The organism is Fimbriimonadaceae bacterium (assembly GCA_023957775.1).
GTDB lineage: Bacteria > Armatimonadota > Fimbriimonadia > Fimbriimonadales > Fimbriimonadaceae > JAMLGR01.
The window spans coordinates 53799-95823 of the sequence record JAMLGR010000017.1 but is presented as its reverse complement, the minus strand read 5'-3'; the positions used below and the strand labels follow the sequence as shown (position 1 = coordinate 95823).

The window sequence follows — 42025 nt, the reverse complement described above, 5'->3', positions numbered from 1 at the left end:
GGAATCGTCGTCGGTGGCTTGCTTGCCCATCAGGACGAGATCGGGCTGGGTCTCCCTGACGAGGGCCTTCAGCTCTGCGGCGACCGATGCCGGGTCGAGCGCGACGTCGCTCTCGATCAGGATGGCCCGGTCGGCGCCCATGGCGAGGGCCTTGCGAAGCTGCTCCTCGCACTCGCCCCCTCCGATCGTGGCGGCGATCACCTCGGTGGCGGGATCACGCTCCTTGATGCGAGCCGCCTCTTCGAGGGCGATCTCGTCGAACGGATTGATCTCGAACTTGACACCGGTCGTTTCGATGCCGGTGCCGTCGGCGTTGGGACGGACTTTGGCGTACGGGTCGATGACTCGCTTGAGAGGGCATAGGATTCGCATGGTGATTGGCGCGCCGGCGAGGCAAGTTTACCGCCAGATTGGGGATGGCGGCCGATGAGGAGACTGCTGCAAATCTGCCATGAAGGGCTCCTGGTGTTCGTCGGGTGCCACGCCCGCTGGACGGGCGTGGGTTCATGGTTGGAGTTGAAAGCCCCCGCACACCCGCCAAGCGGGCGTGGCACCCAGGGTTTTGCGATAGTCTCTGAATCCGCGCACCTCCAGATGGCCCTAGTTCTTCAGTGGCTTGCCGGTCTCCAGGATGTGTTTGATGCGCTGTTGGGTGAGCGCCTTCGCGCACAGATCGAGGAACTCCTCCCGTTCCAGGCGCAACGCCTCTTCGATCGTGGGCGCGCGGAAGATCTGCTTGATGTGGGCGCCGATGAGCGAGTCGTGGTCCGTGGTGTCCCCGCGTTGCCTCGCTTCGTCCTCGAGGCGGTCCAGCATGCCGCTGAAGGGGCCTTCCGGCATCTTCCACTCGGGATTGGGGCGGACATCCGCCTCCAGCGCGAGCCGTTTGGCCTCGGTGATCAGCCGGTCGGGGTGGTAGACGGTCACATCGGTCGCCCGCATGATCCCGAGCTTGCGGGCTTGGTCGGCGTTGGTGGCGGTGGTGCCGAGGATGAGGAGCATCGCGGCGTCGGCGAGGGTCTTGGCCGACTGCTGGTGGCGCAGCCGCATCAGGGTGGTGCCCCGTCCGGCGGGGAACAGGCCCACCCGAGACTCGGGCAGGCCGATCTGCATTTCCGGCGAGGCCGCCACGGTCGAGCAGGAGAACGCCACCTCCCAACCCGCGCCGAGGCAGTGGCCGAAGATCGCGGCGACGCTGGGGATCGATTGGAGGGTTGCGCCGAGCTGCTGGAGATCGTCGAGCGCCGCTCGAATCGCGTCGGGCTGTTCGAGGCTGGCCAGGACGAACTTGAGGTCGAAGCCCGCCGAGAAGGAGCGCGCCTCGCTTCCCAACACCAGCCGCTTGATCGAGCCCCCGCGGAGATGGTCGAGCAGCGCGCGGATCAGCGGGGGCGAGAGCACCCCCATCTTGCTGGTCAGGGCGATGGCGGAGACGCCGTCGCCCAGATCGCGCACGTTGAAGCCTTCGTGTTGCGAAACGAGGGGATAGTCGCCCAGGACGCGGTACTGGGGCTCTGCGGGCAGGGAAACGTACGTTCCGTCGAACGCGCGCTGCGTCCCGTTTTGGTAGTAGGGCGCCTCGGGAAGGCCGAGCGCCGCGTGCCCGATGCCGTCCGCCATGGCGAAGGGGCCCGCTTCCCAGCCAAAGCCCCACATCATCACGCGGTCGAAATCCTGAACCGAGTGGGAGATCTCCTCCTTCAGGTAGTCGGCGTAGGCAACGACCGGAACAAGGTGTCCCCGGAGAAACTCGCCGGCCTCATCTTTGAGCTGGAGCGCCGCGGCGACGCGCTCGCCCAGAGGGAGTTTTGCCAACGCGTCGAGCGATTCGAACTTGACGTCTTTGCGCTCCCGGTAGGCGAGCGTGTCGAGATCGAGGGCGACGAACTCGCGGCCCTCGCGGCGATAGTAGCCCTGACCAGCCTTGTCGCCGATCCAGCCCCGCTCCAACAGGGTTGCCATGGAGCGCGGGGTGTCGAGCGAGCCCATGTGGGGGTCGTGCGGGCATCGCGCCTGGAGGTTCGAGGCGATGTCCTGCATGATGTCGAGTCCGACGAGGTCGTTGAGCCGGAAGCTCGCGCTTCGGGGGCGCCCAAGGAACGGCCCGGTGATCGCGTCCACCTGCTCGATGCTCAGATGCAGCTTCTCCGCGACGTGGATCGCATGGATCATCGCCCACATTCCGAACCGGTTGGCGATGAAGCCCGGCGTGTCCTTGGCCGGGACCACCCGACGGGCCACCCGCTCCTCGAGGAAAGCCGTCATCGCAGCGATGGCATCGGAATCGGTCTCCCGGGTGGGAATGAGTTCGAGAAGCTTGAGATACCGCGGGGGGTTGAAAAAGTGCGTGCCGAGGAAGCGCTGCCGAAAGCTCTCGGAGCGCCCCTCCGCGAGCAGCTCGATTTCGAGGCCGCTGGTATTGGTCGAGATCATCGAGTCGGGGGGGAGAACGGCCTCGATCTGCTCGAACAACGCGCGCTTGGCGTCAAGTTTTTCGATGATCGCTTCGCAGACCCAGCCCGCTTCGGCGATCCAATCGAGGTTGTCGCGGACGCTGCCCAGGCGAATGGTGTTGGCGGTCTCGGGAAGGAAGAAGTGCGGCGGGCGGGCGCCCTTGGCGCGTGCGAAGGCCTCCTGAACGCTCTCGGCGGTCGCATCGAGGAGCGTGACCTCGAAGCCGAGATTCGCGAGGTGAGCCGCGATTCCGCTGCCCATGGTGCCCGCGCCGACGACACAAACCTTGTTTGTACTCAACCAACCTTCAAAACTCATTGAAAAAGCCCCGCGCCGCGCGATCCCCTTGAATCACACCGGATGCGAGGGGAGAATACCGCGCGCCCCGGGCAGAACCGGTAGCCTCTCCAGGCGTCTAGTCGTTTGACAGGTTCAAACTGCCGACGATATACTGATCAGGTTGGCTGAACCACAATGCAACGAGGAGAACGAACATAAGAAGATTTAGGCGAGATGCCCGCCCGGACCCGGGCCCCCCGGTCAATGAGCGCGTGCTGCGGTTTCGAGACGTGCGAGTGATCGGCTCAGACGGAGAACAACTGGGAATTCTGCAAAGCAGGCAGGCGCTCTCGATGGCCAAGGAGCAAGGATTGGACCTCGTGATGGTCTCGCCGAGCGCGAATCCACCCGTCTGCAAGATCCTCGATTACGGCAAATACAAGTACCTGACCGGCAAGCAAGCCCGCGAAACGAAGAAAAAGCAAGCCGAGGTTAAGGGTATAAAGATCAGTCCGCGCATCGCGGAACACGATCTTGCGTTTCTTCTGAAGAACACGATTCGGTTTCTTGGGGAGGGACACAAGGTCAAAGTCACGTGCCAGTTTCGGGCACGTGAGGTGACGCACCCGGAAATCGGACGTCAGAAGCTGGCCAAGATGGCGGACGCGCTCGCCGAGTACGCATCGGTGGAGCGGCCACCGACCTTGGACGGGAAGCTGATGATCATGATCCTGGTGCCGAAGCCGCAAGGAAAGCAAAAGCATGCCAAAGCTGAAGACAAACAAGACAGCGGCGAAGCGGTTCAAAATCTCGGGAACGGGAAAGATCCTTCGCCGGAAGTCGCACAACAACCACCAGTTCCTGCACAAGAGCGCGAGCCAGAAGCGACGCCTTGAGCAGGAGCCCGAGGTGTTCAAAGGCGAGCGCAAGCGCATTCGGCGCCTGCTCGTCCTGTAGTCCGTCGGCGCGGAGTCGCCTCCGCCCGCCACTCTACCGCTACCGTCCCCGATCGGGGAACTGGGAACCGGTCCGAAAAACGAGGAGATAAACGATGGCTCGAGTCAAACGTGGCCTGATGCGCCACAAACGACACAAGAAGATCCTGTCCAGAACCACCGGGTACTGGGGCAGGAAGAAGAACGTGTTCCGACGCGCCCACGAACAGTGGATGAAATCGGGACAGTACGCGTTCCGCGACCGACGCGCCCGAAAGCGCGATTTTCGCCGGCTCTGGATTGTCCGGATCACGGCGGCCTGCCGCGCCTGCGATGTCCGCTACAGCGCGTTCATTCACGGTCTGACCCAAAATGGAATCCAGGTAAACCGCAAGGTGCTCAGCGAGTTGGCGATCCACGACATGGACGCGTTCCGCGCGATCGTGAAGCAAGCCATGGCGACGAAGTAGTTCCTGCCAGACGGCGAGACAAAAGGGCCCTTCGAGGGCCCTTTGTCGTTTTTCAATCTTTCCGATTCCCGGCTCCCGAATCCCGACTCCCCTCTCAGGCGTCCTAGAGAAACAGCCATGCTACTCGCCCCGCTTCTCCTCTTCGTCGGGCTTCCTTCCGCGCCCGTGGACCTCTCCCGCGTCTTTGCCAAAGGCGAGAAGGGACAGTACGCCGTCAAGTCGGCGATCCAGGTCGAGTCCCGCGGTCCGGGACTCCTGTCGTGGATTCCCGAAGATCTGGGCATCCAGTACAAGTTCACGTACGCCGTCACCGAGATGAAGGCCGACGGCATCGCGGTGGTGCATTACGAGCGTCCGACGATGACCTGGATCGAGGGCGAGACCTTCAACACTCCCGAAACCAAACGGGTGGAGAAGGTGGACATGAAGCTCGACGCGACGCTTTCTCCCATCAACGAGCTGCTGGAGCTGAAGGACCTCAATCCGGGCAAGAAGCCGCCGCCCGCAGCGTTGGATCGGGCCGCGACTCCTGGCGCGGAGACTGGGCCCGAGGGAGCCCCCCAGGACGTGATCGAGCAGTTCGTCGGAGAGATCCACCGCCTCGCGCTCTTCCTTGGCGCCATCGACAGCTCGCTCGACTTCTCTCCCAAGCTGCCCTACGATCTGGTCAACCCCGGCGACACGTGGAAGCGCACCGTGGGGTACTCGCCCCAAGCGCTCGCGGGGAAGGGCGGCCAGCTTGCGGTTCAGCGCCTCGACTACACCTACACCTACAAGGGCCCGGTCGAGGTCGAGGGGAAGCGCTACCAACGCGTCGATGCCGACCTGTCGCTGGACACCGATCTCGCCCAGTTCGTGAACCAGTTGATGGACACCAAACCCGAGCAGTCCGGGCTGAAGCAGATTCCGCTTCGCCTCAAGGCGACGATCGAATTCGACCTCGATCTCCAGACGCGTCGGACCGTCAGGGCAACGGCGAAGTCGGAAGGCGGATTCTCGGTGGTCGTCACGCAGAGGCCGAACGAGCCTGTGTACGAAGAGCGGTTCAAGGGGACCACCACCCTCTCGCTGGTTGCCGGTTAGCCGCTTTCCCCACGTTTTCCCCAATCTGTGATAGAATGCCTGTGCGAATTGCCAGGGCCTCGAGGGGCTCTGGAAGGGGTAAGGGTTTGAGCGACAGGGGAAGGACGCTCGGAAAATTATCGATCTATCCGCCGCCGCCATCGCGCGGCCGCCGCTAATCGCCCTATGGTGCGTCCGGCGAGGATTCTGTTCTGGCTGCTTGGAGTCGCGGGCGTGGCCGCGCCGTTTGCGGTGTTTCTTGCTTTCGGGATGCCGCGCGGGGACAGGTCCCTTGCCACGCTCTTCTGCGGCTTGGCGCTGCTTGCCGAGTTTCTTCCGGTCCAGCTCTCCAGACGGGGCCTGCGGGTCTCGTTCACGATGCCCTACATCGCCGGCCTGGCGTTCGTTCTCGGCCCGTTGGGAGCCGTTCTGGCGGACACGGGAGTCGCGATTTTGGGCGGATTGGCGACCAAGGGTGCGGGTGGCCGTGCGAAGGCGGTTTGGATCTCCTTCAATGCTTCGGTCGCCGCGCTCTCCTGCACCTTGGCGGGACTCGCTTTCGAGGAGCTGAGGGCCGGAGCCGTCACGGATGCCCAAGTCGCCCTCGCGGCGGCGGGATTCGCGTGCGTCTACGTCCTGGCCAACTTCCTCCTCGTCACCGTCGCCGACCGGGCCGTCCATCCGCGGCGCCGTTTCGACGCGCTCTGGTCGGACGCCAGAACGGCCGTGCAGAGCCTCGTCCTCTATGCGCTGTTCGCCGTGACCGTGACGGTCTTGGCCGCGATGAACCTGGGCTTCTATGCGGCCCTCACGCTGGTGCCGGTATGGGCGCTCCGCACCGCGTTTGCCATGCGATCGCGCTTGTACAGCCACTACTACGAGACGATCACGGCTCTGACCCTCATGCTTCAACGGGCGCACCCGTACACCCACGGGCACCTCGAACGGGTGGCCGAGATGGCGGAGGACGTCGCCTTGAGACTTGGGCTGTCCACCACTCGCGCCCGAATGGTGCGCGAGGCCGCAGTCCTCCACGACATCGGCAAGATCGCGGTGAACGAACAGATTCTGGATCTTCCGCGGCGGCTGACCGACACCGAGTTCGACCACGTGAAGCGGCACTCCGAATTCGGCGCGGAAATTCTCGCCCAGGTCCCGCAGTTCCAACCGATGGTTCCGTGGATTCGCCACCACCACGAACGCCTCGACGGCCGGGGCTATCCCGCCCGGCTCACCGAAGAGGAGATTCCGATCGAGAGCAAGATCATCTGCGTGGTCGACGCCTTCGACGCGATGGTGGGCACCGAGGGCGCGGCGGGGCAGCGCTCGTACCGAGAGCCGATGACGCAGGCCGAGGCCCTGGCCGAACTGAAGCGCTGCGCAGGCAGCCAGTTCGACCCACAGGTCGTCCGCGCCTTCGAGCAGGTCGCCGGAGGGTTTGCGTGAGCGCCGTCGCCGCGGGGGTGCTCTTTTCGGCCGCGTTGGCCACCCTGTGGTTGCTCTATTACGTGCGCGTCTATCTGCCGCGGGTCATGGACGAGCGGTTCGGCGATTCCATGCGTGCGTTCTCCACTGGAATCGAACTGCGGATCGCCAGTCACCGGGGACTCTCGGATCGCGTGGTGCCGCTGAGCTTGCTCGTGGGTAGAAGGCTCCGGCTGCCTCGCCCCAAGTTGCGCGACCTCGAGATGGCCGCGCGTCTTCGCGACATCGGCCTTTGCGCGATCCCCTACGACCTTTTGAACACCAAGGCTCCTTGGGAGTGGACCGAGGCGGATCGGTTGACCTACGACCGCCACCCCGAGGTCAGCGCGGCGATGCTCGAGTTGGTACCGTCGCTGCAGCACCTGGCGGCCGCGGTGCGAAGCCACCACTTCGACTTCGATCCGCCGGGAGGACGGTTCGTGCCGTCGCGCACGGACATCCCCTTGAACGGGCGGATTCTGCGGGTCGTGACCGAATACGTGTGGCAGGAGCGGCATCAGGGGGCCCTGCTCGCCCGAGAGGTTCTCCTCGCCGGGTCCGGGATGGAGTTCGATCCGAAGGTGGTCGACGCACTTTTGGAAGTGCTAAGATCGACCCGTGCCGCAGAGCCCCGCTCCGTCGCCGTCGTCTGAACGGACGGTCCAAGGACTCGCCTTGGGGCTCGTCGTGCTGGCGTTTCTCATCCGATTGCTCGGCGTGGGTTGGGGCCTTCCCAACGCGCTCCACAACCAGAGTTACCACCCCGACGAGTTGGTGATCTGGTCGTACGCCCAGCAGATCGAGCCCTCGAAACTGCACTTTGACCCGGGCTTCTACAACTACGGAACTCTGTACCTCACGCTGCTGCGGGTCGCGTCCGACGTTGTTTCCGCATACTCCGGCGCGGAGGGCTGGGCTGCGATTGGGCAGATGCACCTTGCTGGCCGCCTGCTCAGCGTGCTGTTCGGTGCCGGAACGGTGTGGTTCGTGTTTCAGATGTTGCGGCGTCGCACGCACCTGTTCGGGGCGGCGCTCGGCGCCGCCGCGCTGACCCTGGCGCCCGGCCACGTGGTGCACTCGCGCTTTCAAACCGTCGATGTCACCGCCGGGTTCTTTCTCGCGGGCGCCCTCTACTTTGCGCTGGAGCTGTTTCGGCCACTCCGGTCGGAAGATGCTCCGGAGGGTCGGATCCGCTCGGACCTCTGGCTGGCGGTTGCGTCCGGTGCGTTCGCGGGTCTCTCGGCCGGCACCAAGTACACGGGCATCCTCGCGCTGCTGGCCTTGTTCGTCGCCCTGGGGTTCGAACGGAGGCCCGGGTGGTTGCGCCTTGCGGGAATCGGCACGCTCGCCTCGCTATCCGTCTTCGTGCTCGTGACGCCCGGGGCGCTCCTGAACACGGGCAAATTCCTCACCGACGTTCGGTTCGAGATGCTGCACACGTCGACGGGGCACGGTCTTGTGTTCGCCGGGTATCCCAGTGGTTTTCTCGTCCACGCGTTCAACCTCGCCGTGGGGTTTGGCGCGGTCATGGCGGTCATGGGAGCGGTCGGCCTCGCGGGCGCAGCGTGGCGGCGGAGAGGCTGGGCGCTGGCGCTCCTGGGTTTCGCGGCACCTTACGCCGTACTGATCGGGCGCGCCGACGTTCTCTTTCTGCGTTACACGTTTCCCCTCATGATCGTTCTCGCGGTGGGATTCGGAGCGTTCGTGGGATGGGCGCACCAGCGACGCGGCTACGCGATGGCTTGGGTCGCGTTGGGCATCCTCGGAGTGGGCGGCTTGGACGGCGCCGGAGCGCGCGGGACCGCGGTGATGACCGCGTGGATGATGGGCGCAGACCCTCGCGATGAAGCCGCCTTGGAGCTCGAGAAGGCGACCAAGGGGCAGCCGGACGAGCGGGTGGGCGTCCCTTCCGACCCCTGGTTCTACACCGTGCCGCTTTACCCCGATACGGGCCTGCCCAGGTCCGTACCGTTTGCCAAGCGCGACGAGGCGCGCCGAGCCGCCGTGGAACCGCAGGTCGTGCAGTTTGTGCCGGAGGACCCGGACCAGCGGTTCGATTGGGACGTGCGGCTGCTCACCGAGATCGCACCGGAGTACGTGGTGTTCAGCAGCTTCGAATGGAACGACGTGGGGCGCCTTCAAGGGATGACGGGCCTCGACCCGGTCGTCCGGCTCCAAGTCGAAAGGGCAGCGGCGTTTCGGAAGGAGTTGGAGCGCCGCTACAAGCTTGAGCGCGTGTACGGTTGGCCCACGGTGCCGGTGCACGACCTGCAATACATCCGTCCCACAGTATGGGTATGGAAGCGAACGTCCTGACCGAAAGGGTCGAGTGGTTTCTCGACCACCTCCGCGTCGAGCTGGGAGCCAGCGAGCACACGATCGACGCCTATCGAGGCGACCTGTACAAGGCCGCGGCTTTCTTCGAGGCGCTGGGCGTGGATGCGTGGGGCGCGGTCGATCCACCGCTGGTCAGGCGGTATCAGACCTCGCTGGGCCCCCTGCTTTCCGTCTCGACGACCCAGCGCCGCCTCTCGTCGCTTCGCTCGCTCCTCAAGTTCCTCAAGCGGCGTGGCGAGGGGCCGCAGGGGGACCTCCCCTCCACGGGAGGGTTGCGCCGCCCCAAACGGCTCCCGAAAGCGCTGGGCGTCGAACAACTCGAGGCGCTCCTCGGTGTGCCCGACGTGGCGACGGAGCGGGGACTTCGCGATCGGGCCCTGCTCGAGTTGATCTACGGCGCGGGGCTTCGGGTGAGCGAGGCCGTCGGATTGACGCTCGACGCGGTGGATCTGCTCGAGGGTGCGGTTCGGGTCACGGGTAAGCGCGGCAAGACTCGGTGGGTGCCTCTGCCCGAAGGGACGAAGCTCTGGGTGTCGCGGTACGTGCGCGATGCGCGCCCCCGATTGCTCAAGCGTCCCCTCGGCGAGCTTGTCGTCAGCGATCGTGGGCGCCCCATGTGTCGCCAAGTCGTCCATCGCCTGTTGCAGCGCGCCGCGCGTCGGGCGGGCCTGCCCCCGGGGATCGGTCCCCACACGCTCAGACACACCTACGCCGTGCACCTCTTGAAGGGTGGAGCCGATTTGCGCGCGGTCCAAGAGCTGCTGGGCCACGAATCGATCGCGACGACCCAGGTGTACACGCAACTCGACCTCGACGAGGTTCGGCGCAAATACCTTCAGGCTCACCCGCGAAAGTAGGGGAGGGGGGCGTTGGGGAGGGCGTCGAGGTCCCACCCGTCGCGCTCGCCGTTGGCGAGGCGGAGGGAGCCCGCGAGCGCGATCATCGCGGCGTTGTCCGTGCAGTACGCGAGGTCAGGGGTCTCGAAGCGGATGCCCTCTCTGGCGCACTCCTCGGCGAGGCGCGCCCTGAGGGACAGGTTGGCCGCGACGCCTCCCACGAGCGTCAGCGCCGGCGCCTCGGTCCTTCTCACGGCGCGCAGGGCGCGGTCGACAAGGACGTCCACGATCGCGACCTGCAGAGCCGCAGCGGCATCGGGCACGCTCAGGCTCCGGCCCTCCGCTTCGACCAGGCGAAGGAGGGCCGTCTTCAATCCGCTGAACGAGAACTCGAGGGTCTCGCCGCGCAGGGCGCGGGGAAGGGTGTACCGATCGGCGGCCCCGTCTCGCGCCGCCTCCTGGACGGCAAAGCCGCCGGGGTATCCGAGGCCGAGGAGCCGGGCGCCTTTGTCGAAGGCCTCCCCCGCGGCGTCGTCCCGCGTTTCGCCGAGGATCTCGTAGACCCCCGGAGCCTCCACGTGGACGATCTCGGTGTGGCCGCCCGAGACGATCAAGGAGACGTGGGGGAACTCGAGATCGGCACACGTCAGCACCGGGGAGAGCAGGTGGCCCTCCAGATGGTGTACGCCGAGTAGGGGAATACCGCGTGCGAAGGCAAGCGCCTTGGCGGCCGTCAGTCCTACGGCGAGCGCCCCGACCAAGCCCGGGCGGTTCGTCACCGCGACTGCGCCAATGTCCGAAAGTCCAAGGCCCGCCTGCGCCACGGCTTCGCGGATCACCGGCACGATGGCTTCCACGTGCGCCCGAGCGGCCGCCTCCGGCACGACTCCGCCCCACCGCTCGTGGAGCGCCGCCTGGCTTGAGACGACGCTGGAGCGCGTCCCGCGTCCCAGCAAGACGGCCGCACTGGTCTCGTCGCAGCTCGTTTCCAAGCCGAGGACGGGTGCGGGGAAGAGGGCGAGGTCTGCCGCGGTCACCGAGGCGGCTCCCATCCGTCCAGATGGTGCAGCCACATGACCAGCGCGTCCTCGTTGTTGTCGGGGTAGTAACCCTTGCGCCGAGCGGCGATTTGGAATCCCAGCGACTCGTAGAGACCGCGGGCCGCTTCGTTGCCTGCGCGGACCTCGAGGGTCGCGCACGTCATACCCTGCTCCTTGGACGCGTTGAGAAGCTCCACCACCAGCCGGCGGGCGATCCCTTGGCGACGCGCGGAGTCCCGAACCGCGACCGTGGTGACGTGCGCCTCGTCCACCAGGAGCCAGACGCCTCCATAGGCCACGAGGACCCCGTCCAGCAGGGCGACGAGGAACACGGCGTTCGGGTTGGTGCACTCGTTGAGGAAGCTGCGTTCCGACCACGGCGCGCTGTTGGCCTCTCGCTCGATCTCGAGGATCTCGGGGACCTGGCTTTGCTCGAGGGGGACGAACCGAAGCGTGGAAAGAGCCCGCGCCATGCCTAGCCGCCCAGATAGGCTTCCTTGACTTTCGGGTTGGTGAGCAGGTTCTTGCCGGTGTCGGAAAGGACGATGCTGCCGGTCTCCAACACGTAGGCCCGGTTTGCGATTTCGAGTGCGCGGTGCGCGTTCTGCTCCACGAGAAGCACCGTCGTGCCGTCGGCGTTGATCTCCAGGACGATTCGGAAGATCTCGGCGACGAGGTTGGGAGCCAGACCCAGGCTGGGTTCGTCCAGGAGCAACAGCCGGGGGCGCGACATCAGGGCCCGCCCGATCGCCAGCATCTGCTGCTCGCCCCCGGAGAGGGTTCCCGCGCTCTGCTTGATGCGTTCGCGCAGCCTTGGAAACCGCTCCTGAACCATCTCGAGATCGTCGTCCACCGCCTTGTCCTTGCGCGTGATCGCACCAAGCTGGAGGTTCTCAAGGACCGACATGTTGGTGAAGATGCGTCGGCCCTCGGGAGAGTGCCCGATGCCCAGCCTCACGATGGTGTGCGCTGGAATGGTGTGGATCGGCGAGCCTTCAAACTCGATCGTTCCGGTGCGCGGCCGCAGAAGTCCGCTGATCGTGCGGAGCAGGGTACTCTTGCCTGCGCCGTTCGATCCGATGATCGCGACGATCTCTCCCTTCTCCACGTCCACGGAGACGTCCTTGAGCGCGTGGATCGCCCCGTAATAAACGTTGATATCGCGAATCGTCAGCATGCTGGTAGGGGAGGGTTTACCAGATTTGTCCGCCTGGAGGCTCGATTCCAGGGAGCGCCCGAATCGGTCTCTCCGCAGCGGGATCGTCCGGCTAGGTAATTTTGCCTGAGACACCGATGATAAGGGGCGGGAGTGGGTCTTGCGAGGCCCGCTTTGGTCCCCGACGGAGATCCTGAACATTTGAAGTATCCGAAAGCCGCCCATTCGTACGAGGTCGTCTCCGACCTGCCCAAGCCGCTTGAAACGCTCAAACGGCTGGCCCACAACTTCCGCTGGACCTGGCATCAGCCGACGCGGGACCTGTTCCGTTCGATCGACAAGGAGCTGTGGGATTCGACGAACCACAACCCGGTGGGCGTGCTCTCCGCGTTGAGCAGCGATGCCCTGGAGCGGCTGGCCAAGGATCGCGCGTTCCTTGCTTCGCTCAAGGCCTGCGGGGAAGATCTCGACGAGTATCTGGCGGCCGAGACGTGGTTCGACCGGCAGTACCCCGGCAAGCGTGACGAGGCCCTGATCGCCTACTTCTGCGCCGAGTTCGGAGTCTCCGAAGGGCTGCCCATCTATTCGGGAGGTTTGGGCGTTCTTGCGGGGGACCATTTGAAAGCCGCCAGCGACTTGGGGCTGCCGCTCGTCGGCGTCGGCCTGCTCTACTCGCGGGGCTACTTCCAGCAGTACCTGACGCCGGACGGCTGGCAACAGGAGCACTATCCACAGTACGACTTCTACAAGATGCCTCTCAGCCTCGTGCGGGGCGAGGACCAGCAGCCGATCCGAGTGCAGATCCAGTTCCCGGACCGAGCGGTGACGTGCCAAGTGTGGCGTGCGGAGGTGGGCCGGGTTTCCCTCTTCCTGCTCGATTCCAACGTGCTCGAAAACGCTCCGACGGACCAGGGCATCACCGACACGCTCTACGGCGGGGATGAGGAGATGCGCATCCGTCAAGAGATGATCTTGGGGATCGGCGGCATGCGCGCGCTCGCCGAACTTGGCATGTCGCCCACGGTGTGCCACATGAACGAGGGCCATGCGGCGTTTATGGCGGTCGAGCGCATGCGGCAGTTCGTCGACAAGCGCGCGTGCGACGCGCGCGTCGCCCGTCAGGCGCTCGTGGGCGGGAACGTCTTCACGACGCACACTCCGGTGCCCGCGGGCTTCGATCTCTTTCCGGCCACCCTGGTCGAGCGCTACCTCGCCGGCATCGTGACCTCGGTGCAGTTGCCGTTCGCCGATTTCATCAAGATGGGGCGGCTCGGCCACGACAACGCGAGCGAGCCGTTCAACATGGCCGTGCTGGCGATGGCCAACTCCAACCACGTGAACGGCGTCTCCAAGCTTCACGCGACCGTGTCGCGCTCGATGTTCCAGCAGCGATGGCCGGGCTTTCCGGAGGACGAGGTCCCCATCCGTGCGGTCACCAACGGCATCCACACCCCCACGTGGGTGAGCGCGAGGATGGCCACCCTGTTCGACTCGTACCTTTCCGGAGACTGGAGAAGGGAGGCGAGCAACCCCGAGATTTGGCAGGGCGTGTACAACATCCCGGACAACGAGCTTTGGGAGGCCCGCGAGAATCTTCGCGGCGAGTTCGTGCGCTTCGTGCGGCGTCGCCTCCACCGCGACTTCGCTCGGCGGCGCGCGGGGCAGGCGGACTATGGGCTGATCAGCACGATTCTCGATCCCCGCATCCTCACGATCGGGTTCGCAAGGCGCTTTGCCACGTACAAGCGCGCCACCCTCTTGCTGTCTGATCGCGAGCGGCTGAAGTCGCTCCTGTTCCACTCGGAACGGCCGCTGCAGATCGTGATCGCCGGCAAGAGCCATCCCCGAGACGACGGCGGGAAGACCCTCATCCAGGAACTCCACCGCTTCATCACGCACGAGGGGGGCCGCTCCCGCATGGTCTTTCTCGAGGATTACGACATGGGCGTCGCTCGCGCGATGGTCCAGGGCGTCGACGTGTGGCTTAACAACCCGATTCGACCGATGGAGGCCAGTGGAACCAGCGGGATGAAGGTCGTTCCCAACGGCGGTCTGAACTGCTCGGTCCTGGATGGATGGTGGGATGAAGGGTACGAGCCTGGGCTCGGATGGGCGATCGGGGACCGGGAGGTGCCCCTCGACCCCTCGCAAGTCGACCCCAACGACGCGCGTTCGCTCTACCAGATCCTCGAGCAGGAGGTGGCCCCCAAGTTCTACCACCGCGTCGATGGAGGGGTTCCCACCGCTTGGTGCGAGATGATGAAGCGCTCGATCGCCGAGTTGGCCCCCCAGTTCTCGACGGCGCGCATGGTGCAGGACTACGCCCGTTCGGCCTACATGCCCGCGCACGAGACGTTCACGGCGATGACGTCGGGCAAACTCGACCACGCCAAAGCGGCTCTGCATTGGCGGGATCGGGTGCGCGGAGGGTGGTCGAAAGTCAAGATCGTCAAGGTATCCGATTCGGCGAAAAGGATCAACTCGCTGGGCGATTCGTTCGTGGTGACGGCCGGAATCGAGCTCGGCACGATGTCCCCGGACGAGGTGCGGGTCGAGGTGATCGTGGGCCAGGTCGGGCCAAATCGGGACCTCATCGACGCGAAGGAGGTCCAGCTCGAGTTGAAGGGACGGGACGACTGGCTCCACACCTTCGAAGGCACGGTCACGATGCAGCGGGCGGGCCTCCGAGGCTACATCGTGCGCGTGGTGCCGACTCACCCAGACGTGGACGTGCTGCACGAGCTACCACTCGTCCGATGGGAAGAGGGCGGGACGCGCGCGTGAGTCCGCGGTATCCTGCGTTGGTTCGGGACGGGAGTGCGATGCGTTGTTTGTTGTTGCTGGGAGGGCTGCTTGGACTGTGGGGTGCCGCTTGGGGCGCTTCGACGCGCGCGATCGGACCGACCGTCTACGTCAACGAACGCCCCGTCGTCACGTTCCGAACCTCCTATCGCGGAGCGTCGCCCGCGACGCGAGCCACGATTCTCGCCAAGAAGCTCGCCCCGATGAACGCGGATACGCAGGTCGGCCTCAAGAGCACCCGGTCGTCCGCGAACATCGTCGTCGGCGGTTCCGTGCTGATCGCGATCACGCCCGTCGAAGCCAAGGCTCAGAACAGCACGATGCCCTCGTTGGGCCGAAAGTGGGTCTCGGACCTTTCCGATGCGCTTTCGCTTCCCACGTTGTGGGTCTCCGAAACCTACGTGAGGGTGCCGGGGGGCGGGTCCGCCTCGATCGACTTTGCGGGAACCAAGGCCCTGAACTCGACCGTGAACACGAGCGACGAATCCGTGGCCAAAGTCGAACGCAAGCCGGGGCGCCTCGTGGTTCGGGCCGGGAGCTACGGTAGCGCGACGCTGACCGCGATCCACGGCTCCGAGGTCGTCGCGGTTCGGGTCGAAGTGCTGCCCTACGCCGCGAGGCTCCCCCAGAACGTCGGGGCTCTCGTTACGGGAACTCCCGCCAATGCGGCGACCGTTGCGGCAGCCATCGAGACGGCCGTGCGGACGCGCCTTGCCACCGTTCCCGGCGGCGACGTCAAGCTTGTGAGCACCGTTCCGCGGGCCATGCGGGCGGGTGAGGCCGCGACCTTCGCCGCCCGCGTCCGCGTCACGGCGCCGGAAGCGTATCCGCGCGAAGGACTCGTGCAGGTCACGGTCCGCAATCTCGGACTGGCGCTGCGCAACGAGGCGGAGCTCTGGTACTGCAACAACCCCGAGAACGTGAAGGGCCCGGGCGCCCTGTTCAACGCGACGTTGCACGCCGACGCCCCGGCCCGCGTCTTGTACCACCACATCAACGACTCCTACGCCGGGATGTTCCTCGAAGTCGCCCTGGTCAACGACAGCGACCTCCCGGCGCGGGTCGTGGTGATCCCCGGAGACAGCGGGCCCGAGCGAAACCCGGTCCAGGCCGGCATCGTCGCCGCCGAGGCGTTCTTGCGCCAGTGGGTGGACTACTCGGCCGAGGTCCTGGAGATCGCCCCGCGCAGCAGCATGCCGCTGTCGCTTCGTCGTTTTGGTCCTCAGGAGACCGTGAGCGGGCTGGCTTCGCTCCGGCTCCTCGACGGTGGTCCGGACACGTTGTTGGTGCGGGCGGACGCCCGACCGCCCGCGTACTCGGACTCCCGCGTCGTCGAAGCGCTTTCAAGCTCGACGCCGTGGAGGGTGATGGGATCGCGCCAGTTGAGTCTGCTCGAGAGCACGTTGGCTCCTTTGACGGCCCACGTCTACCCGCATCCGTTCAAGGAGGAGGAGGTCCTCTACAAGGTCGGCGGCCGCTTCGGGTTCGTGCGGATCGGCCAGAAGCCGATCGCCAGCGCCGACCAGACGAAGAGCTTGGATGGCAATTTCGGAGTCCTCTACACGATCAACGCGCGGTTCGAGAATCCGACCGAGACGTCGACGGACGTCGAGATGGTCTTCGAGGCGAGCGCCGGCTATTCGGGCGCGCTCTTCGTCGTGAACCGCGAGGTGCGTCGAACGCCGCTTCTGCAGGCGAAGCAGGAGTTTCGCGTCGTCCGCCTTCGGCTCGAGCCGGGCCAGGCGAAAGACCTCCAGGTCCTGACGATGCCGCTTTCGGGCAGCAGCTACCCGGCGACGCTCACCGTGCGCCCGGCCGGGGCCAGTGTGAGGACATGGTCCGCTGGACCCTTTGGGGTTTCCGGTTCGTAGGAATGTCCATGAACTCGCCCTACGTCCATCTGGCCGAGCTGTTTGGGATGCGCACGCGCCCGGAGGCCGACTTTGAGAAGGCCGAGGACGCTCGGGTCGGGAAGACCGCGGAGGAGAGCGCGCGTTTGGGTCGCGAGCGGCTGGACGCCGGCGACCTCGAAGCCGCGATCGAGCACTTCAAGCGGGAAGTCCGCCAGCGCGAGTCAGAAGACATCGATGGCAGGTTGGACCTCGCGGGAGCCTTCGAGGCCGCCGACATGGCGCCGCAGGCTTTGCGCCAGTACGAGCGCGCCCTCAAGGTGCGGGCCGACACGGCCGAGGCGCACCTGGGCCTGTCGCAGGTGCTCAAGCGCAACGCGCGCCAGCGAGACTCCATCGACGCCTTGGAGAAGGCGATCGGCCTGGAGCCTACCAATCCGTTCTTCCACTACAAACTCGCGGAGCTGCTTCGAGGCATGGGCGCGCGCGAACGCGCCCTGATCGCCGCGCAGGGCGCGGTGGTCGTCGCCCCGGACGACGCGTTCTATCACTTTTGGGTGGGCGACCTGTTGATCGAGATGCGCCGCTTTGACGACGCGCTCGACGCCCTGCAGGCGGCCATCGAGTTGTCGCCGGGCGACGACTACCTGTACCTGCGCGCCGCGGTCGCCTTCTGGGGAGCGGGGAAGCCCGACAAGGCCGTCCACGCCGTTCGACTGGCGAGCGAACTCGACCCGGACAAGCATCTCTATCACGGGCTGCTGGAAGCGCTTCTTGCGAGGCAGGGCGACCACGAGTCCGCAGCCCTCGAAAGCGAACGCGCTTCGCAAATGGAGCCCTACGACCGAGACGCATTGCGCAGGGTTCTAGGCGAGATGGGCTTGTAACAAACCACAAACCACAAACCACAAACCATCTTGCTATCCTAAGGCATGCTCCTCCAAGCGGCCTTGCTTGCCGCCACCTTCATCGCCGGGCCCTCGCGCCCGAACATCGTTTACATCCTCGCCGACGACCTCGGCTATGGCGATCTGGGTTGCTACGGCCAGAAGTACATCAAAACGCCGAACCTGGACCGGCTCGCCCAGGACGGGATGCGCTTCACCCAGCACTACTCGGGCAGCCCCGTCTGCGCCCCGTCACGCTGTGTCCTGCTGACGGGCAAGAACACGGGGCATTCGGCGATTCGCGACAACTACGAGATGGGAGGGTGGGAACGCGGTTCGCGCGAGGGACAACTTCCGCTGCCCGCGAACACCCCGACCCTCGCGCGCATGCTGAAGGGGCAGGGCTACGCGACCGCCGCCATCGGCAAATGGGGGTTGGGCGGCCCGGACACGACCGGCGAGCCGAACCGCAACGGATTCGACCTCTTCTACGGCTACCTCTGCCAGCGCCTCGCGCACAACTACTACCCCGAATACCTTTGGCGGAACCGCACCAAGGACGTGTTGGACAATCCGTATTTCTCGGCCCACCAGAAGCTCCAGGGCGATCCGAACGATCCGGCGTCGTACGCACGCTACTCCGGCAACGAGTATGCGGAGGACAAGATGGCGAGCGAAGCGCTCGGGTTCATCCGGGCGAACAAAGATCGCCCGTTCTTCCTCTACGCGCCGTTCCCGGTGCCCCACGCCGCGCTTCAGGTGCCTGAGGACTCGCTCGCACCGTATCTCGGGGTGCTCGAAGACAAGCCGTACACGGGGGACAAGAGTTACCTGCCGCACCGTGCGCCGCATGCGGCGTACGCCGCAATGATCTCGCGGATGGACCGCCACATCGGACAGATCTTGGCGTTGCTCACGGAGCTGAATCTCGAACGCAACACGTTGGTGATCTTCTCGAGCGACAACGGAGCGACGTTCAACGGCGGCACGGACACGCCGTTCTTCAAGAGCAACGGGAACCTGCGGGGTTTGAAGACGCAGCTTTTTGAGGGCGGCATCCGCGTGCCGATGATCGCGCGCTGGCCGGGACGGATCCGGCCGGGATCCACTTCGGACCTTCCAAGCGCGTTCTGGGACATCGTGCCGACCTTCGCGGATATTGTGGGTTGCAAACCTTTGCCGGATACCGACGGGGTCTCGTTGATGCCGACGCTGCTTGGGCAGCCCGGCCAGAAGCGGCACGAGAGCCTGTACTGGGAGTACCACTCCGGAGGCGGGTGGCAGGCGGTGCGGATGGGCGACTGGAAGGGCATCCGGCGCAACGCGCACAAGAACCCGGACGGGCCGATCGAGCTGTTCAACCTTGCCACGGACGTCTCCGAAACGACCGACGTCGCCTCGGAGCACCCGGAGATCGTGCGGCGCATCGCCTCCCTGATGAAGAGCAGCCGGGTTCCGTCGTTCGTGGAGCAGTGGAACTTCCCGCCCCGCTAAGCCGTTCCCGCGCACTTTCGGCACCGGTCCAGACGTCTTAACCTCGGGACGTGATGAAGAAGGGCCGGTTCAAGCGTTGGCTGTGGGGCGCGCCGTTGCTGTTGATCGCGCTGCTGGCGGCGTGGGTCACTTGGCAGGGCAAGGTGGCGCGCGAGGATCGGGACCGGGAGCTGGCGGCCCTTCGGGCGCTGGGGACGCCGACGAACGCCCAAGAGATGCGCAAGCTCGTCGCGGTCGACGCCGACGACAATGCGGCGCCCCAATACCAAAAGGCCTTCGCCCTTCTGGCGAAGCACGGGGCGCAGGTGCCGGGCCCTGCGACGGTGGGTGCTTGGAGCGCGGCCGACGAGGCCCGCGTGCGGAAGTGGGTTGCCGACAACAGAGAGACCCTCGATGTCGTGAAGGCGGCGGCCCAAAAGCCCTCTTGCGATTTCGACCGCGATTGGGAAGAGGGCTTTCGGATGCGCCTCCCCGAGTTCGCCGATTTCAAAACCTTGGCCAAACTCATCGCGAAGCGGGCGGAGATCGAAGCCGAGGCGGGGCGCTACTCCGAGTCCATGGAGTGGCTGGACGTGGGAAGGGCCGTGGCCCGGCACGCCGACGAGCCGATCTTGATCGGCATGCTGGTTTCGATCGCTTGCGAGTCGATCGTCGACGCCGAGTTCCAACGCCAATTGGAGGTTCATGGGCTTCAGGCGCCGTTTCGGAAGGCGGCGGTTCAGTTCGTCGCCCGAAAGCAACCCTTGCCGCGCCTCGACCGGGGATTGGGTGGGGAAGTGATCGCTGCCACCCAGTTTCTCGACCAGGTTGGGTCCGGCGAGATGTCGCTACGCGATCTGGGCGCCTCGGAAGACGCTTCGCTCAGCGAGAGGTTCGTCACGGCCTACCTTCAGGTACCGATGCTCCGGGACGGCGTCGCGGTGAAGCTCCTGAAGCACTACCGAGCGGCGATCGAGCACGTCCACAACGCGACGGACAAGACCCAATCCCAACTCGAAGCCGGGCGTCTTCTAGACAACGCGGCCCTGACGGACCGTTCGGTATCGGGTCGCATCGTCTCGATCTTCCTCCCCGTGTTCGCGCAGGCCGGCGCCGCGGGTGTGGCTTTGGAGGCGAAGCGGCGGATGTCTCGCTGCGCGCTCGAGCTCTGGAACCGGCGGGCGCAATCGGGTCGATTCCCCGAGACGCTGGCCCCCGGACCGGACAGCATCGACCCTTTCAGCGGGAAGCCGTTCGTGTACCAGATCGAGCGGGGCCACGTGGTGCTCTACAGCTTGGGTGTCAATCAGAACGACGACGGCGGACGACGGCGCGGCTCGTCCGCCGACGATATCCCGTATGCGCCCACGTTCAAGCGGTGACTATTTGCGGGTGACGTTCACCGAGATCTCTGTTTCCGTGCCGTTGACGATCGCGGAGAGTGTGAGTTCGCCGCCGTCGGGAAGCGTTCCGCCCATGCTGGCGATCTGGTCGGTGACCGTTTCGGCCGGCTTGTCCACCTTGGTCTTGTAGAAGGCGATCACCTTGGCGGGCGAGTCCTTGGTGGCGCGCACGGACAGGACGACGTGCTTGCCGTCGGCATCCACCTTCATGTCGCGGTGTTGGAGAGGGGTGCTTCCCGGATAGAACGGGAGGCCCAACTCCTTCTCGGTGACGCCCGCCATGTCCATGGAGAACTTCTCGCCCTTCTCGGTTTGGCCGGTGATCCCGCCGTCCTTGGAGACGGTGGCCTCCGACCCGTTCGAGCTCTTCGCGGTCCAGGATTCTTGGCCGGCCTTCACATCGACTCGGTTGCCCTTGTCGTCGGTGAACGTGGCGTTGCCCTGGGCGTCGGTCGTCACCTTGGCCCCGTCGGGGCCTGTGACGACCGTCGTGCCCGAGCGTCCGCAGCCGGTCAGCAAAGCGAGTGACGAGATCGCAAGAATCAGGTGGGCAAACTTCATGGGTTGAGCATACACGTGTCTCCGGTGGGGAGGTGCACGCCAGGGAGTTGCACGCAATGAACGCTCTGGGTTTCACGCAAAGAACGCAAAGATGCGGAAAGGGGAGGGTTTCACGCTGAGGCGCAAAGGGCGCGGGGGGGATTGCACGCAATGAACGAAATGGTCGCAATGGGGGAGGGGTTCACGCTGAGGCGCAGAGGCGCGGGGGAATTGCACGCAATGAACGCTCTGGGTTTCACGCAAAGAACGCAAAGATGCGCAAAGGGGAGGGTTTCACGCTGAGGCGCAGAGGCGCGGAGGGGGTTGCGACGGTTGCTCGGTTTGAACTAGAGGTGGCTTCGCCCACGAAATCCCTCCGTCTTTGCGACCATTGCGTTCATTGCGTGCAATCCCCCCCCCGCCTCTGCGCCTCAGCGTGAAACCCTCCCCCATTGCGTTCCTTGCGTGCAATTCCCCCTGCGCCCTCACTCCCCCGCGAGGCGCCAGGCGAGGATCGCCATGCCGATCGCTCCCATCTCCAGTTCGCGCGCGTTCACCCAGTCCAGGGTGTCGTTGCGCGAGTGGTGCACGTCGAAGTAACGCTGGCTGTCCGGTCGCAGCCCGAACAGCACGGCGCCCAAGGGACCGAGCGGCGCGACGTCGGCACCGCCTCCGCCTCCGCCGTTGATCTCCGTGATGCCCAGGGGCCGGAGGTCCGGGAGCCATGCCTCGTACCGCCTGGCTCGCTCCACGGTCTCCGATGTGCCGAACGCGCGCGGCGTGAAACCTCCTGCGTCGGATTCGATCGCCGCAACGTGCTTCTCGGGCGAGATCTTCGCGTAGAACGCGTAGGCGTCGGCACCGGCGCCGGTCTGCTCCTCGTCCATGAACAGCACGACGCGCACCGTGCGCTTCGGGCGCCCGATCACGCTGCGGATCAGACGCAGCGCCTCGATCGACTGCACGCACCCCGCGCCGTCGTCGTGCGCTCCCACGCCCAAATCCCAACTGTCGAGATGTCCGCCCATGAGCACGATCTCGTCCGGGAGATCCGAACCCGTGATCTCGCCGATCACGTTGGACGAGGGCACCGGCGGGAGGTTCTCGCAGTCCAGGGTGAGCCGAACGCGCGCTGGACCCCGTCTCAACGTCGCGCTGAGTTTGTCGGCCGCATTCAGGCTAAGCGCTGCCGCGGGGATTTTGCGTCCCCCCTCCTCGTAGCGCATCGTTCCCGTGTGGGGGACATCGTCGGCACGCAGCGTCATCGAGCGGACCAGGACCCCGACCGCGCCGAGCTTGGCCGCCGTGGCCGCCCCGTTCACGCGCTGCCCCACCGCACCGCCGTACGCTGCAAACGTGTTCGTGAGCGTGGGGTCCATCGGACCGTTGAAGAACACGATCTTGCCCTTGGCCTTGGACCCGAGCTTCGCCGCTTCGTCCACAGACTTGACCTCGACGACCTCGGCCTCCAGGCCTTCCGGAGGGGTGCCGATGCTCCCTCCGAGGGCGCAGATGGACAGCGGGTCGTCCCCCAACGTGAGGGTGGCCACCTCGCCTCGAACCCAATGCGGGACTCGGCACGGCTGGAGCCGGACGTTCTCAAAGCCCAGCTCGCGCATGGTCTGGGCGCCCCACTCGACGGCGCGTTCCGCACCGGCCGAACCGCTCAGGCGGTGGCCCAGGCGGGTGAGATCGCGTAGGAGATCGAAAGCACGAAGTTCGCGCAGGCCCTGGTCCCGCATGGCGGTGGCGGGACTCTGCGCCTGAACGGACGATGCGAGGGCGAGAAGCAGCAGAAGGGACCGCATGCAAGCAAGTATCGCACGCCCCCGTGGGGGAGCGCCGAATTCATCGGCGCTTTCCAGTGGGCAGCGGCTGGCGAAGTTAGAGCGCGGATGAAGAGACTGTCGCAAACTGCAGTGAAGGGCTGCGGGTGCCACGCCCGCTGGACGGGCGTGAGTTCAAGGTTGTAGCTGAAAGCCCCCGCACGCCCGCCAAGCGGACGTGGCACCCAAGGTTTTGCGACAGTCTCTGAATCCGCGCACTCCCATGGACTATTTCACAGTCGCCAAGCCTACGTCGATGTACTGTCCACCTTGGGTCTGCCGGCAATGAACCGCCAAGGTGTGGGGGCCGGGTGCGAAGAGCGTGCCGGTGTGGGCCGGTACCAGCGTGTAGCCCGTGGTGTAGCCCTTCAGCGAGGCGAGCAGCCTCCCGTCGAGGTAGACCTCGGCGTCTTCGTCGTGGTGCACAAGCAGGTGTGCACCGGGGCCCCAGGGCCCCTCCAACTCGACCGTCCTGCGGAGCCAGATCGAGGGCGTGTTCCACTCGGTGCGGATCAAGCCTCCCGGGGTTCCCTGGGTGCCAAACCCGCCCGGTCCGGACTTCCACCCGGCATCCGAGAAGTGCGCATCCGCCCAACCGGGCCCGGGATCGTCGAACGTGTAGCGCCACGCAAGCGCCGATTTTTGCGATGTTGGCACGACCACCGAGACACTCGGGACCGGGCCGAGGAGCGCGCGCACCGCGCTTCGCACCCGCTTCTCGTCCACCTTGAGGACGGCTCGGTCGTAGCTCATGAGACCGTTGATCTCCGACTCGACGTCCGTCGTCTGCGTGTAGATCGCCGCCGAGAGACCGGGGTAGCCGATCAACCCGCGCAAACGCTCCATCAAATCCACGATCCCGTCGTCCAACGCAGCCCGCGAGTCCATCGAACGGTAGCCCCACCCGTCGCCCTTCCACATGTGTCCCTTCTCGGCCAGACCGAGGCCGCCAAACTCGCCAAGCACGGCCGCCCGCTTCGCTTCGGGCTGGGGCGAAGCCGGCCCCGGGTAGGCGTGGATGTCGTGCACGTCCCCCACGCCCCGGTCGGTCCAACCGCTGGCGGAGTCGACGAGCCGCGAGGGGTCGAGCTTCCGGCACAGGTCCACGACGCGAGCCGTGTCGAACTGTCCCCACCCCTCGTTGAACGGAACCCACATCACGATGCACGGATGGTTGCGCAGAGCGTCGATCACCGCCGTCAGCTCTGCGTCGTACTGCTTCGAGGATTCCGGTGTGCGGGTCACATCCGGGTCGTTGCCGCCGATGTACTTGTCCCCGCTCGGCATGTCCTGCCACACGAGCAAGCCGAGTTCGTCGCAGTGGCGGTACCAGCGCGCGGGCTCCACTTTGACGTGTTTGCGGATCGTGTTGAAGCCCAGGCGCTTGGTTACCTCGAGGTCGTAGCGCAACGCTTCGTCCGTCGGCGCCGTGTAGAGGCCATCGGGCCAAAACCCCTGATCGAGCGGCCCGACCATGAACAAGGGTTTGCCGTTCAGGCCGAGGCGCGTGACGCCCGTGGAATCCTTGACAAGCCCGACCTTGCGGATTCCGAAGTAGGACCGGACCTCGTCGACGACCTTCGTGCCGTCGAGAAGGCGGACCGCGACGTCGTAGAGGTGCGGGTTATCCGGGGTCCACAACTTGGGAGAAGGGATGCCAAGCGTCAACGCGGCATCGGCGGGACCGGTCGCTTTCACACCGGCGGCCGATGCCTCGAGCCGAAGGCCGGACAGGCCCCGGCCGTCGACCAGTAGCTTCACCGAACCGGCGAGGTCGGTGGCGTCGATACGCAGTGAGTCGATGGCATGCTCGGGCACGGGTTCGAGCCAGACACTCTGCCAAAGGCCGGTGGTCGGCGTGTACCAAATACCGTTTGGGTTCTGCACCTGCTTCCCGCGAGGTTGGGTCCCCGCGTCCGAGGGGTCCCACACACGCACGACCAGCTCTTGGGTGCCCGGGCGAAGATGGGGCGAGAGATCGTATGTGAACGGGTCGTACCCGCCGCGGTGCGTACCAAGCTCGTGGCCGTTGATCCACACCGTGGTCTCCCAGTCCGAGGCCCCGAAGTGCAACCGCTTGCGGCCGGTCCATCCTGTTGGGATCTCGAAGGTCCGGCGGTACCAGACGGCCTCCTCCGGCTTGACGCGGCGCATGACTCCGGAAAGCGCGGATTCGACCGGAAAGGGAACGAGGATTTTCTCGTTCCAGGTGTCGGGCCTCGGGGCCGTGCGCGCCACGACGGCGAAGTCCCACGGACCGTTGAGGCAGAGCCAACGGTCGCGCACCAGTTGGGGCCTTGGGTATTCGGGGTGGGGCAGCGTGGGCGAGACGTCCTTGGCCCAACGCGTCTCGATCGGCGCGGTTGGTCGTTGGAGGACGGCGACGGACGTGAGGACGAGCGCGGCGACGACGAGCATGGCGCCAGTCTATCCCCGGATACCCTTGCGGCGGAACGGCGAAGGCGCGGAGGCCGTAGACTTCTTGTCTATGGAGCGCCACTTCACGGAGCAGCAGGTCAGCGACATCATCCGCAGGGCCGCCGAGCGGCAGAGCCGGGCGGATACGCCGGGCCGCGTGCCGGCCGGGATCTCCGAGACCGAGCTGCGACGGGTTGCCGGCGAGTTGGGGATCGACGCTGAGGCACTCCAGTTCGCGATGCGCGAAGTGGGGGGGAGCACGGTGAGCGACACCGGCACGATCCGTTCGATCGAACGCGTCCTCGAGCGGGAGATTGAGGGCGAACTGCCGGAAGAGGCGCTGGCCGTGGTGATCGAAGAGTTCGTTCCCATGACCGGGCTGCACGCCAATACCGTGACCCTAGGCCGCGCGATCAACTACACATCGATGGCGGGAATGGGTCAATGCAACGTGAACGTCTCGCCCCGCAACGGCAAGACGTTGCTGCGTGTGAAGTCGAACGCGTTTGTAGCTGGGGTTCCCACGTTCCTGCCCGCCCTCTTCGCGACGATCCCCACCCTTGGCTTCATGCTCACGAAGATGGATGCGACCCCGGCCACCAAGGCCTTGGCGGTGATCTTGACCCTTGGCGTTGTTTGGACGGGAGCGATCGTTGGTTTTCGGGCCCTCGTCCGGCACACGAACCACCGGATCCTCGAACTCACGAACCGCACCGCAGAGAAGATGAGCGCGGTGTCGCCCATGCGCGGGAGGCTGCACGAGACGGCCCAGACCGCCCCCTTGGACGAGCCGCCGCTCGAAACGCAAAGCTGAGCGCCTACTCCAATCCTGTTTGGGCCATCTCGATCGCGCGAAGGCACGCGGCGGCCTTGTTGCGGCACTCGCCGTGCTCGCGTTCGGGCACGGAGTCGAACACGATCCCGGCCCCGGCCTGCACGTAGGCCACCCCGTCTTTGATGCAGATGGTTCGGATCGCGATGCACATGTCCATATCGCCGCTCGCAGCGACGTAGCCGACCGCGCCGGCGTAGACGCCCCGCCTGGTCGGCTCCAGCTCGTCGATGATCTGCATCGCCCGAACCTTGGGGGCGCCGCTCACGGTGCCTGCGGGGTACGCCGCGCGCAGCAGGTCGAAGGCGTCCTTTCCGTCTGCGAGCGTCGCCGTCACGTCGCTCACGATGTGCATGACGTGGCTGTAGCGCTCGACGGCCATCAGGTCGTTCACCTGCACGGACCCGATCTGGGCGACTCTCCCAAGGTCGTTGCGTCCCAAATCCACGAGCATGATGTGCTCGGAACGCTCCTTCTCGTCGGCCAGCAGCTCTCGCCCGAGGGCTTCGTCCTCGTGGGGGTCCGAACCGCGGGGCCGCGTCCCGGCGATAGGGCGCACCCGGGCCGTTCGGCCCGTGAGACTTACCAGAATCTCAGGTGAGGCGCCCACCACGTCGAAATCGCCGAACCGCAGGAGGAACATGTAGGGCGAGGGGTTGAGCGAGCGAAGGGCTCGGTAGACCGAGAGCGGGTGCGCCTGCACCCGAGTGGCGAACCGCTGGGAGAGCACGACTTGGAAGCAGTCTCCTGCGCCGATGTACTCGATCGCGCGTCGTACCGAGGCCTCGTAGGACTCCCGCGACATGTTGCTTTCGACGGGTTCGATCGTTCGTTTGGAGTTCGGAAGGTCTGGCAGGGGGCGTTTGAGCCGCGCGAGAACGCGCTCGATCTCGGCGCAGGCGGCTTCGTAGCCGTCGGAAGAAGGGCTCGCCGTCACGATGATCCGAATGAGGTTTTTCGCGTGGTCGAACACGACGACGGTGTCGCAGAGCATCATCGCCATCTCGTCGATGGGAAGGTCGTCTTCCGGGGCGTCCGGGAGTTGCTCGAAGAACCGCACCAGGTCGAAGCCGAGCATTCCCACGGCCCCTCCGCCGAACTTCGGGATCGCGGAATCTTCGAGAGGTTCGGGGCCCATCGCTTCGGCAAGCACGTGCAAGGGATCTTGTCCCTCGGAGAGGGTTTCGCGCGTTTCACCCCGGGAGGTGATGCGCCGAACCGTTCGGTCTTTCGTGCGGAGAACCAGACGGGGCCGCACGCCGAGAATGCTGTAGCGGGCAAGTTGCTCGCCGCCGGTCACGCTCTCGAGCAGGAAGCTGAACGTCTCGTCCGAAGCGAGCTTCCAGTAGGCGCTGAGGGGCGTCTCCAGGTCCGCGAGAACGTCGCGTGCGATCCGCACGGGTTTTCCCAGGGCCGCGCGGCGAAAGAACTCATCCTTGGACGGACTCTGCATCGGGTCCGATTATGGCCGGGTCGCGGGATGGTTTCGACCGGTTGCGCCGTTCCCGTCCCCTGGAACGTATGAACGATCGGAGGAGGCGCTGGTCAAAAAAGAAACCACACATTGGAACGAACTTTCGTAGATAATAGGAAAGGATGTCCGGGTTGAGAGAAGAATGAGCAAGTCGGTGCGGCGTAACGATAGCGGCGACAGCGCTATGCGCTTGATCCTGCTTGCGAGTTGGGTGATGATCCTTGCGAAGGTCACCTTGCTGCTGCTCGGCAAGCCTTCTCCAGGCTATGTCGAGGTCTCCTACATCGTCGCGTTCCCGGTGGTCCTTTGGAACCTGCGACGCGGGCGCGAGCTGCTTGGCGGCTGGTTCTACGTCGCCCTCCTGATCTACATGGCGGTCGGAGCCGCGGGATGGCTGTTCAACCAGTGGCACCGCTGGTTCGACCAATCGCGTGAATCGGCGATGGGCATGCCGGTCCTCATCGGCACGACCGTGCTGGCCTTGAACTTCTTCATCCTCCTGTTCTTCATCGGGCGCGAACTGGTCGCGAATCCGGCGGTATCGCCGCCCGAGGACAAAGCGCCAAACGGCTCGCCCTCCTCGTAGCCGGCGCGAACAGCCGTCGCCCCCCTGGGAGTGCGCGCGCTCGCGCGTCGCCCTTTGCGCCGGACTTGTCCGGCGAACCGGCTTTCGTCTCGCGGCAAGCCGCTCGGGGAAAGGCGGCGCGCAAGCGCGCGCACTCCCAGGGGTGCGGCAAGCCGCTCGGGGAAGGGCGGCGCGCAAGTGCGCGCACTCCCAGGGGTGCGGCAAGCCGCTCGGGGAAGGGCGGCGCGCGAGCGCGCGCACTCCCAGGGGGGGCGGCAAGCCGCTCGGGGAAGGGCGACGCGCGAGCGCGCACTCCCAGGGGGATCAGTCGGTTCCCAGGGGTGCCAGTTCGGCGGTGAAGTGCCTCAGATACGGTGCTTGTTTGACGATCCGCAGACCCTTAGCCGACTCTCGTTCGGCGTACATCTCGCAGAGCACCTCGCCCACGTAGCCCACGTGGGCCTGCGTATAGGCCCTTCGCGGCAACGCCAGACGCACGAGCTCGCGGTCAGCGGCAGTCTCCACGCCGTCTTCGCAACGCCCGAACATCAGGGATCCGATCTCGACAGCGCGGACACCGCCGCGCCGGTACAGCTCGCAAACGAGCACCTGGCCTGGGAACTGGGACGGGGGGATGTGGGGATAGAAGCGCTTGGCGTCGATGTACACCGCGTGGCCGCCCGGGGGCCGCACGATCGCGACGCCCGCGTCCGTGAGCCTCTTGGCCAGAAATCGCACGGTGGCCAGGCGGTACTGAAGGTAGCGCTCGTCGAGAACCTCCTCCAACCCGACGGCAAGCGCCTCGAGGTCCCGACCGGCGAGACCGCCGTAGGTGGGGAAGCCTTCGGTGAGGATGAGCAGGTTGCGGGCTCCTTCGGCGAGGGTGTCGTCGTTCAACGCGAGGAATCCCCCGATGTTCCCAAATCCGTCCTTCTTCAGGCTCATCGTGGCCCCATCGGCATGGGAGAACATCTCCTGGGCGATCGCCAGCGGCGTCTTGTCGGCATATCCCGGTTCCCGCTGCTTGATGAAAAAGGCGTTTTCGGCGAAGCGGCACGCGTCGACGATGAAGGGGATTCCGTTCGACCGCAGCAGACGCGAGACGTCCCGGATGTTCTCCATCGACACGGGTTGGCCGCCCCCCGTGTTGTTGGTGACGGTGATCATCCCGATCGGCACGTTCGCGGGCCCCACCTCCTCGAGCAGCGCCGCGAGCTTGGCGATGTCGAGATTCCCCTTGAACGGATGCTCCGAGTCGAAGTCGCGCCCCTCGTCGATCACCAGGTCTGCGGCACGGGCGCCCGTGAACTCGATATTGGCCCGGGTGGTGTCGAAATGGTTGTTGTTCGGAATCGTCTTCCCGGCGCCGCCGACGAGGCTCATCAAGATCTTCTCAGACGCGCGTCCCTGGTGCGTGGGGATCACGTGTTTGAACCCGAAGATCTTGCGGACGGCTCCTTCGAAACGGTGGAAGCTCCGCGAACCGGCGTAGCTCTCGTCGCCGATCATGATGGCGCCCCACTGGGCGGCCGACATCGCGCTCGTGCCAGAGTCTGTGAGAAGGTCGATCAGCACGTCGTCGGCGTCGATGCGGAAGACGTTCCACGCCGCTTTGCGGAGGATCGCCTCCCTCTCCTCGACATCGGTGAACCGGATGGGCTCGACGGATTTGATGCGGAACGGCTCGATGATCTCGCGCATGGCCCGATTATGGGGGGATGGGGCGTGTCGGCTGTCGCTGTACAATGCAACCGATGCGCACCGTGACGATGCTCGCCCTCGCCGCCATCGTGGCGTCTTGCTCGCCGACGATCGAGAAGCCCGTCGTGCACGAGCCGAAACCACCGGTGGAGCAGCCCACGACGACCGTCGCCGATCCCGCCCCCGCGGACACCGACCCGCAACAGGCGGCCAAGGACCCGCGTTACAACATGCTCCGCGTCTACCAACTGTCGGAGCTGAAGGTGGTGGACCTGTTCTTGGGCTCGCACAAGTTCAAGGCGTGGGTGATGGACACGCCGGGCAAGCGCGAGGAGGGGATGATGCACCTCGAAACCAAAGACGTGCGGGACGATGAGGCGATGCTCTTCGTGTTCCCCGAGCCGGTGCCGAAGGAGAAGTTCCAGTTCTGGATGCACAACACGCCCTTGCCGCTCGACATTCTGTACGTGTCCTCCGACCGTAAGGTGATCAACATCGCCCACGGCAAACCCTACGACGAAACATCCCTGCCCGCAGACGCGGCCGGGCAGTTCGTCGTCGAATTGAAGGCAGGGACGGCGAAGAAGCTCGGCATCAAGCCCGGCACCGCGGTTAAGTTCCCAAAAGAAGTCGTCGCCGATTCCTAACAAACGCGTGAGCTTTCCCTTGGCGACCATTGCGTCCTCCGCGTGAAACATCGCGCGCCTCATCCGCGCCCTCCCAAATTCGTGTTACAGTGAGGCGCGGCGGGACGCATCGGCCCTCGCCGTGGGAGTGTGGAATGGTCTGGACCAGGTGGGCCTCAAGCCTTGCGGGCGCGATCGCACTGACCGTCTTCGTTTCGGGATGCGTTTCCGTGCCTTCGGAGACACGGCGGCCCGACCCCGAATTCCCTAGAATCGACGCCAAATCCTTGGCGCGCAACGACGACGAGAGTGCGTTCAGCGGCGCGGTCGAGGCCGCCCGGTTTCGCTACCAGCAACGCCTGAGCCAAGGCGGCATCGTGCCCGAGCGGGCGATCGAGCGCGCGATGGAGCAGCTGGACACCATGCGTCATGCCAAGAACCGGCCATTGGCTGGGATCTACTCCGGAAGCTGGTCGTGGATTGGTCCGGGCCAGATCGGCGGCCGGTTGCGCGCGATCCTGATCCATCCCGACGACCCGAACACGATGTGGCTGGGCACGGCGGCGGGAGGCGTCTGGAAGACGACCGACGGCGGGGCGAACTGGACGCCGATGGACGACTTCATGGCGACGTTGGCGATCGGGTGCATGGCTTTGGACCCCGTCGATCCCGATGTGCTCTACGCGGGAACTGGCGAGGGGTTTTTCGACGCGGTCGAAGGGTCGTCCAACACGGCCACGATGCGGGGTTCGGGGATCTTCAAATCCACCGACGGGGGCCATACGTGGGATCGCATTCCCAGCACGGCCACGCCGGACTTCTGGTTCGTCAATCGGATGGCGATCGACCCGAACGACCCGACCAGCATCCTGGTCGCGACCTCCACGGGCATCTGGCGTTCGACCAATGGCGGCGCGAGCTGGACTCGGCGGCTCGCCGGGTGGTGCCTCGACCTCAAACGGGACCCGAACGACGCCAACCACCTGGTCACCGGCGTCGAGCATTCGAGCGGCTACGTGTCCGAAGACAACGGGCTGACCTGGACGGCCGCCACCGGGATCGATGGCGACCGGCAAGAGTTCGCCTTCGCCAAAAGCGCTCCGGGGACGGTGTTCTGCTCGTTGAGCGAGGCGAATTCCATCAAGATTTACCGCTCCACCGACGGCGGCCACTCGTACGCGTTGCGCACGTCCGGTGGTGGGATCGGGACGTACAACCACTACAACAACACGCTGTGGGTGGATCCGACCAACGCGAACACCCTGGTCGTGGGCGGGGTGTACCTCTATCGGAGCACGAACGCCGGCACTTCGCTCTCCCAGGCGTTTTCGGGCGTTCATGCCGACATGCACGCGATCGTTCCGGAGAACGGGTTCGACGGGACGTCCAAGCGCAAGCTGTTCTTCGGTTGCGACGGAGGGATCTACCGGGCCGACAACGCCTACTCCAACCCGGTGGTGAACCTCAACAACAATCTTGGAGTGACTCAGTTCTACGGCGCGGCCGTGAATGCGAACGGCGTGGTGCTCGCGGGGGCGCAGGACAACGGCACCAACCGCTACACGGGCGATCCGATGAATTGGAACTCGAATGTGATCGGGGGCGACGGCGGGTTCTGCGCGGCCGATCCCTTCAATGCGAACTACCTCTACGGCGGAAGCCAGTACATGAACCTACGGCGCAGCAACAACGGAGGCGGATCGTTCAGCGGCAACGTGGCCCCACCGGGTGCCGGTTCGGCGAACAACTACAACTTCATCCCGTTCTTCCTCATCGACCCGAACAACGGCAACCGAATGCTGGCGTGCGGCGAAGAGCTGTGGCGCAACAACGCCGTCCGCACCTCCAACACGTGGACGAGCATCAAACCTTCCATCCGTCCGAGCAACGTCGCCGAAGGTGGAAAAATCGACCGCGCCCACTTCGCAGACAACAACCCGTGGAACCTCTCCACCGCCTCCGTGGCGGAGGGCGACGAGAACGTGATCTGGGCCGGGCACAACGACGGGCACCTTTACAAGACGTCCAACGGCACGGCCACGACCCCGACCTGGGTGCGTGTGGACCGTAACGGCGTGGGCCTGCCCCAGCGCTGGATCTCCCGCATCGTGATCGATCGCAGCGACGTGAACCGCGTGACCGTGAGCTTCATGGGATGGGAGGCCGACAACATTTGGCGGACGACCGACGGCGGGGCATCGTGGGCTCCCGTCGCCGGATCGGGGGCCTTCGCCTTGCCGAGCCTGCCGGTCAGCGCCCTCGCCCAGCACCGCACCAAACCGAACTTCTGGTACGCGGGAACGGACCTGGGGATCTTCACTTCGAGCGACGACGGCGCCACCTGGACGAACCTCAGCGACGGCCCTGGAACCGTGCCGATCGACGAGCTGATCTGGAAGGACGACGCGACGTTGATGGCGGTAACGCACGGCCGCGGCGTCTGGCTTGCCACCGTGGCGGACGTCGAGCCGTTTTCGCCGAGGAGCTTCTCGGTGGTCCCGGGTATCCACGAGTCGGGGCGCCTTCAGCAGCTCTTTCTCAGCGACGATCGCTGCGTGGTCGGCCGCCGCAACCTGGCGGCGGAAGAGGTGGGCTACATGGTGCAGCTCAACGCGGAGGGCGTCGCCCCGGTAACGGGCGGCACGGCCTTGACGGTCCGCGTGGAGTCCCGAGTGAACGCCTCGGGCATCTTCCGCTACGTGGACCTGTACGACTACTCGGCGGCAGCGTGGGTCCGGTTGACGGGGTCGGTCGCCTCCACGTCGGACTCCCAAGTCTTGGCGACGGCACCCGCGCCGATCGCGCGGTTCATCCAGCCTGGAACGCGGCGCGTTAAGGCGCGGCTGGGCTGGAACGAGGTCGCCTCCGAGACGACCGCGCCCTGGAGGGTCTTCGTGGACGAGGTGTTGTTCACGCTCGTCCCCTAGACCCCTCTTCACACCGCCGCGTTGGACGTTGGCCGCTTGCGACCGCGAAGGAACCGAACGACGAGGTAGCCGACGATCCAAAGCGGGGAGTACGCGACGAACCAGAGAAACGCTCCCAGCACGATCCGGAACGTGTCCATGGCCGAAGCGCTGGCCGCCGCCCAGGCTTCGGCGCCCCATCGCGGGTCCTTCGTGCCGGCGGTTTCCGCGCTCTGCTCGAGGCGCAGCTCGATCGTCGAGAGGGCGGCCTGCCCCTTCAGGGATGCAAGACGGGCTTGGAGACCCTCGATCTCGCCCCGCGCTTCCGCGAGTCGGCGTTGGGCTTCCATGATCGTCGTGGAATCGCTGGCCTTGCGGAGCATGTTGCGCAGTGACTCCTCATTGGCGCGCATCGTGGTGAGGCGCGCCGCGTAGTCGGCGAGATCGCCGGTGACGTCCTGCGACGAGACGTGCTTGCTCAGGCGGGTGCCCAGGGCCTCGAACTCGCGCAGAGCCTGATCGAACGCAGACTCGGGAATGCGCGCCGACAGGGTGAGAATCGGTTTCTGACCGGCCAAATCGGAGCTGGACGCGGAGTCCACATAGCCGCCGAGACCGGCGATGATGGTGCCCGCGGCGCGCTCGGACTTCTCGAGATCGCCGACTCGGACGGCCAGCGAGCCCTGGCGGATGACCGCACGCTTGGGCGCGTCTACGGTTTGGTTGGAAGCCGGGACGAATCCCGCCTCGGCCTTGGCGGAGTCGCCCGTAGACTCTCTGGCCCGCGATTCCACGCTGGCGGCGGGGCTGGACGCGGCGGTCTGGTCGCTGTAGCCGGCCGAACCGCATCCTGCAAGGGCGAGCGTCGCCAAGAGCGCGACCGTGGTGCCTGTGCTGAACTTCATCATGGTGATCGTAGGTGTCTCGAGGTTCCCGGGTCGTTCAGCCGGTCTCGGCAACCTCGCACAATGCCGGGCCGTAAGAGTGATGGGATGACCGAAGACCGCGAACTCCTCGATCTGGTGCGCCAGGGCAAGAAGGTCCGGGCCGTGGCCTGGCACCGGGAGCGGTTCGGTTCATCGCTCCGCGAGGCGAAGGACGCCGTGGAGCAGATCCAGCACGAGATGGAGGGCGTGTTGCCTTCGCCCGAACTGCACGGTCAGGTCGACGCCCTCCTCCACCAGGGGAAGTTCATCGAGGCGATCAAGCTGCACCGCCAGATGACCCACACCGACCTCAAGGACTCCAAGGAGGCCATCGAGGCTAGAGCCAAAGAGCTCGGGCTCGAACCGAACCTCTCGTTCTTCGGCTTTCTTCGCGGACTCTGGCGCCGCTAATACCCGGGGTAGATGCTCTTGAGGCTGCTGAACATCGGCCGTTTCAGCCCGAAGTAGGTCATGCGTTTGGCGTGGCCGTCCGCCCACAGCGCGTTCGCGGCGTCCCGATGCAGGAAGTGGAAGTGATTGCGGAGGTAAGGGTCGTCGGGCGGCGAGTCGTACCAGTCGGCCTGCTGGAGGAAGTTGCACACGGGCACCTGGGCCAGATGCTCCCAGACCACGAGCGTGAAGGCTGGCTCCTCCACTTCCGAGGCGGGCGCTCCCGTGGTCACGACCCGTCCGTTCCAGATCGAGAAGGTCTTGCTGCTCGGCCCAAACTCCCTGCCCGCCGCGAGCGGATTCGTGATGTAGTAGGGCGAGTTGAAGCCGGGATTGAAGTAGTTGGATGCGTAAGCGCTCTGCCACGCGCCCGGCATGCTGGGGCAGCGGATGATGCCTGGGCCTTTGATGTAAGGATCAAGCGCCCCTGGCCGCGCGGGGCCGGTCGCCGGCTCGTAGATCCGCCCGTCGAAGCCGCCCGAGAGGGCGTGGTTGTGGTTGTCGTAGCCAAACCACGGTTGGACGGGCGCGAATTGCGGGCCGAGGTCGCTCGGGCTGAGCGAGGGGAACCACACGTCGTCGTAGTCGCCGAGGTAGAGCTGCATGGCCATTCCCATCTGGCGCATGTTGCTCAGGCACACCGTGCCTTTGGCGCTCTCCTTCGCCGCCGCGAAGACGGGGAAGAGGATCGCGGCGAGAATCGCGATGATCGTGACGACCACGAGCAGTTCGATCAGCGTGAACGCGCGCCGAACACCCATGATTCACTATACGTAGGTTTGTGGTTTGTGGTTTGTGGTTTGTGGGGGAGACATCAAACCACAAACCTATTCCGGCTTCATCGTGGGGAACAGGACGACCTCGCGGATGACGTCGGCACCGAGCAAGGCCATCGCCATGCGGTCGATGCCGATGCCGCACCCACCGGTCGGGGGCATGCCGGACTCGAGCGCGTACACATACTCCTCGTCCATCGGGTGGGCCTCGTCATCGCCCTTGGCGCGTTCGTCGAGCTGCTGTTGAAAGCGCTCGGTCTGGTCGACCGGGTCGTTCAGCTCGGAAAAGGCGTTGCACATCTCGCGGCCCAGGACATACCCTTCGAACCGTCGGGTCAGTCGTGGGTTGTCCGGGTCCTTCTTGGCCAGTGGGCTGGTTTCGATCGGGTAGCCGACGACGAACGTGGGCTCTTGGAGCATGTCCTCGACGAGCGCCTCGAGGAGCTTCTCGATCAGGCCGCCCAGGTTGGTCTCCTCCTTTGGATTCAGGTAGGAGAGGCCCGAGAACGTGAAGACGCGGTAGCCACCGCCCTCGACCTGTTGTTTGAAATGTGGATGCGCGTCGAAGTCGAGCTGGTCCTTGTCGCCCGCATCGGGCAGAGACTCGAATCCGCGGAGGACCTGCGCTTGGAAGGCGGCCATGCGTTCCCCTTCCGTTTCAAGTTTGAGGCAGCCCGCGAGGGATCCTGGTTCGAGGTGGAGGGCTTCCTCAATGGCCGTCAGAAGGTCGATGCGCTTCCAGGGTTGGGCGAAGTCGAGTTCGGCGTCCCGTCCGCGGCGGTCTCGCTCCATGGCGAGTGCTTCAGCCTCCGAAGTTCCGTCGGGCACGGTCACCGGACCCACATGCATGCGGGCGACGCGTTTGACGAAGCGCGTTTGGCCGAACACCTCTTGCGCGACGTGTTGGAAGAGTCCTTCCACTCGCTCCATCATCCCTTCGAGATCGGTGTAGGCCTCGTAGAACTCGAGCATCGTGAACTCGGGGCTATGCCGGTTCGAGACGCCCTCGTTGCGGAACACGCGCCCGACCTCATAAACCTTCGGGAGGTCGCCGCAGATCAGCCGCTTGAGATACAGCTCGAGCGAGATGCGCAGCTTCACGTCCATCTCGTACGCGTTGTAGTGCGTGAGGAACGGGCGGGCCGCCGCGCCGCCAGCGACGACCTGGAGCATGGGAGTTTCGGCTTCCAGGTAGCCCAGCGCGTCCATGTACCGCCGCACGGCCGACGTGATCTTCATGCGCTTGATCAGCATGTCCCGCGCGTCGGGGTTGCAGATCAGGTCGAGATGGCGGTGGCGGTAGCGCTGCTCGACGTCGGAGAGTCCGTACCACTGCTGCCCCTCCTTCTCCTTGCCGAGCGGGAGCACGTGCAGCGACTTGCTGAGCGGAACCAGCTCCTTGACGTGGATCGACCGCTCCCCGGTGCGGGTCAGGAAGAGGTGCCCGACCACACCCACGTGGTCGCCGATATCGAGCAGGTTGTACAGCTCCCAACCCGTCTCGCCCAGCTCGTCCTTCTTGAAGTAGCCCTGAATCTTCGCGTCGCCGTCCGAAAGGTGGGCGAAGCCCGCCTTGCCCATGAGCCGGTACGAGACGACGCGTCCTGCGAACCGAACCTCCGGGGCCTGCCCCTCGGGGAGGTCGCCCTCGGCGGGGAAGAGGCCGAGCAACTCCTCGGCGCTCCCGGTGCGGTCGAACCGCTCGACGCGGTACGGATCGCATCCGAGCGCGCGCATGCGCTCGAGCTTCTCCAGACGGATCTCACGGATCGATTTCTCTTCGCTCATAGGGGAGGGGGAGTTTACTTCGTCGCTTGTCGTTCTTCGTTTGTCGTTTGTCGTGGGGAGGCGAGTTCCCCTCCGCGTTCTTTGCGTTCTTTGCGTGAGACTTCGAGGGCGCTCAGGGGCGCCTCAGCTCGAGCGGGGGAGCGGGTGGCAGGGGGTCGGGCTTGGGGGCGTTGCCCCACAGCCTTCTTCGTGCGACGCGGATGGGCAGGGCGGCGGCGGCGAGTCGTTTCCAGGCCGTTGCGGTTCCGGCGAGCCGAATGGAGGCGGCGGCGGATTGCAGCGCGGGTAGGCGTTCGCCGAAGAACACGTGTGCCGCGGCCAGGTGCAACGCGTTTTGCGCGAGGCCCCGGCGAACGGCTTGGGCGGGCCTCGTCGGTGTGATCCAACCCCATCCGACCGTCGCGATCGCCTGGCGCACCCGGATCTCCTCGCGCACCTGCCCCGGGCTCTGCGTGAAGGTGTTCGCCCCGTGGACGCGCCACCGGGTGAGAGGTTCGGGAATGCAGGCCGCGAAACGGTCCCACGTCTGTTCGAGGAGAGCCACCCAATCGCCGGAGTAGCGGCAGGTGGTCTCGAACCGCAGGCGATCGCGCCGAAACAGAACCGAGGAGGCGAGTATCCGGTTCTCGGCGAGCAACAGCGGCAGGGGGTCCTGCAGTTCGCCGACCGGCCAGTCGCCGTGGACGTCGCTCTCCCCCTCGTCTCCGAACCGAACGCCCAAGGTGTAGCAGAGCCCGGCGGGCGTCTCGGCCTCCAGCGCGCGCACCTGCCGTTCGAGCTTTTCGGGTTCCCAGAGGTCGTCCGAGTTCAGCACGGCGACGTAGGGGGCCGAACCCAGGCTCAGGGCCCGCTGGAGCGTTCCGTAAGTGCCGAGATTGGATGGGTTTTGGGCCAGGCGGATGCGCGGGTCGCCTTCGGCGGCCTCGCGCGCCCTGGCGAGGGTCTCGTCCGCGCTACCATCGTCCACAAGGTCCAGCTCCCAGGAGTCCATCGTTTGGGCTTGCACGGACGCCAGGCAGGCGCCGATGTAGGCGGCATGGTTGTAGCTGGGGACGAGGATGGAGACGGTTGGCTTCACGGGGAAGGGTGGAATTGCGCGGGACGCTTGACTTTGGGCACCCCGGCTCATCATACTTTCACGTGGCATCGGGTGCCTTGTGCGTCCGAGGCTAATAACGACGAGGAGGCCGCGGCCGGACTTACCGAAGGGAACGCGACAATCGCAGACCGAAGTTTTGGACGCCTTGCGCCCCTCTCGCGTTGAAACGAAGGGGCTTTTTGTTCGCTAAGGGGACCTTCCCCGAGCGAAAAGGGAGCCTTGAAGGAAACGAACAAAGTATGCCGACAGTCAACCAGCTCGTGCGGAAAGGCCGATCGACGCCGAAGGTGAAATCGAAATCGCCGGCGTTGAAGGAGAACCCCCAGAAGAGGGGTGTGTGCACCGTGGTGCGCACCGTGACCCCGAAGAAGCCCAACTCGGCGCTTCGGAAGGTTGCGCGTGTGCGCCTGACCAATGGAGTCGAGGTCACGGCCTATATCCCGGGCGTGGGACACAACCTGCAGGAGCACTCGGTGGTGCTGGTGCGCGGCGGCCGTGTGAAGGACCTTCCCGGCGTGCGGTACCACATCGTGCGGGGCACCCAGCAGACGGCGGGCACGTCGAACCGCAAGCAGGGTCGAAGCAAGTACGGCACGAAGCGGCCGAAGGCCACGGGTTAACGAGGATTTAGCATGCCAAGAAAAGGACCTGCACCCAAGCGAGTGATTCTTCCGGATCCCGTCTACGGATCGGAGATGATGCAGCGGTTCATCAACCGCATGATGCTCGACGGCAAGAAGTCGTTGGCCGAAGGCATCTTCTACGAGGCGCTTCGCATCTGCGAGGAGAAGGCCGGCGTTCCCGCGAACGAGGTTTTCGACAAGGCGCTCGCCAACGTGATGCCCGGCGTCGAAGTGCGCCCGCGCCGCGTGGGCGGCCAGACATATCAGGTCCCGATGGACGTGCGGCCTGACCGCCGCCGGACGTTGGCCCTGCGCTGGCTGATCGGCGCCGCTCGGCGCCGCTCCGGCAAGACGATGGTCGAGCGTCTCTCCGGGGAGTTGCTGGACGCCTACAACGGCACCGGCACCGCGATCAAGAAGCGTGAGGACACGCACCGCATGGCGGACGCCAACAAGGCGTTCGCCCACTACCGTTTTTAGTTTTCCATGGCACGTACCCACCCTCTCGATCGAGTTCGGAACATCGGCATTGCCGCGCATATTGACGCGGGCAAGACGACGACGACCGAGCGGATCCTGTACTACACCGGCAAGCAGCACAAGATGGGCGAGGTCCACGACGGCGCTGCGACGATGGACTGGATGGAGCAGGAGCAGGAGCGGGGCATCACGATCACGTCTGCGGCCACCACCTGTTTCTGGAAGGGGTCGGACGGCGATCGGGACGAGCACAAGATCAACATCATCGACACGCCGGGCCACGTGGACTTCACCGTCGAAGTCGAGCGTTCGCTGCGTGTGCTCGACGGCGTGGTCGCCGTGTTCTGCGCGGTCGGAGGGGTGCAGCCCCAGTCCGAGACCGTGTGGCGCCAGGCGAACAAGTACAAGGTCCCTCGCGTGATCTACGTGAACAAGATGGACCGCCTCGGGGCGGACTTCTTCAGCGTGGTCGAGCGCATCAAGAATCGTTTGGGTCCCAACTGCTCGCCCGTGCAGATTCCCATCGGCGCCGAGAGCCAGTACAAGGGCTACGTGGACCTCATCACGATGAAGGCCCGCATCTACACGTCGGACGACGGCAAGGAGTTCCAGGACGGCGACGTTCCCGCGGATCTCGTCGGCCTCGCCGCCGAGTGGCGCGAGAAGATGATCGAGGCCATTTCGGACTTCGACGATTCGATCATGGAGCGGTTCCTCGAGGGGCAGGAGATCAGCGAGGCGGAAATCCGCGCCGCGATCCGAAAGGGCACGATCACCAACAAGCTGGTGCCGATCCTCTCGGGCTCGTCGTTCAAGAACAAGGGCGTGCAGGCCATGCTCGACTCGGTCGTGGATTACCTCCCGTCGCCGCTCGACGTCGGCTCGGTCACGGGTGTGAACCCGAGCACCGATCAATCCGAGGAGCGCAAGCCGGGCGACGACCAGCCGTACGCGGCGCTGGCGTTCAAGATCATGAGCGACAAGTATGTGGGCCGGCTCACGTACCTGCGCCTCTACAGCGGCACCCTCAAAAAGGGAAGCCAGGTCATGGTCTGCTACCGCGATCCGCTGACCAACGATTTCCGCACCCGCACGGAGCGCGTCGGCCGCATCCTGCAGATGCACGCGAACAGCCGCGAGGACTTGGACGTGGCGTACTCGGGCGACATCATCGGCGTGATCGGCGTGAGCGACGTGAACACGGGCCACACGATCTGCGATCCGGAGCACCCGATCGCGCTCGAGAGCATCAAGTTCCCCGAGCCGGTCATCCAGATCGCCGTCGAGCCGAAGAGCAAGGCGGACCAGGAGAAACTGGGTTCGTCGTTGCACCGGCTGGCGCAGGAAGATCCCACGTTCCGCGTCCACACGGACCAGGAGAGCGGCCAGACGATCATCTCGGGCATGGGCGAACTGCACCTCGAGATCATCGTGGACCGCCTCAACCGAGAGTTTGGAGTCCAAGCCAACCAAGGCAAGCCGCAGGTCGCGTATCGGGAGACCGTGCGCGTCCACAGCCGTGCCGAGGGGCGCTTCATCCGTCAGACCGGCGGTTCGGGCCAGTACGGCCACTGCTGGATCGAGATGGAGCCGTTGGCCGCGGGCTCGGGATTCGTGTTCGAGAACAAGGTGGTCGGAGGTTCGATCCCCAAGGAGTACATTCCCGCCTGCGAAAAGGGCATTCGGGAAGGGTTGCTCGCGGGCGTCCTCGCGGGCTATCCCGTCGTGGACGTCAAGGTGTCCCTCATGGAGGGCAGCTACCACGAGGTGGACTCGAACGAGAACGCGTTCAAGCAGGCGGGACTCATCGCTTTTCGCGAAGCGATGAAGAAGGCCAGCCCGGTGCTGAAAGAGCCCATCATGCACGTCGAGGTCACCACTCCGGAGATCAACGTCGGCGACGTGGTGGGGGACATCAACAGTCGCCGGGGTCGCATCGAAGGCATGGAGCCGGCGCTCGGCGGTGTCACCATCGTCAACGCGCACGTTCCCTTGGCGGAGATGTTCGGCTACGTGACGACCCTGCGGTCTTTGACCCAGGGGCGCGCGACCCCGAACGTGACCCCGTCGCACTACGAGGAAGTTCCTCAGAACATCGGAAACGAAATCATCGCAAAGGCCCAGAGCGGGCGGTAAGGCAGGAGGAGAAAACAACAGCATGGCACGAGCTAAGTTCGAGCGGAAAAAGCCGCACGTCAACATCGGCACCATCGGCCACGTCGACCACGGAAAGACGACGTTGACCGCGGCGATCACGGGCGTTCTCGCCCAGAAGGGTCTTTCGAAGAAGGTCAGCTACGCGGAGATCGACAGCGCTCCCGAAGAGAAGGCGCGCGGCATCACGATCAACATCTCGCACCAGGAGTACGAGACGGACACGCGGCACTACGCGCACGTCGACTGTCCGGGACACGCCGACTTCATCAAGAACATGATCACCGGCGCGGCCCAGATGGACGGCGCGATCCTCGTGGTCGCGGCGAACGACGGTCCCATGGCCCAGACGCGCGAGCACATCCTGCTCGCCCGCCAGGTCGGCGTCCCCCA

At 65.4% G+C, this 42025-nt stretch carries 35 protein-coding genes (1 of these 35 running past the window's edge); 21 read left to right on the top strand and 14 right to left on the bottom strand.

Annotation, left to right across the window (positions count from 1 at the left end; all coding sequences use genetic code 11):
- Window positions 1-372: hypothetical protein (locus M9921_13925; GenBank protein ID MCO5297943.1), on the bottom strand; the 372-nt coding region annotated here is incomplete at its 3' end.
- A gap of 228 nt (window positions 373-600) precedes the next feature.
- On the bottom strand, window positions 601-2754 hold the full coding sequence (locus M9921_13920) for a 3-hydroxyacyl-CoA dehydrogenase/enoyl-CoA hydratase family protein (GenBank protein ID MCO5297942.1): 2154 nt from the start codon (window positions 2752-2754) through the stop codon (window positions 601-603).
- Window positions 2755-3005: 251 nt separating this feature from the next.
- On the opposite strand from M9921_13920, the gene infC reads away from it, so the two are divergent.
- The 7 genes from infC to M9921_13885 all read left to right on the top strand — a co-directional run bounded on the left by infC (window position 3006) and on the right by M9921_13885 (window position 9858).
- Window positions 3006-3629 carry a translation initiation factor IF-3 gene (gene infC, locus M9921_13915; GenBank protein ID MCO5297941.1) on the top strand — a complete coding sequence of 208 codons (624 nt, stop codon included), beginning with the start codon at window positions 3006-3008 and terminating at the stop codon, window positions 3627-3629.
- A gap of 155 nt (window positions 3630-3784) precedes the next feature.
- Window positions 3785-4138, top strand: a complete 354-nt coding sequence (rplT, locus tag M9921_13910; protein ID MCO5297940.1) for a 50S ribosomal protein L20 — start codon at window positions 3785-3787, stop codon at window positions 4136-4138.
- Window positions 4139-4255: 117 nt separating this feature from the next.
- Window positions 4256-5221, top strand: coding sequence for a hypothetical protein (locus tag M9921_13905; GenBank protein ID MCO5297939.1), 966 nt, complete (start codon window positions 4256-4258; stop codon window positions 5219-5221).
- A gap of 165 nt (window positions 5222-5386) precedes the next feature.
- Entirely contained in the window at window positions 5387-6646 is a 1260-nt protein-coding gene (locus tag M9921_13900) for an HD-GYP domain-containing protein (protein MCO5297938.1), read from the top strand.
- Window positions 6643-7317, top strand: coding sequence for a hypothetical protein (locus M9921_13895; protein MCO5297937.1), 675 nt, complete (start codon window positions 6643-6645; stop codon window positions 7315-7317). The genes M9921_13900 and M9921_13895 overlap by 4 nt, the downstream gene beginning before the upstream one ends.
- Window positions 7283-8980 (top strand): glycosyltransferase family 39 protein, encoded by a 1698-nt coding sequence (locus M9921_13890; protein MCO5297936.1) that lies wholly within the window; start codon window positions 7283-7285, stop codon window positions 8978-8980. Before M9921_13895 ends, M9921_13890 begins: the two co-directional genes overlap by 35 nt.
- On the top strand, window positions 8962-9858 hold the full coding sequence (locus tag M9921_13885; protein MCO5297935.1) for a tyrosine-type recombinase/integrase: 897 nt from the start codon (window positions 8962-8964) through the stop codon (window positions 9856-9858). The genes M9921_13890 and M9921_13885 overlap by 19 nt, the downstream gene beginning before the upstream one ends.
- Here the strand turns inward: M9921_13885 and tsaD are convergent.
- Genes tsaD through M9921_13870 form a run of 3 tightly spaced genes read right to left on the bottom strand, consistent with a single transcriptional unit; the run spans window position 9843 to window position 12054 of the window.
- Entirely contained in the window at window positions 9843-10889 is a 1047-nt protein-coding gene (gene tsaD, locus M9921_13880) for a tRNA (adenosine(37)-N6)-threonylcarbamoyltransferase complex transferase subunit TsaD (GenBank protein ID MCO5297934.1), read from the bottom strand. The two genes, M9921_13885 and tsaD, sit on opposite strands and share 16 nt — an antisense overlap.
- Complete coding sequence (gene rimI / locus M9921_13875; protein ID MCO5297933.1) at window positions 10871-11350, bottom strand: ribosomal protein S18-alanine N-acetyltransferase; 480 nt, start codon at window positions 11348-11350, stop codon at window positions 10871-10873. Before rimI ends, tsaD begins: the two co-directional genes overlap by 19 nt.
- Before the next feature lie 2 nt (window positions 11351-11352).
- The gene (locus tag M9921_13870) at window positions 11353-12054 is read right to left on the bottom strand and encodes an ABC transporter ATP-binding protein (protein MCO5297932.1); all 702 of its coding nucleotides are present in this window, start codon (window positions 12052-12054) and stop codon (window positions 11353-11355) included.
- 180 nt (window positions 12055-12234) lie between these two features.
- On the opposite strand from M9921_13870, the gene glgP reads away from it, so the two are divergent.
- From glgP to M9921_13845, 5 genes are read left to right on the top strand one after another with little or no spacing between them, the layout of a single operon-like run.
- Window positions 12235-14817 (top strand): alpha-glucan family phosphorylase, encoded by a 2583-nt coding sequence (gene glgP / locus M9921_13865; GenBank protein MCO5297931.1) that lies wholly within the window; start codon window positions 12235-12237, stop codon window positions 14815-14817.
- A 38-nt stretch (window positions 14818-14855) separates the two neighbouring features.
- Complete coding sequence (locus tag M9921_13860; protein MCO5297930.1) at window positions 14856-16706, top strand: hypothetical protein; 1851 nt, start codon at window positions 14856-14858, stop codon at window positions 16704-16706.
- A gap of 8 nt (window positions 16707-16714) precedes the next feature.
- On the top strand, window positions 16715-17572 hold the full coding sequence (locus M9921_13855) for a tetratricopeptide repeat protein (protein ID MCO5297929.1): 858 nt from the start codon (window positions 16715-16717) through the stop codon (window positions 17570-17572).
- Window positions 17573-17617: 45 nt separating this feature from the next.
- Window positions 17618-19066, top strand: coding sequence for an arylsulfatase (locus tag M9921_13850; protein ID MCO5297928.1), 1449 nt, complete (start codon window positions 17618-17620; stop codon window positions 19064-19066).
- 50 nt (window positions 19067-19116) lie between these two features.
- On the top strand, window positions 19117-20427 hold the full coding sequence (locus M9921_13845; protein MCO5297927.1) for a hypothetical protein: 1311 nt from the start codon (window positions 19117-19119) through the stop codon (window positions 20425-20427).
- On the opposite strand, the gene M9921_13840 is transcribed toward M9921_13845, so the two are convergent.
- The 3 genes from M9921_13840 to M9921_13830 form a co-directional block, all read right to left on the bottom strand.
- Window positions 20428-21009: a YgdI/YgdR family lipoprotein gene (locus tag M9921_13840; protein ID MCO5297926.1), complete on the bottom strand. Its 582-nt coding sequence runs from the start codon at window positions 21007-21009 to the stop codon at window positions 20428-20430. It abuts the gene before it with no gap.
- 464 nt (window positions 21010-21473) lie between these two features.
- Window positions 21474-22796, bottom strand: a complete 1323-nt coding sequence (locus tag M9921_13835) for a M20/M25/M40 family metallo-hydrolase (protein ID MCO5297925.1) — start codon at window positions 22794-22796, stop codon at window positions 21474-21476.
- A 246-nt stretch (window positions 22797-23042) separates the two neighbouring features.
- On the bottom strand, window positions 23043-25232 hold the full coding sequence (locus M9921_13830) for a hypothetical protein (protein ID MCO5297924.1): 2190 nt from the start codon (window positions 25230-25232) through the stop codon (window positions 23043-23045).
- Between the two features lie 70 nt (window positions 25233-25302).
- On the opposite strand from M9921_13830, the gene M9921_13825 reads away from it, so the two are divergent.
- Window positions 25303-26046 carry a hypothetical protein gene (locus tag M9921_13825; protein MCO5297923.1) on the top strand — a complete coding sequence of 248 codons (744 nt, stop codon included), beginning with the start codon at window positions 25303-25305 and terminating at the stop codon, window positions 26044-26046.
- 4 nt (window positions 26047-26050) lie between these two features.
- On the opposite strand, the gene trpE is transcribed toward M9921_13825, so the two are convergent.
- Complete coding sequence (gene trpE / locus M9921_13820; protein MCO5297922.1) at window positions 26051-27517, bottom strand: anthranilate synthase component I; 1467 nt, start codon at window positions 27515-27517, stop codon at window positions 26051-26053.
- Between the two features lie 175 nt (window positions 27518-27692).
- Between trpE and M9921_13815 the strand changes: the two genes are divergently transcribed.
- Complete coding sequence (locus M9921_13815) at window positions 27693-28124, top strand: hypothetical protein (GenBank protein ID MCO5297921.1); 432 nt, start codon at window positions 27693-27695, stop codon at window positions 28122-28124.
- Window positions 28125-28427: 303 nt separating this feature from the next.
- On the opposite strand, the gene M9921_13810 is transcribed toward M9921_13815, so the two are convergent.
- A complete protein-coding gene (locus M9921_13810; protein MCO5297920.1) occupies window positions 28428-29804 on the bottom strand; it encodes a tryptophanase in 1377 nt (458 codons plus the stop codon).
- A 53-nt stretch (window positions 29805-29857) separates the two neighbouring features.
- Between M9921_13810 and M9921_13805 the strand changes: the two genes are divergently transcribed.
- Both M9921_13805 and M9921_13800 read left to right on the top strand, forming a co-directional pair.
- The gene (locus M9921_13805) at window positions 29858-30451 is read left to right on the top strand and encodes a DUF192 domain-containing protein (GenBank protein ID MCO5297919.1); all 594 of its coding nucleotides are present in this window, start codon (window positions 29858-29860) and stop codon (window positions 30449-30451) included.
- Between the two features lie 134 nt (window positions 30452-30585).
- Complete coding sequence (locus M9921_13800; GenBank protein ID MCO5297918.1) at window positions 30586-33357, top strand: hypothetical protein; 2772 nt, start codon at window positions 30586-30588, stop codon at window positions 33355-33357.
- An 8-nt stretch (window positions 33358-33365) separates the two neighbouring features.
- On the opposite strand, the gene M9921_13795 is transcribed toward M9921_13800, so the two are convergent.
- Complete coding sequence (locus tag M9921_13795; protein MCO5297917.1) at window positions 33366-34241, bottom strand: DUF4349 domain-containing protein; 876 nt, start codon at window positions 34239-34241, stop codon at window positions 33366-33368.
- 87 nt (window positions 34242-34328) lie between these two features.
- Between M9921_13795 and M9921_13790 the strand changes: the two genes are divergently transcribed.
- Window positions 34329-34673 carry a hypothetical protein gene (locus M9921_13790; protein ID MCO5297916.1) on the top strand — a complete coding sequence of 115 codons (345 nt, stop codon included), beginning with the start codon at window positions 34329-34331 and terminating at the stop codon, window positions 34671-34673.
- On the opposite strand, the gene M9921_13785 is transcribed toward M9921_13790, so the two are convergent.
- The 3 genes from M9921_13785 to M9921_13775 all read right to left on the bottom strand — a co-directional run bounded on the left by M9921_13785 (window position 34670) and on the right by M9921_13775 (window position 38354).
- Complete coding sequence (locus M9921_13785) at window positions 34670-35473, bottom strand: type II secretion system GspH family protein (GenBank protein MCO5297915.1); 804 nt, start codon at window positions 35471-35473, stop codon at window positions 34670-34672. The genes M9921_13790 and M9921_13785 overlap by 4 nt on opposite strands.
- 66 nt (window positions 35474-35539) lie before the next feature.
- Window positions 35540-37069, bottom strand: coding sequence for an OB-fold nucleic acid binding domain-containing protein (locus tag M9921_13780; protein MCO5297914.1), 1530 nt, complete (start codon window positions 37067-37069; stop codon window positions 35540-35542).
- 319 nt (window positions 37070-37388) lie between these two features.
- Window positions 37389-38354: a glycosyltransferase family 2 protein gene (locus M9921_13775; GenBank protein MCO5297913.1), complete on the bottom strand. Its 966-nt coding sequence runs from the start codon at window positions 38352-38354 to the stop codon at window positions 37389-37391.
- A 260-nt stretch (window positions 38355-38614) separates the two neighbouring features.
- Here M9921_13775 and rpsL point away from each other — a divergent pair, with 260 nt between their 5' ends.
- The 4 genes in view from rpsL to tuf are tightly spaced (at most 22 nt apart) and all read left to right on the top strand, a layout consistent with a single transcriptional unit that may run on beyond the window.
- Window positions 38615-38995: a 30S ribosomal protein S12 gene (gene rpsL, locus M9921_13770; protein ID MCO5297912.1), complete on the top strand. Its 381-nt coding sequence runs from the start codon at window positions 38615-38617 to the stop codon at window positions 38993-38995.
- 12 nt (window positions 38996-39007) lie between these two features.
- On the top strand, window positions 39008-39478 hold the full coding sequence (rpsG, locus tag M9921_13765) for a 30S ribosomal protein S7 (GenBank protein ID MCO5297911.1): 471 nt from the start codon (window positions 39008-39010) through the stop codon (window positions 39476-39478).
- 6 nt (window positions 39479-39484) lie between these two features.
- Window positions 39485-41614, top strand: coding sequence for an elongation factor G (fusA, locus tag M9921_13760; protein MCO5297910.1), 2130 nt, complete (start codon window positions 39485-39487; stop codon window positions 41612-41614).
- Between the two features lie 22 nt (window positions 41615-41636).
- A protein-coding gene (gene tuf, locus M9921_13755) for an elongation factor Tu (protein ID MCO5297909.1) crosses the window boundary here: on the top strand, window positions 41637-42025 show its beginning. The gene runs 823 nt beyond the window's last position; only the first 389 of its 1212 coding nucleotides appear in the window; the start codon lies at window positions 41637-41639; its stop codon lies beyond the right edge, outside the window.

What these genes read in the sequence shown, in the direction of transcription:
- M9921_13870 (MCO5297932.1), bottom strand. Translation starts at nt 12,054, where the DNA reads ATGCTGACGATTCGCGATATCAACGTTTATTACGGGGCGATCCACGCG.
- M9921_13800 (MCO5297918.1), top strand. Translation starts at nt 30,586, where the DNA reads ATGGTCTGGACCAGGTGGGCCTCAAGCCTTGCGGGCGCGATCGCACTG.
- M9921_13830 (MCO5297924.1), bottom strand. Translation starts at nt 25,232, where the DNA reads ATGCTCGTCGTCGCCGCGCTCGTCCTCACGTCCGTCGCCGTCCTCCAA.
- M9921_13785 (MCO5297915.1), bottom strand. Translation starts at nt 35,473, where the DNA reads ATGGGTGTTCGGCGCGCGTTCACGCTGATCGAACTGCTCGTGGTCGTC.
- tsaD (MCO5297934.1), bottom strand. Translation starts at nt 10,889, where the DNA reads ATGGGAGCCGCCTCGGTGACCGCGGCAGACCTCGCCCTCTTCCCCGCA.
- M9921_13805 (MCO5297919.1), top strand. Translation starts at nt 29,858, where the DNA reads ATGCGCACCGTGACGATGCTCGCCCTCGCCGCCATCGTGGCGTCTTGC.
- M9921_13835 (MCO5297925.1), bottom strand. Translation starts at nt 22,796, where the DNA reads ATGCGGTCCCTTCTGCTGCTTCTCGCCCTCGCATCGTCCGTTCAGGCG.
- rplT (MCO5297940.1), top strand. Translation starts at nt 3,785, where the DNA reads ATGGCTCGAGTCAAACGTGGCCTGATGCGCCACAAACGACACAAGAAG.
- rpsL (MCO5297912.1), top strand. Translation starts at nt 38,615, where the DNA reads ATGCCGACAGTCAACCAGCTCGTGCGGAAAGGCCGATCGACGCCGAAG.
- rimI (MCO5297933.1), bottom strand. Translation starts at nt 11,350, where the DNA reads ATGGCGCGGGCTCTTTCCACGCTTCGGTTCGTCCCCCTCGAGCAAAGC.
- M9921_13840 (MCO5297926.1), bottom strand. Translation starts at nt 21,009, where the DNA reads ATGAAGTTTGCCCACCTGATTCTTGCGATCTCGTCACTCGCTTTGCTG.
- M9921_13855 (MCO5297929.1), top strand. Translation starts at nt 16,715, where the DNA reads ATGAACTCGCCCTACGTCCATCTGGCCGAGCTGTTTGGGATGCGCACG.
- M9921_13780 (MCO5297914.1), bottom strand. Translation starts at nt 37,069, where the DNA reads ATGGGCAAGGCGGGCTTCGCCCACCTTTCGGACGGCGACGCGAAGATT.
- fusA (MCO5297910.1), top strand. Translation starts at nt 39,485, where the DNA reads ATGGCACGTACCCACCCTCTCGATCGAGTTCGGAACATCGGCATTGCC.
- M9921_13905 (MCO5297939.1), top strand. Translation starts at nt 4,256, where the DNA reads ATGCTACTCGCCCCGCTTCTCCTCTTCGTCGGGCTTCCTTCCGCGCCC.
- M9921_13885 (MCO5297935.1), top strand. Translation starts at nt 8,962, where the DNA reads ATGGAAGCGAACGTCCTGACCGAAAGGGTCGAGTGGTTTCTCGACCAC.
- trpE (MCO5297922.1), bottom strand. Translation starts at nt 27,517, where the DNA reads ATGCAGAGTCCGTCCAAGGATGAGTTCTTTCGCCGCGCGGCCCTGGGA.
- rpsG (MCO5297911.1), top strand. Translation starts at nt 39,008, where the DNA reads ATGCCAAGAAAAGGACCTGCACCCAAGCGAGTGATTCTTCCGGATCCC.
- M9921_13850 (MCO5297928.1), top strand. Translation starts at nt 17,618, where the DNA reads ATGCTCCTCCAAGCGGCCTTGCTTGCCGCCACCTTCATCGCCGGGCCC.
- M9921_13900 (MCO5297938.1), top strand. Translation starts at nt 5,387, where the DNA reads ATGGTGCGTCCGGCGAGGATTCTGTTCTGGCTGCTTGGAGTCGCGGGC.
- M9921_13795 (MCO5297917.1), bottom strand. Translation starts at nt 34,241, where the DNA reads ATGAAGTTCAGCACAGGCACCACGGTCGCGCTCTTGGCGACGCTCGCC.
- M9921_13810 (MCO5297920.1), bottom strand. Translation starts at nt 29,804, where the DNA reads ATGCGCGAGATCATCGAGCCGTTCCGCATCAAATCCGTCGAGCCCATC.
- M9921_13825 (MCO5297923.1), top strand. Translation starts at nt 25,303, where the DNA reads ATGGAGCGCCACTTCACGGAGCAGCAGGTCAGCGACATCATCCGCAGG.
- M9921_13790 (MCO5297916.1), top strand. Translation starts at nt 34,329, where the DNA reads ATGACCGAAGACCGCGAACTCCTCGATCTGGTGCGCCAGGGCAAGAAG.
- M9921_13860 (MCO5297930.1), top strand. Translation starts at nt 14,856, where the DNA reads ATGCGTTGTTTGTTGTTGCTGGGAGGGCTGCTTGGACTGTGGGGTGCC.